This is a genomic window from Acinetobacter sp. NIPH1876, from assembly GCF_022808535.1.
Lineage (GTDB): Bacteria > Pseudomonadota > Gammaproteobacteria > Pseudomonadales > Moraxellaceae > Acinetobacter > Acinetobacter higginsii.
The window spans coordinates 57,672-115,342 of sequence record NZ_JALGBR010000005.1; the positions used below are offsets into that span (position 1 = coordinate 57,672).

Sequence of the window (57,671 nt, forward strand, 5' to 3'; positions counted from 1 at the left end):
CTTCCAACTAAATATGGCATGTTCTGGGGTTGGAGTATCATCATCAATTAATGCTGGGCCATAATCTTTTTTACCTTGCTGATGTGAACTTCCACTAGTAAAAAAGCTTGGATATTTTTTACTTGCCAAGTATCCAATGATTGCAGCGCTTAGAACAATTAAAGGAAACGGAAGGTTAAAGAAAAAGATAGCAACGAATGCAAGTGCAGCAATTGCCCATAAAAACTTATTCTTTAATGATCGGCTGCCAATCCGGTAAGTTGCATGAAAGACGATAGCAACAACAGCTGGTTTTATTCCATAAAAGAGACCAGCAATGATAGGAACATCACCAAACTTTACATAGACCCATGAGAGCGCGATCAGGATAAATAAAGAGGGTAAAACGAATAAGACACCCGCAACAATACCACCTATAGTCCTATGCATTAACCAACCTATGTAGGTTGCTAATTGTTGAGCTTCAGGTCCGGGTAATAACATGCAGTAGTTGAGAGCATGTAAGAAACGTTTTTCAGAAATCCAACGTTTTTGTTCAACAAGCTCTTGGTGCATGACAGCGATTTGCCCCGCTGGTCCACCAAAACTAATAAATCCCAATTTAAGCCAAAATAAGAAGGCTTGCCAAAAATGAATTGGCTGTGCTGGCTCATCGGGTGCAGCGGCTTGTTCTTGTTCCATGATTATTCTCTTGATAGGTTGGCATATAAGCCATCGAAAATGTGATTCGATAATGCAAATAATTGATCATCGTCACTTATCTGACTTCGAATTCCTTGAATAACTTTTTCAATACCGATTGCTTCGGGAGGTTCAATCCCACCTACATCAAGGTAATGAACAATTTCAGCGATTTTCTTTAATGGGGGTGTTTCTAGATCAAAACTATGTAAAAGAACTTCGAAGGTCACCCAATGATTGATATGACTGAAAGTTGCACCATCAAAATCGAATCCAAATGCTTCTTTTGGGCAGTCCCTTGGTGTTTCTAACCAAATGAATGTTGGTGAGGTATCAATAAATGTCTTTATTAGCCATGCAGAGGCTAGACGATCAATCCAAGGTCTTTTACGTGTTGCCCAAATTCTATTTTGATAACTAGCTTTATCTAGAAGTTGAATGTGAGCTTGTATTGCTTGAGGCTCATTCACTTCACCAAGACGTGCAATTGAAAGTTCTAATGAAGATAGCTCATTTAAAACCTGTGCTTGAGTCTCATCGGGGTAATAGTCAATTTCCACCAGTGCATCGATACTTTTTCTTAATTTCCGGATTTGCTTGAGCAGCTCTTTCTTTTCATCTTTGGTCTGCCGATCTCTTAATTCAGACAGTTGTTTATAGAGAGCATCGTATTCTTCTTTCCGACTAAAAAAAGGAGCAAGCTCAAGATTTAAGGGTTGCTCTGCATGAAAGATATAAGCAGTTCCTTGTTCTGAAATAACATCATTAGCAATAGGTTCAAACTTTGCACTATGAGTAATAGGGAGCAAATAGACGCCATCTCTTAGAATTGCTGCGCCGCTTGCTTTGAGAGATCGCCAGACTCTCATACGAGTTGTTGTGTTCTGCGTAGGCAATGAGGATATGAGTAAAGATATTTTCATGTAATATACTCAACTTATTTGTTTAATATATTACACATAAAAACTTAAAACATATATACGAAGAATAGATTTCTAATTTTGAAAAATGATTAAGCACAGTCATTTCTTTATTAGGTGTTGTGAAAACAACACTGATTTAAAAAAATGATGAAATATAAACAATAACTTGATTGTAATTTTTCATAAGATGTTGAAAATTATAAATAATTAATATTGGCATAAAAGCTGCTCAATACAAGTGATATGAAATTGGAATTATCCTAAGGAATACCTATGTCACTTGTTATCGATAAAAAAGAAAATTCTAAAGAATTTGTGAAAAGTACTTTATCTGAAATCTGGGTCACTCGATGTCCAGTCCCAACGGCAACAGGGATCTCACTTAAACGTGGGACACTGATTGAAAAGTTTGAACAGCATGGTATTGATGTTGCTGTTTTACAAGATGCGCGCAAAGGTCTATCTGTTCATCATTTTGATCATCAACTGCCAGCATTATTTCGTGAAGGTGGAAATGTTCCAGCATTAGCTGCTCGTTCTGAAGGTGCTCCAAGTCGACTCATTGGTTTGACATGGATTGATGAATGGCAGGTAATTATTGTTCGCCCTGATTCTGAAATCAGCAAGCCAGAGCATTTAAAAAATGTAAAAGTTGCTTTACCTGAATATGCAGACAAACGGGCAGGTAGCATTTTTAGAGCGATGTCTTTACAGGGTATTCGAGGTGCTTTGCAACTCGCAAATTTAACTTTCCGTGATGTGGATTTTATTGAAGTCCCTGAACGAGCGGAATCGAATACACAACAACGTGATGCCAGTACCTATTGGTCTGGATTAGATGCGTTAATCACCGGTGAAGTTGATGCTGTTTATGTAAAAGGAGCATCTGCTGTTGAAGCTGCGACAAAACGCGGTTTAAAAGTTGGGATTGATTTGGATCAATTTGAAGATGTGACCTCCCGTGTAAACAATGGTACGCCTCGTCCAATTACCGTACATGAAGATTTGTTAAAAGATCACTTTGATGTCGTCGTTGATTTTCTGGAAGAGCTGTTTGATACCGCAGATTGGGCTCAAGATCATTTAGATGAAGTGCTGGTTATTCTTGAAGATGAAACGATTGCAGGCGCAGAGAGTGTCGCAACAGCTTACCGTAATAATTTTCATAAGTCTTTACATCCATCATTAAGTGAAGAGCGTTTAGAGCTTTTAAGACAACAAAAAGATTTCCTTTGGTTACATGGTTTTCTTGAGCGTGATGTCGATATTAATACTTGGGTCGACCACCGTCCTTTGCTCGAAGTTTTAAAGCGCCGCCAAAATAAGCAATTTTAATAGGATATTGATCATGACAACACTTATTCAAACGCCACTTTCTCCTGAACTCAATGACTTTATCGAATTGAATCGTGAAAAAGCTGAATTTGCTTTTGAAGTATTCCGTGAAACAAGAACAATCACGGCAAATGGAACGGTTAATTTTGTTGAACGTGGACCTGATAATACCTTAGTCACTTTTAACTACGCAGGACCTTGGTCTAAAGATAAAAAAAGCAAAGTACTTGTGGAGACAATTGATGGTGAAGTTTTATTGGGAAGAAAAAATGCAGGTGGGCGTTATAACAAACTTTTTCGCGAGCATGCAGATGTCACCACAATATCTCATGTACACGCGCCGAATTTAGGGGCTTGGGCGCAAACCCATCGTACCTTACCGATTCGTTATGTGCCTGTTCAGCGCTTTCATTTATTTAAAGAACTCCCAATTTATATTGATCGCCGTCAGGCAGAAGTCGATTTCATTTTAGATCAACTCAAAGTTGATATCGAACATCGAGCAATTTTAGAAGCCAACGGTGGTGCAACCGTATGGGGACGTCAGGGATTACAAGAAACAGCTGAATTTATCTTGTTACTTGAGGAAGGTGCACAGATTCAGCTACTAGCTGAATTAGCTGGGGGAAGCCGTGAATACGGACAGGGTGTTTTACAGCAGCAGTGGCGAATGAGTGGTTTAACCGATAAAGCCAAGTCGCTTGGATTACTTCCACTTCATTAGAAATCTGATTCAAATATAAATATAGAGAATACTATGGCTGTAAAACTTTTATGGTATCTCACTTCTCCGGATGGACCATATCCTTGGTTGGAATCTGGGCGGTGGGATACTGATTATGAACACTTGCAACAGATTGCGATTACTGCGGATCGACTTGGTTTTTACGGTTCACTTATGGGTACCAGCGAGTATGAAACACTTGCTGTTGCTGCAAGTTTAATTCCATTTACTGAACGTTTAAAGTTTCTGGTTGCCCAACATCCTGGAGAAGTCCAGCCAGCAGTTTTGGCGAAATATGCGCAAACGTTTGATGCCTTCTCTAAAGGACGTTTGTTATTCAATGTTGTGAATGGAAATGATCAGGGTTTGGCAGCTTTAGGTATTCACTATACTCATGATGAGCGTTATGACTTTAGTAAGGAATACTGGACAGCATTTCAGCAAAACTATTTAGGTGATCGATCTGGATTTGAGGGGGAATTTATTCAAATTGCACCACGTCTAGAAAGTGGATCTCCAATGTCCAAATGGCGTGGTCCAACTCAAAAGCAGGGTGTTCCTTTATGGGGAGCTGGAACTTCTGCCAAAGGCGTTCAGCATTCTGTTGAATTACTCGATGTGTATTTAAGTTTTGCGAATACGCCACCGCTGCTTGGAGAAAAGTTTAGCAAAGTTGCCGCTGAGGCGGCAAAAGTTGGGCGTACTTTAGAGTTTGGTACTCGATTGCAAATTATTGTCCGAGAAACAGAAGAAGAGGCTTGGCAGTATGCTCAGTCATTACTCGACAAGATTGATTTAAATTATGCAATTGAAGCTGTTAAACGGCAGCTTCCTCCCGATGAAACTTTTGAGAGTTATCAAAGCCCAAATCCGATCGTTCAAAGAAATCTCACTTTGTTACGACATGGGGTATTACCTCGTGCTAAAGATTTTGAAATTTATCCTAATGTTTGGACTGGGCCATCTTTATTTGGTTTTGATATTTTAAACCCAGCAGCAGGTACTGCCTTGGTCGGCAGTGCTGAAAATATTGCTGAACGGATTAAAGAATACGAAAGCTATGGTGTATCTGCCTTTATCTTATCTGGTTTCCCTTTAATTGGAGAAGCCTATCGCGTAGCTGATTTATTGTTCCCGTTATTAGAGCTCGATCATGGTTTTGAGTTACCTAAGCTCAATAAAAATTCATCCATTGATTCTCTCTTGAATCAAGAAATCGTAGTTTAAGGGAGAAAACATGAACAAAATTACACGTCGAGAACTGATTAAGCAGACTGGATTGGGGGTTGGAGCTGTTGCTGCAATTAGCCTAATAGGATGTTCTAAAACTGACTCTTCATCTTCTGAGAGTGCTAGTCCTAGTAATACTCAAAATGATAATCCGAAAAAAGGCGGTGTGATCAAAATTGGAGTAATCAATGGCAATCAAGCCGGTAATTTAGACGCGCATAAGCCTATTGGTATGTCCAGTGCATTCAGAGGTTGGCCTTTATATGCAAAATTATGGGAATGGGGTAGAGATATCCAGCCCAAACTCGCACTTGCTGAATTTGCGGAGCCGAATAATGATGGGACGAAATGGACCATTCGCTTAAAAAAAGGACTCGAATTTCATCATGGTAAAACGATTACTGCTGATGATGTTATTTTCTCCTTACGCCGTTTGACGGACCCTAAACTCGCTTCTCCATTTGCAGCCTATCTTTATTCTTTGCAAAGGAATGAGATTAAAAAGCGAGATGAATACACAGTTGAGATTCCTTTTACTCAAGGAAAAGGGTTGGTTGCTTTACCTGAGGCATGGATGAGTTGGGGAGGCATCGTTCCTACAGATTATGACCCAGTTAAAAATGTCGTAGGAGCAGGTCCCTTTAAGCTTGACAGTTTTACACCAGGCCAGCGTTCACGCTTTGTCCGTTTTGAAAATTACTGGAAAGAAAATAGGCCTTATGCTGATGCAATAGAAATCATTGATTTTAAAGATCAGACAGGGCGTCTTGCTGCTTTGCAATCTGGTCAAATTGACATTGCTTCAGGTGTAAGTGCCGAGCATATTTCTTTAATTCAAGCCAATAAACGATTGAATCTCGTTTCTTCTGAAACAGATGCTTGGCAATCTTTTGATATGAATACCTCAAAAGCACCTTTCAATGATCCTCGAGTACGTCAAGCTTTTAGATTGATTGCCAATAGAGATGATTTGGTTAAAAGGGCTTTAGCTGGTCAAGGACGAGTTGCAAATGATCTCTATTCCTTTAGTGATCCCGTGTATGACCACAGTATTCTACAGCGTAAGCAAGATTTAAATAAAGCTAAGGGATTGTTGAAAGAAGCTGGTTTTAGCAATAGCTTGGCGGTTGATTTGTATACAGGTCCAGATAGCAATGCCGCATTGGTTTTTGCTCAGCATGCGGCTCAGGCTGGTGTTATTGTTAATGTTAAACAGGTTGAAGCTGCCACCTTTGCTGATGCTGTAAAACAAGATTGGGCATTTAGTACAGGTTCAAACGTTTCACGACCTTTTTTATTAACCGTTTTGCAAATTGATGGGCCTGGTGCGGCAAATAATAAAACTCGATTTAACAATGAACGTTTTACTGAATTGGTTCATACAGCATTACAACAGCCTGATTTGGAAAAACGCAAAGTTCTCATTCATGAAGCACAGCATATTCAACATGAGCAAGGTGGTTTGCTCATTTGGGGTTTTAATAATGTACTCGATGCACATTCTGGCCAAATTGGTGGCGTAACACCCGATCGCACAGGCTTTGCAGCGTGGCGTACAGATGAATTTTGGCGTAGGGGGTGACCGCTATGACAACGCAATCCAGCAATATAGAGACAGCCATTTCACATCAAACAATGACGAGATCATTTGAAATACCAGCATGGTTACCTTGGTTTTTCACACGGTTGTTGTCAGGTGTATTGGTTGTATTTGTGATTAGTCTCATTGTATTTATTGCCACACAAGCACTCCCATCTGATCCGGCTCGCGTCATTTTGGGCCCAGAAGCACCAGAAGCGACGGTTCAAATACTTCGTGAACAATTGGGCCTGAACGATCCAATATTGATTCAATACTGGCATTGGCTGAGTCAATTATTGCAAGGTAATTTTGGCCGTTCGATTGATTCAAATGTACCTGTTGTACAGATTGTTCAGAATTATTTTGGTAACACCGTTGCATTAACGATCTTGGTTATTGTTATTACTGTACCACTTTCAGTGGTACTGGGTGTGTGGCTGTCACTCCGTCGAGATAGCAAACTAGATCGTATTATTGTTTCTAGCTCTATTCTATTCAAGGCTGTTCCAGGATTTGTGATTGCAATCTGGTTAATGATGTTTTTCTCAACCTCAATCCTGCACATATTGCCAGCTGCATCCTTGTTGATTCCAGAGCAGTCAGCTTTTAGCCAAATAGAGTTTTTAGTTTTACCGATTTTAACTTTGGCCTTATCGCTTATTCCATATCTGATGCGTTTAGTTCGTGGTTCCATGATTGATGCACTTGAGTCGGATTATGTGACCTCTGCACGATTACGTGGTATTCCTGAGCGACGGATCATATGGAAACATGTTTTACCAAATGCATTGGTGCCAGTGGTGCAGGGAACAGCATTAACGATACGGGTTCTGCTGAGTGGAGCTCTCATTATTGAAGTGGTTTTCAGTTATCCCGGTATTGGTAATGCACTCAATGCCGCAATTGAATTAAGAGATATCCCGACCATTCAAGCAATTGTTTTATTACTGACCATTTGTGTGGTAGCCGTTAATTTAATTGCAGATTTAATCACAACCTTACTCACACCAAGAATACGAACAGCCAAAAGACATAAAGCACGTTCGCCAGGCCGTCGTCAGGCATTACGTTTATGGAAGTCAGGTCGACCAATTACAGTAAAACCTGTTGACCGCCGTAATGCTTTAAAGAACATTCAGCAAGGAGGTGGGAAATGAGCTCACTTCATTGGTACCAAAGAAATTTTTTTCAAACATTAATTCGTGAAAGACAAGTACGTTTTGGATTTGTAGTCACGACCTTAGTGTTGATTTTTGCACTGGTTGGACCGCTCTTGGTTCCCTTTGAGCCCACTGCTTTGATCGGCATGACATATGGTCCGCCTGAAGGAAAATCGTTTCTTGGATATGATTATATCGGTCATGATGTGTGGTCGCGTGTACTTTCAGGAGGGGCTTCTATTATCTGGATGACACTGGCTGCCAGTTTGGTTGCATTAATTATTGGCTCTAGTTTAGGCATATTCGCTGCTTTTGCTCGAAATAAGATTGATCAGTTCGTGACTTGGCTTACAGATGTTTTTATGGCCTTTCCTGATCTTATATTGGTCTTGCTTATCGTTTCAATGTTAGGTCGGGAACCTTGGCTCATTGTTTTAACGGTTTCAATTGCTTTTATTCCTGGCGTAGTGCGTCTTGCGCGAAGCGTTGCACTTAATCTGGTGGAACAAGAATATATCGAAGCAGCCAGAATTCTCGGGTACTCAAAAACCTATATTTTATTTCGTGAAATTTTACCCAACATGCTGACGCCTTTACTCATCCATCTTGGTGTGATGCTGACATGGGCTGTGGGTATGTTATCGGGTTTGGCTTTTCTTGGTTATGGTGTGGCACCTCCAGCAGCAGATTGGGGACTCATGATTAATGAAAATCGCGCTGGTTTATTGGTGCAGCCGTGGGCGGTATTTGCTCCTGTCATCTTAATTGCTTTGTTTGCGCTCGGAACGAATGTATTGGCTGAGGGCGTTGGACGTGCAGCAGCTCGGATTGAGGAAAAATAAGCATGGCAGATAAATTTAAAAATACAGTATTAACGGTAAAAGACTTAACCGTGGCATTGGTCAACACTGGCAATCATATCGTTTCTAATATTTCATTTAGCCTACGAGAAGGTGAGGTCCTAGGATTAGTTGGAGAGAGTGGTTCAGGTAAAACGACATTATCGAGTGCCTTATTGGGCTATGCACGATATGGAGCCAAGATTATTCAAGGCACAATTGAACTGGATGATGAAGATATTCTCAGTTTAGATGATCATGCTTTGCGTCAGGTTCGTGGTTATAAAATTAGTCATGTTGCCCAAGATCCTGGAACAGCACTCAACCCAGCATTAAGTATTGGACAACATTTATTTGAATTATTAGATGTCCATCAGGCAAAGTTATCGAGCGCTGAAAAATACCAAAAGGTTGCCAAAATTTTAAATGAAGTGGGATTGCAGCATGATGAGCTATTTCTAAAGCGTTATCCTCATCAGCTTTCGGGTGGGCAACAACAACGAATTTTATTGGCCTTGGCATTCTTGCTACAGCCACGTTTGATCGTTTTGGATGAGCCAACCACCGCATTAGATGTGACGACACAGACATTAGTGTTGAATATCATTCGTAAATTATGTCGGGAATATAACGTTGCTGCTATCTATGTATCGCATGACTTAACGGTGGTAAAAGATATTGCAGATCGGGTGATTGTTCTGTATTCAGGTCGAATTGCTGAAGATGCGGTATTAACCCAACTATTTGAAACGCCTAAGCATCCTTATACGCAAGGTTTACTGAACGCCATTCCCGATGTGGCCATTCGTAAATATTTATCTCCAATTGAAGGGCATGCTCCTTCGCCCAATGAGCGTCCAGTGGGATGTGCTTTTGCGGCACGTTGTACTTTCGCCACAGATATATGTCGTCAAAAACAACCTGAATTAACTCAATTAAAAGATGAGTTTGATCCGCATTTTGTTGCTTGTCACCATTCGAATCATGTCGGTGTGATTAATTTTAAAGAGATTGATCATCAAGTGATTGAAAGAGAAACAGACCGGGAAGCTCTATTAAAAGTTGAACATATTAATGCATGGTATGGGCAGCAACAGGCACTTTTTGATATTTCATTTCAACTAAAAAAAGGCGAATGTTTAGCATTGGTGGGTGAATCGGGTTCAGGAAAAACCACTTTATCGCGTGTCATTGCCGGCCTGAATGAAAATGCAGATGGACAAATTACATTAGCAGATGAAGTCTTGTCGTTGCGTGGGCAACAGCGTCATTTGCAGCAGCGGCATAAACTGCAATATATCTTTCAAAATCCTTATAAGGCTTTGAATCCAGCGCATACGATTGGTCAGACATTAATTAAAGTTGTACAGCATTTCTTTGGAGCATCTCGACAAGAAGCCATAGAAAAAGTCACGCAGGTACTTAAACAAGTCTCTCTGCCTATACAAGTTCAGGAACTCTATCCAAGAGATTTATCGGGTGGGGAGCGACAACGAGTGGCTATCGCGCGAGCTTTGCTGTGCCAACCTGATGTTTTGATTTGTGATGAGATTACATCTGCTTTGGATGTTTCAGTTCAGGCTTCCATCTTAAAACTGCTACAAGACCTCCAACAGCAAGGTGTGACCTTACTATTTGTGACCCATAATCTAGGGGTTGTTCGTGCAATCGCAGATCGAGTCGCCGTATTAAAAAATGGACATATTGTTGAATATGGCGAAACAGATCAAGTGCTGAGTCACCCTCAACATACATATACCAAAACTTTGCTTATCCATGCGCCAAGCTTGTTTAAAGACAAGGTACTTGAAGTTTACGCATAAAAAAGAACAGATTTTCCGGAGTTAACAATGAACGACATTAACCAACGTAATTTTTTAGAATTAGGTAGTATCAGGCATATTCAAAGTGAGCAAGAAGCACTTGATATTGCAAAAGAGGTGGCGGATCAACTGAATCAATTTGCTCGAGACCCCAGTTATAACAAGACCGTACCTTATGAACAAGCTCGCTTAATTTCAGAAGCTGGTTTAACTGCGATTATTGTACCCAAGCAATTTGGGGGCTTAGGCGCCAGTATTTCAACTTTGGTCAATGTGGTGAAAATTATTTCATCCGCAGATGGTGGTGTAGGGCAGTTATTACAGATTCACTTCACCATGTTCCGAGGCGTTTTAACGGGCTATGATGATGAAATTCGTGATCAGTTACTGGTTGATATCTTAAGCGGAAAGCGTTTGGGTAATGCACTTGCAGAAGTGGGTGGTAAAGATAAATTTCAGCATAAGACACGTGTAGAGCGAAATTCAGAAGGACAATTAATTTTAAATGGCAGTAAGTTTTATTCTACGGGTTCTTTACTTGCAGAATGGATTTCTTTATTTGCCGGTAGTGATGATGGACCTGTCTCGATTTTAATTCATCGTGATACGCATGGAGTGGAGTTGCTCGATGACTGGGATGCGATGGGACAAAATAATAGTGTCAGTGGCACTGTTAATTTTAAAGATGTGATTGTTGATGAACGTTATGTTGCTAAGCGAAATACGGGTGGTTTAGGCACTGTTTTACGTACTGGACTCACTTGGCCTCAGATTTTACATGCTGCAATGGACACAGGAATTGCTAAAGGAGCCCTACAAGGCGGGATTGATTATTTACAACATCATGCTCGACCTTGGGTAGAAAGTGGCGTCGACTCGCCTACGCATGAATCTCATATCATCAAACAGATTGGTGAGTTCGCTGTTTTAGTGCGTTCAGCTGAGGCATTATTGGATCGTTCAGCACAGATTTTTGAACAGCATTTGGCAAATGTAGAGGATGAAGATTTACAAACTGAACTGATTTTATCGGTTGCTGCTACCCGTAGTCAGTCTGATCATGCATCTTTAAAAATTTCGAGTGAAATTTTTGGATTACTTGGGGCAAGTTCAACTTTATCGAAATGGAACCTAGACCGCTTCTGGCGAAATGCACGAACTCACACCACGCATGATCCAATTCGCTGGAGGCTATATCATGTTGGAAATTATTATTTAAATAATATTCCACCAGGAGAATACAACTCCGTACTTCTAAAGAAGCAGGCGGAAAATGTGACTAAATTTTCTAAGTAAAATGAATTCAATAAAAAAAGGTTGTCATCATGACAACCTTTTTAATTTTAAAGTATTAAGCCACTTGAGTTTGAATAGAAATATCCTGTGCAAGCCATTCACGAACATTAATTTGTGCAGGAATAAAGTTCCAGCGATAGAGAAAATCACTCAAGTCTTGTAAAGCAATAATAGAGATTTCATCAAAGTTAGTGTTCAGTTTCAGATGTGCATCCGCACCGTATGCCGCATGAACCCATTGCTCACTACTATTACATTCTTTTGCTAGATAACGATGGGTTTCATCGGCGTTTTCATGTGCCCATTGTTCTGCTTGTAAAACAGCATCAACAATTGATTGGGCTTGCTCTGGATATTGCTTTAGAAAATCTTCATCAACAGTGAGTGTTCTTGGTGTTCCATTATTGGAGCGTAGAATAGGTTCTGGATGTGAGCCAATATCAATAATGGTATGCAGGGCGAAATCATGGGCAATCTGCGCAGCATGTGCACCTTTTAGAAAAATGGCATCCACATCACCTTTAATTAATGCCACGATCTCTGCACTTGCGTTGATTTTGTTGCGATTACCATAAAAGCTAGAATCATTTTCTTCTGGCTGTTGTTGCTGTGCTGTTAAAATATCTGCTCGTAAACAGTCAACTAATTCAAGATCGCTTACCTTTAAATCTACTGTCTTTAAGGCATTCTCTAAACCACGAATCGCCTGTGCACGCGAGAAATCAATAATTGCATCCTGATTTAATGGAATTCCAAAACGTTTGCCTTTTAGGTCTGCAACAGTTTTGATGTTTGAATCATAGCGTGTTAACAATAATTGAACTTCATCAGCCCAAGATAATCCAATCACTTTAGTTTTTTGACCAGATGCATATGCCCAGATTGCAGGAATACTGCCACCGTGTCGAACTGAATTGGCAAGTGTATGGTTAAAATGAGAGTTGCGAATATCTTTGGAATTTGATTCTCGAATTGATTTTATTTCAATCTGCTGCTCATTAAACTTTTCTTTGAGCCAACCTTTTTGAATTGAAATGCCTAGGCCTGTTGGTACAGGGCAGCGCGTGTACCAAAGTGTGTTTAATGATTGAGTTTGAAGTGTTGTCATCATGACATCCTTTTGTGATTTTTATGCTTTAAAGCAAAATTGATGCCATTTATTAAGTTGTTGATATTTATTGGTTATTTGTAATATCGTTTTTTATGATGTTGATATATCAAATTTTGTTGCGATTACAACAGAACCATTGCGCCAGTGTTTTAAAATCAACATCACTATAAATAGTCATCTATAAAAATAATATAAAACAATGGGTTAAAATATTTTTTCAGGTCATTAATTTGGCATGAATCTCGCACTAATACAAAATCTCAAATTTTTTTCTATCTTTTATGTTTAAAAATTATCCATTATTGCGAAGTTTGGCTTTGTATCGATTTATGCCATTTCGTTTCTTATTGACGGCGACCTTATTTGTTATTGCAAATATAGGGTTAGCAATGCGTCATTACAAGATTCGATTCCATTTGCTAAAAAGGTGATTGCAGGAGAGAAAATTCAGGCTATTTGTAAACCTGACTTACAATAAACGATGAAATAAAGATTTTCTCACTGAAGAAAATCTTTATTTTAAAAAGCCGCTCTTCAAAGATATTGCAGAGCGGCTTTATGCTTTAAATGTTTAAGCGATGCGCTTTAATCTTTTGGCAGCCTCTTCACGTACAGCAGGGATGATATAGCGGCCATAATCGACCGTGTCATAGATTGGATCGTAGCCACGATTTAAAAAGGTGGTAACGCCTAAATCTACATAATCGAGTAATGCCGCAATAATGGTATCTGGTGTACCAACCAAGGCAGTGGTATCACCATAAGCTCCTACAGCAGTTGCAGTGGGCATCCATAAGGCACGATCATGTCGATCACCTTGTTGGGCTGCTGCCAATAAGCGTTGTGAACCAATTCCTTTGATTTTGTGCCCTGACAATGTGCCGTTATTCTGAAAAGTTGGATTGTTCTGAATATCAGCAAGTATCTGTTCTGCACGCTGCCAAGCAAGTTCTTCGGTTGGGCCAATAATAAGGCGTACGGATAAGCTAACAGGTGGCTGCGGTTTATTGGCGTGTTCTGCTGCGAGCTTTAATTTAGTAATTTGATCTTTTACACCAGCCAGTGGTTCCCCCCAAAGTGAATACAGGTCTGCATGGCGGACTGCAATATCATAAGCAATATCGGATGAGCCACCGAATGAAATCGGGATTGTCCCGTTGACTGGCTTTAACGGGCAAAAAGCGTTTTCTAGCTTAAAGTACTTACCTTCATAACTAATAGGTTGATCGCTTTTCCAGAGTTTCTTGATGATATCTAGATATTCCCCGGTCCGTTCATAACGTTGAATTTTATCAACAATATAATCACCTTCTTGAGGCTCAGCCGTAATTCCTGTAATTGCATGTAAACGGATTCTTCCACCACCTGTCGTATGGTCAAGTGTCGCAAAAGAACGTGCAGCCAGATTTGGTGTTACAAGCGCGGGACGATGGGCAATCATAAACCCGAGTTGCTCAGTATGCTGTGCGAGATAAGCTGCAATTTGTGTACTATCTGGGCTGCTTGGTCCACTAGCAATTAAAACTTTATCGAAACCAGCATATTCATGTGCCCGTGCATGATAACGTAGATAGTCGAGGTCTATTTTATGACCAATACGTGTACCTTTGGTTTCTGACCATTGATTAGGAAAAACCATACCAACGAATTCGATGCTCATTATTAAACCTATTTTATGGATTTTTAACCAATGAGCAAAATAAATGCCAAGTTTAAACTGATATAAAATAAGCGATTAGGGAATGGTATTTTAATCAGGTGTCTAAATTTGATCAGAAGCATTCGTATTCTGCTTAAAAAACAACATTTCATAAATTGAGAATTATATTCTTAATAAAGTTATAAGGTTGATTTTTAGAGTGATGAATATTTAAATCATGGATTGAATATCTGTAATTATTATTTATCAGTTTTGTAATTGAATTGTACTATTCTATTTTAATATCATCCTAATCTATTTAAAGGATTAATTATGAAATCCTATTTGGATAATGATTATAAAGTAATTACTTTGCCAGATAACGGGGTACCTGTAAAACCAATTCGAGCAAAAGCAATTATTTTCTCAGATCAAAACTCTCGTAAATTGTTAAATCAAGTTGAAACTATTGCACCAAGCTCTGCTAGCGTTATCATTCAAGGTGAGTCAGGTACAGGTAAAGAGTTGATTGCACGTGAAATTCATTTGAAAAGTGATCGTAAAAACAAACCTTTTCTTGCTGTGAACTGTGGTGCTCTGGTTGAAACATTAGCTGAGTCTGAGTTATTCGGCTATGAGGCAGGTGCCTTTACCGGAGCAAATAAGACACGTGCTGGTATTTTCGAAACAGCAGATGGTGGTACTTTGTTTTTGGACGAAGTGGGTGAGTTGCCACTATCTCTACAAGTCAAGCTATTACGGGTATTGCAAGAAAAAGAAGTGATGCGCGTAGGTGGCCGTAAACCAATTCCAATCGACGTACGTATTCTGTCTGGTACGCATGTAGATTTGCGTAAGGCTGTGGCAGAAAACAAGTTTAGGCTCGATTTATACTACCGTTTGAATGTCGTGGTACTGAATATTTTGCCATTACGGGAACGTAAAGGCGATATTTTACCTTTAGTCGATTTTTTCTTAAATTCGTATTCTCAGAAGCTGATTACCACCAAGCCAAATATTAGTGATCGGGCAAGAAATGCGCTCCTCAATTATAGTTGGCCAGGGAACATTCGTGAGTTGGAAAACAATATTCATTATGCTTTACTGATGAGCAGTGGTAAAACGATTGATATTGAACATCTGCGTTTTTCAGAAGAAGGTGGATCAGCAGCATTACCTGATAGTGATTTAATTCAGGAGTTTGAAGATATCCTGAAGCGTTTATTTCAGGAATATGATGGGGAAGCTTGGCATATTATTGAAGATAAGATTGTGAATACAGCATTTTCAAGTTGCTGGAATAATCAGGTCAAGACTGCAAAAATGTTAGGCCTTTCGCGCAATGTTTTGCGTAACCTTTTGTCTCGTTATAATTTATTACCCAATAAGAATGAAAATGAAATTGCATAGAAAAAATATTCTATTCTAAGAACATCCATCTTTGACCTATGGATGTTCTTTTTTTATTGTTGTTAATTTAGTGATCCATAAACCTAATTCAAATAACAGCCACATAGGGACAGCAAGAGCAAGCATACTGAACACATCTGGAGGGGTAATGAACATTGCAATAAAAAAGAAGAACACAATGATGTGTTTGCGATGTTGTTCTAATTGTTGAATAGATAGAATTCCAATAAAAATAAGAATATAAGTTAATACTGGGATTTGAAATGCCAGACCAAAAGCAAGAAAAAGCTTTAAACAGAAATCCAGATAGCTATTGATATCCGTCATCGGTAATACATTTTCAGGAGAAGCCAATATAAAGAACTTTAAGGCCAAGGGTAAGATCAGGCCATAAGCAAACAAGAGGCCGAGATAAAATAAAAAAATACTGGAAAGTGCTAGAGCGACACCAAATCTTTTCTCGTTTTGGTAGAGTGCAGGTGCAACAAATTGCCAAAACTGATACAGGATAAAGGGAATACTCACTAGAATTGCCAGATAAATGTTGAGTTTGAACGGAGCTAAAAATGTACCCATGACATCCGTTGCAATCATGGTTGAGTTAACAGGTAACAATGAGATTAAAGGTCGAGCAAGAACATGGTAGTTTTGTTGGGCAAGCGGGAGAAGCACTAAAAAAATGGTAACAACCGCACCAATGCTATAGATCAAACGCTTTCTTAACTCTTTCAGGTGTTCGCTATATTTCATTTCAGTGAGGTTTTCACTGACGAGATGTTCAGTCATGCGGCTTGATCCTCATTGAATTTATTTACTGTTTTAAAATGAGTTAAAAATGGCGTCCTTAACTTGTCATGTGATTGGATATAGACATAATCCGTGGTGTATGTTGCTTTGGTTCTTTGTTCCAAAGAAACAGTGGATTGTACATTTTCAATTTCTTGTTGCATGAGCGTGAGTTGTTGTTTGAGCTGTTCTTCATTTTGTTTTATTTTTTGCAGCTCTTCTTGCATGATTCTTTTTAGTTCAATCAATTCCAGTTCATTTTCTAGATCATTCTGGATTTTATTGAGGTGGTTTTTAATTGCTCTATATTTGAATAGTACCATTCTTAATGTTTGAGGAAGCTTTTCAGGCCCTAAAATGATGAGGGCAATAATGCCAAAAGCAAATAGTTCCCCAAAACTGATATTAAACATGGCAATATATCACTTATAACTTGGTCTGCTTCTCGCTATTTGATTCTAACGAATTAATATCTTTGTATTGTTGATTCTGTATTAATTTTGGATCATCAGGATTAACAGAGTCTTTAAAGTCTTTAATTGCACCACCCAAATATTTTCCTAGGTTTTTTAGCTTTGAAGTGCCAAATAATAAAATAACGATAACGGCAAATAATAGAATATGCCAAATTGATAAACCCATGCTAAAACTCCTGAATAATATATAATAAAGACTATTAATATCACGACATCGTCTGTTTTCTAAATCATATTAATATCGATCAATATTCGATTTAATTATGCGGTATGGTCCAGTAGATGAAGTGCTTGATTACGAAAATTGAATAAGCTTTCACTATCTTTATGTCTTGGATGGGCTAAAGGAATAGGTATAATTTCCTTGATTTTCCCTGGTCGAGCTGACATCACAATCACACGATCTCCAAGATATACGGCTTCTTCAATATCGTGCGTCACAAGAATCATGGTGATTTTTTCATGTTGCCAGATACGTTGCAGTTCAGCCTGTAAATGACTCCGGGTCATGGCATCCAATGCACCAAACGGTTCATCTAAAAGTAAAATATCAGGTTTATTGACTAACCCACGTGCAATGGCAACCCGCTGTGCCATACCACCAGACAATTCGTGAGGGTATGCATTCTCGAATCCAGTAAGTCCAACAATTTCGATATGCTCTTTCACACGTGCATTTTTTTCTGAACGGCTTAACCCTGTTTCTTCCAGCGCCAAATGGATGTTTTCGGAAACGGTGAGCCAAGGCAGTAAGCGATGCTCCTGAAAAATTAAGCCTCGTTTTAAATCTGTCCCTTGGATAGGAATTTTATTGAGTAAAATTTCACCTTGATAGTCTGAGTCTAGTCCTGCAATTAGACGGAGTAGCGTCGATTTTCCACAACCACTGCTGCCGACAATGGAGATAAATTCGCCTTGCTCAATGTCGAGATGAATACCGTCTAAAACAGTTAAGTTGTTCTGATCACGTTGGAATGATTTATTGAGTTTTTTAATCGAGAGTAAAGGAAAAGACATTTTGAAATCCTGATTGTATTTTTAAATTAGGGGCTACTAAGCTCGCCATTGCAGCAGACGTTTTGAAATGAAGTGGATACATGTGGTCATAAAAATACCGCTCATGGTGACGGTCATTGCGCACACCAATAGGATGTCCATTTCAGCATTAATTTCAGCTTTCATCATGAGATTGCCCAAGCCTGCGCCTGCATTGAATAGCAATTCACTTGCTGTGGTGGTGATCCAGGTAAAAGGGACCGCTAAATTTAACCCCGTTAAAATATGTGGCAAGGCTTGTGGCAAGCGGATTCTTTTAAATTCACGCCAAAATGAAAACTGATACATTCGTGCGACTTCACTGTATTTTTCATCATAGTGGCTAAGTCCTTGAAAGGTATTAATGACCAAGGGGAAAAAAGAAGCCAGTGCGATAATAAAGATCTTGGCTTCTTCACCATTGCCAAACCATAAAGCAATTAATGGCGTTAAACCGAGGAGTGGAACTTGTCGGATACTGTTAAACAGTGGCGAAACGAGCGCATTAAAAACTTTTGAATAGGCGAGTAAGGCGCCTAAAATTAGTCCAGCTGTTGAACCAAATAAAAAGCCTAATCCCGCTTTCTTCAGACTACCCCATGTATTCACCCATAATTCACCTGTTTCTAGTAGTTGAAGAGAAGCAGAATAAATATTCTGTAAAGGGACAAAGGCATAGGCATGACTAGAGCCTAGTCCTGAGTTGTATTGCCATAACGCTAGTAATATTGCTGGAAGTACGAGACCTTGTAAAAGGACCACAGGCTGTTGTAATGCACCTTTTAAAGTAAGTGATAGTGACGACATTATTTCCCCCTTGAACTGAGAGCAGGTGATATAAAGCGTTGTTCGACCAAACGTAAAAGTTTATCGAGGCTAAAACCGATCATGCCTGTGATAAATACCCCGACCATCACCACATCTAGACGAAGCATTTGCCGTCCAAGCTCCATCATCTGACCAATACCAGTACCCGCTGCAAGTAATTCAACGGCAACTAAAATCAACCATGCTCGGCCTAATGCAATTCGCAGTCCACTGATCAAGGGGGGTAATGTAGAGGGGATGACGATGTACCTAAGCCACGCTCGCGTTTTAAGTTTGTAGATTTGACCGAGTTCAATATATTGTTTAGGAATATTTTTCACTGCATCTGCTGTTGCCAAAGCAATTGGGAAAAAACAGGCTTTGATAATGAGTAAAATTTTAAACAGTTCACCAATCCCAAAAACGAGAATAAAAATAGGAATAAGAACAAAGATCGGAATCTGGTAAAGCAGATTAAATAAGATATAAGTGTAATTACGGAATGTGGTGATTGAACCATAGGCAATTCCAAAAGCAATGGCACTGAGTGCTGCAATAGAAAATCCAAAAAATAATCGAGCAAGACTATCCTTTAAGTGCAGTTGTAGTTCACCACTTTGCAATAAACTAATAAATGTATTCCAGACCGTTGCGGGTGGCACCAGAATTTGAGTTGGAAAAATTTGTAAAGAGCAAATAAATTGCCAAGTAAGTAAAGCCAATATAGGGGAAATCAGCGAGAGCAGCCCATACAACTGCTCAGCAGAAATTCTCCTCCATAGCGGAGGTCTAACCACAACGATATTCTTTTCAAGGGGAGGATTCACGAGCGTTTTCATCGCTTAGTCTCCCTGTTTCTTCTGCTGATCGTTTGCATGTAAATTTTGAATTGCTTGCTCGGCAAATTTTGGATTTAACAGCTCATCTGCTTTTAAAGGCGTTTGAATCAACTGGTTTTTCACAGCATGATCAATGACTTTGGCATAGTGTTGTTTAAGGAAATCAACTTTGTATTCAGGTGACCAATCCTGTTGCCATGTACTTGCACTATTTTGGCTTTCACGTTGAATCACAGACAAAGGTTGTCCAAACTTGGTTTGACTCTGCTGAAATTCATTTTGGTGTTGGGATATCCAGTTCATTGCCCTAACTGTTGCATCAGCAAGTAATTGAGTGGTCTCTGGATATTGTTCAATATAGTTTTTACGTCCCCATAATTCCGCACGCATTTTCCAGTCAGCAGGCAAGGATTGAGATGACCATATAATTTTACCGAGATGGCGGTCTTGTAAAGTTAGCGCATCACTTAAAGTAAAAAATGCATCCACACTTTTGGCAGATAAAGCTGCTGCACCTGCTTGAGGGTTTAGGTTAATAATTTGAAAGTCTTTGAGGTTTAAACCTTTGCTTTGTATCAGTTGGCCAAAATTGATTTCCCAAGGACGGCCACGATGTAAAGCAATTTTTTTACCTTTTAAGTCCTCAATACTTTTTACCTGTGAATCAGGTGGCACAATCAGATAGACATTATTACCAATCCCCCCAGGCACAACAATTTGTGTTTTTACCCCAGTTGCATTTAGTACGACAGCTGGTAGGTTGCCATAAAAAGCAAAATCAATTTTATTGTTCAGGAAACTTTCATTGACTAAAGTCGCTACAGCAGCAGTTGTTACTGGCTCCCATTTCAACTCAATATGTTGTTGCTTTAAGGCCTTGAGAAAAATAGGGTCTTGAGAGATGAGTTGTGGTACGCCAATAAAGTCCAGACTACCTGATGTTCCATTTGCTACGACAGCAATACGCAACTGTTGCTGAGATGGTTTACTCTCAGATGCTTGTTCGTTTTGTTTTGCATCGCAAGCGACGAGTCCTAAAAGACTAAAACTTAAAAATAAGCTAGGAAGAATACGCATATCATCATAAGAATTAAAAAATATAGAGAAATAGAGCAAGAACTAAGCCAAAATAATTAATATATAAAAATCAATTATTTATTATTTTTTATACTGACTATTGTTTTTGAGTCAGTCATGTATGCTGTGAAACAGACATTTAAATGTATAGAAGTGTTGAAATTTCAACACTATGTTTTGGTATGTTTTTATAAAGTTTAAATAAAACAATAGTATATGTTAAAAAAATATCGAATGAAAAGCGGCATGATTTCTGCTCATGACATAGCTAACGAACACGATGTCGTGAAATTTTTAATTATTGAGAACTATTATGTCAGTTGAGTTTTTATGGAGAATTCCTGTTCATGGGGATGGTCGTCGAGCACATCAGTTACATACCCGTGGTGAATGGAATCAGTTAAATCCAGCAATTAATTCTCCACAACGCGTGGCACCGCAGCATGAAGATCAGTTGTTTGCCTACTATGATTATGTACAACAAGTGGCAAAAGCGGCTGATATTGTTGGTTTTCATGGCGCATTGATTCCCGCTTTTCCTCATACTGAAGAGCCTTGGGTGTTGGCTTCAGCATTAGCAAGGGAAACTAAACGACTTCGACTGTTGATTGCGATTCAGCCGTGGTTTATTCATCCAGCCTATGCCAGTCAAATGGCTGCCAGTTTACAGCGTTTAAGTCAGGGGCGAGTAGAGTGGAATGTCATTTCAGGTGGAGGCGGTGCGCAGCAACGTGCTTACGGTGATTTTATTGAACATGACCAGCGCTATGCACGGACCAACGAGTTTTTGGAGTTTGTAAAAGGTTATTCACATCATGCGCCATTTGACTATGATGGTAAGTTTTTTCATGTTGAGCAGGGTGGGTTGAGATACCCAATGAATCAATATGATGTACCTCGGTTATGGTTGGCTGGTGCGAGTGATGCCGCCTTACAAGTCGCAGGACGTCATGCCGATATTCACTTAACTTGGGGTGAACCTGTTGAGCAGCAGAAAAAAGTCATTGAACAGGCACGAGCATTTTTTGAACAAAACTCGCCTGATCGTAAAGTTAAATTTGGTATGCGTATTGATATATTGGCACGGCCTACACAAGAGCAAGCTTTTCAGGAGCTTAAACAGATGTATGAAACCATTGCTGTTGATGGTCATGCCTTTGAACGAAAAGATACTGAGTCGGTCGGTGCAAAACGTCAGCAGGCTTTGGCGCAGGGCAATCGTTTCGAAGACTTATTTGTAAGTCCGAACGTTTGGGCGGGTATGTCCAATGTACGTGGCGGACCTAACTGTATTTTAGTGGGTAGCTATGAACAGGTTGCAGAGCGTTTGCAAGAATATATTGATATTGGTGTTGGTCATTTCATTTTAGCCAGTAACCCTCATTTGGAAGAAGCCTATCGGGTAGCAGAAGAGGTCTTACCACTGGTTGGATATAAATTAAAATAATAAATTTAGATCCCTTTGATATATCAAAGGGATCTTGTTGTTTGAACAGCATAACACTGTCTGAAAACCAACATATTGAATATCGATTAATTAAAAAATAGTGATTAAAAATATAAAAATCAAATACTTGCTCTTTTGGCATGACTTGTGCAATTTTTTATTCAATATTTTATTTTTCGTTTAAAACCCTATGAGTGAACTAATATTTAACTCGCATAAACGGGCGTTGCTATTTGAACAATATGCACCTGAAGCTAGTTCAAACAACATAGCAGATCCGTTTACACGGCATTCCTTGGAGCTTACGCAACCTTCTCCACCACGCTTGAATAAAGTGTTGATTGCGATTATTGCAGTTGCTTCTGCGCATTTAGGAATTTGGTATATCGCAAAACACTTGCCTACACCTACTTTGGATATTCATAAGCCAGAACCCGTGGTGATTGAAATTGTAAAACCTGAAGAACCACCCAAAGTGATTGAACCTAAAATTCCTCCTGTAACAGAGAAACCTAAAATTCCACCGGTTGTGGAAAAGCCAAAACCAATAGTTAAACAGGTTGAACAACCCAAACCTGTACAGAAAGCGGTGGAGCAACCTAAAGCAGTCACTCAGCCTACGCCACAAAAAGTTGAAGAGGCTGTCGTGACCAAAGAGGTGGCTCCTGCACCTGTTCAGAAAGTGGTTGAACCTGTGAAGTCGGTCGATGACAACTTACCTGTGACGGAAGCGAAAGGATATGCCGGCTATCTGAGTAATCCTGCACCCGAATATCCAGAACAGGCACTCGAACGTGGTTGGGAGGGTTCTGTGATTTTAAGGGTCAAAGTATTAGCAAATGGTAGCCCTGATACGGTCAGTGTCAAGCAAAGTAGTGGCAAAAAACTTTTAGATAGCGCTGCTGTAAGAACAGTAAAGCAATGGAAATTTTCACCCGCTTTAAAAGGTAAAACCCCTGTAGAAGGTTGGGTCGATGTTCCAATTCATTATCAATTACCGAAATAAATTTAATTTTATAGATTAAGAGGATATTCACATGACTGACATTAATTCATTGATCCATGACGGCACTATCTGGTTATTGGTTGCTTTCTCTATTGTGACTTGGGCACTGGTTGTAATCAAAATCGTTCAGACTCAAAGAGCATCAAAACAAGATAAACGTTTCGTAGAGGCGTTTTGGAAAGCAAAAAATTTATCTGACGCCGTAACTAAATCTGAATCGGGGCAAGGACCAGCAGCACGTGTTGCAAATGCGGGGTTTAAAACACTGATAGAAGCAGATGAAAAAACACACCATGACTTGCAAAACAGTTGGAGCCGTCAGGACCTATTGGAACGTCACTTACGCAAACAAATTCTAACTGAACGTCGTCAATTGGAGAAAGGTTCAGCGCTATTGGCGTCTATTGGTAACAATGCACCCTTTATTGGTTTGTTTGGTACAGTATTCGGAATCATTCATGCATTACAGGCGATTGCCCATTCTGGTAATGCAAGTATGGATGTCGTTGCTGGACCGATTGGTGAAGCATTGATTGCAACAGGAATTGGTATCGCTGTTGCTGTACCTGCTGTGCTTGCTTATAACTACTTTGTACGTAAAGTTAAAGCGATTGGTGCAGACTTAGATGATTTTGCAACAGATTTTGTCAGTTTAAATCAAAAGGCTGGTTTTCAATTGCCGACTGCTAAAACCAAAAATACAGCAGAGAGTACGATTCTGAATGATGCTTCAACAAAAGAAGTGAAAGAGAAAGGAGTATTCGCATAATGGCAATTTCTACTTCTCAAGATGATGACGTGGTGAGTGAAATTAACATTACACCGTTGGTGGATGTGATGTTGGTTTTGCTGATTGTCTTTATCGTCACAGCACCTTTGCTGACCAATACGGTGAAAGTCAATTTACCTAAGGCCGCACCGACTCAATCCACTGATCAGAATAAAGCTGTCGTGATTAGTGTTAATCCACAGGGTGAGATTTTTTTGGATAAGGACAAAGTGTCACTTGCAAGTTTTGAACAAGAAATTCAGTCACGCAAGAATAGCAACCCGAAGCTGGCTTTGAACCTGAATGCGGATGAAACTGTTCCTTATGGGACAGTGGCAAAATTATTGGCAAGTATTGAACGAGTCGGCGTAGATAAATTATCGGTGATCACTGTTCCTCAATAATCCCAGCCACATCTTAAATAGCTGCTTCGGCAGCTTTTTTAATTTATTCTGCCAGCAGAATAAAAATCCCCTCATAAAGAGGGGAAGCAAAGTTAAACGGATGTACTCAACCCTTCCATAATTTCTCAAAACGCCACGTTGGAAAAATAGTATGTTCTGGGGCTAAGCCTCCAATATTTTTTGTGGCTGCATCTATGGTATGACTAAATCCCCAGATCAGCATTCCACCACGTTCATGTTGAATTTTCTGTGCTTGGGTCAAATACACTTTTCGCTTTGCTAAATCTGGTTCGGCAAGCGCCTTATAAAACAACTCACTATATTCAGGATCTTTAAAATTGATTTTATTGGTTGTTGAAATCGGTGCATCATTGACAACAGCAGTAGATAAATAGGGTGTACCGACATTGGTTGCGTTACTCGACAATTGCCATTTATTGCGGTCTGGTCCATTAAATGTTGCGGCATCGACTTGTTTGACTCGTATATTCACATTGGCATGTTTTGCTTGTTCTGCAAAGATCAGTGCAGGCTGGGCGCTGCCAGCAGGTGCAACAAGTTCAACATTTAAACCATCTTTAAAACCAGCTTGTGCCAATAATTTTTTTGCTTCCTCGATATTTTGCTGACGTTGGGGTAGGTTAAGAAAAGCAGGGTCCTGTGGTGAGTAGAGATCATTGGCAATACGTCCCTGACCATTTAACCCACGTTGTACAAGCTCCTCTCGATTGGCAATTAAACGAAATGCCTGACGGACTTTAGGATCATTAAAAGGGGCTTGTTGCGTATTAAAGTCAAAACCATTATGGGTATTCGTTTCAGAACGAATGGTTTGAATATGTTTCGCCTGCTCCAGAATTTTAATGTATTCAGGTGAAATGGCATTGGCGATATCAATTTGTCCTGCTAATAAGGCATTTAAACGCGAGACTTGATCTTTAAAATCAATCACCTCAAAACTGTCTGCATAAGGTTGATCCGCTTTAAAATAGTTTTCAAAACGGGTGAAGACAGAACGTTGACCAGGGATAAACTGTTTGACTTTATAAGGACCTGCACCGATTGGGTTATGGATTGGATCAAAGTCGGTAGGTACGATTCCACCAAAATTCACCCAAGTTTCAGGTAGCGCAACGAAACCAGCAATTGAATTGATAAAAGGAATACGAACGGTATATTCATCTAATTTTTGGATGCGATCCCGATCAATCCATTGCACCAGATTTCGAAACGGTGAAGCAAGCTTTGGGTCGGTTAAACGTTTTACTGAGAAAATCACATCATCAGCAGTAATTGTTTTACCGTGATGGAATTCTAGACCTTTACGTAGACGAATGGTCCATTCACTCGCATTATGATTTGGTTCCGCAAATTCAGCCAAGGCAAGACGTGGCAGCATATTTTCATCCCATTCCCATAGCTTGTTATATATGGCAAAACCTCGGGTAATTCCTGCGCTTGAAGTAGACAGATGTGGATCTAAACTGCCTGACTGTTGTCCACCAATTAGACCCAATCGAATCGTTCCACCATGTTTGGGAGTGAGTGAAGATGGGCTCTGTACTTCAGTACCCGTTTGTGGTGATTGATCGCAGCCAGACAAGCTCCCTATTAAAGATACACCACCTACTGCGGTAAGACTTTGTGCTAAAAACTTTCGACGTGACAATAGAATTGATCGAGTTGTCATTATAAATACTCATATTGGATAGTCATCTTTATGGACTTGCAGAATAAATGCCAATAATTTATTTATATTTATCAGTATCTTACTTGATTATGGTTTTTGTTTACTGTCTTTATTTCAACAAATCTGTTGAAAAAATAAACATTTATAAAGCTGATATCTAAATATATAAAAATTAAAAACTATTAAATCAATATCTTGGGTGTTGTTTTGAGGCTTTTTAATGATTGGCATAGGCCTTGCGTAACGTACTGTAAATTTACTTTACTGAGTATGATATGAAGCAGCCTTTTCAATTAAAACCTTTAGTGATTGCCTTAGCCTTTTCGGGGGCATCTTTACCCATACATGTGTTTGCCGAAGAAACCCAAAATACATCGGCAAATACTGAAAGTGATGTGATTACTTTGGCAGATGTCGTGGTGACTGGTGCAAATAAAAAACAAACTGTTGTTCCCAAACGTAAAGTGACTTCAATTTATGGAACGGATAGCTCTGTATTAGACACACCTCGTGTAGTGTCCCAAGTATCGGAACAACAATTTCGTGAGGATGTGATTCGTAGTGCAGATGATCTTGTTAAATATGCGCCAAGTATTACCCGAGGCGGGGGACAAAATGCCAATTTCGCACCGCAGATACGGGGGCAAAATTCAGAGGTCTTTCAAGATAGCCAACGAATTTATAGTACCCGTCATCCGACTAATTTAAATGCATATGAAGCGGCTGATATTGTTGCAGGGCCGACGGGAGTAATTTTTGCACCTACTTCGGGTTCAGGTGGATATATTAATTATCTCACTAAAAAACCTAACTTTAATAAAGCAGAAACAACGATTTCTGGCTCAGTTGGTTCAATCTATGCAGGAAAAGGTACAGAACCTAATTTTTCTGTCAGTATTGATCATACAGCCCCGATCTCTAAAGAACTTGCATTTCGTGTCAGTGCAACAGCCCAAAAAACTGATGATTATTATGACAATGTGAAAAATAATTTTAATGCATTCTATGGTGCATTAGCTTGGCGTCCAGATGATAGTCTACGTGTCGACTGGAATATAAGTTATGACGATTATTATGATTTTAACGTGACACATGGTTGGAATCGGGCAACACAACAATCTGTTGATAACCGTCAGTATTACAAAGGTAGGGCTACGCCAATTATTCAAAATGGTTCAGCTTTCTGGTCACCTGTATTTGAATCTGGAGATGCGAATTCAAAAGTGATTGGTTGGCAGAATCGACAAAAGAATGATAAAAACCAATATATTGCTGTAGGCCCAATTCAAACAACACCTTTACCTAATGCAACAGCAAATCAGGCTGGAACGATTCGAGGTTGGGTCTATGATCCATCTATACCTGGTAATGGATTGGTCAAACTAGACGATAATATTTCTGGTCGAAGTGAAGATAAAAATAGTGCCAAACGATTCAGCACCCAATTAAAATTAGTTAAAGATTTGAATACGCATTGGTCTGTTTCTAATAGTACGCTTTATCAAAACAGCAAAGATTTAGGTGATTCGGTTGGAAGTTTCTTTACTGATCTGGAACATGAGTTATTTGATAATCGCCTAGAATTCCTCGCAGATTATGATTTCGAGTTGTTTGGGCTTAAGGTGAATAATAAAGGCAGTACTGGAGGAGCATTTCGCCGTGAGGAATTTACTTCTTTAGCGGCAAATAATAGTTTTAATATTAACCCTTATGATCTGACCAATGATCCTTCTCAAAAAAATCCAGGGGATTTACTTGGGTTGTTCAATAATAACAGTTCAACAGGAGGTTGGATTGGACAGGCCGGTGTTCCTCAATATTCTCAGTACTTTGGTTATTTAAATCTACCAAGAATGTATCCAGTCGGTCATGGCTTATATGCTGAAAAAGGTGGTTTCCCTCCCAATGGTGGTGGTGCTGTTTATACAGGAACGGGGTCTTGGGATACGTGGAGTGTGTTTACTCAGCAGAACTTTACTTTTAATGATGTGTTTGGCATTAATCTTGGGATTAATCATAGTTCAATTAAAGCCAAACTGGAAAACCCGTTGGTCTTAGTGCCGACTGATGTCCGTTCAGATCGCAATAAGTATAGTTTGCTCAGTTATCAAGCCAGTACATTTATCAAGCCAACAGAAAAAACTACACTGTATTTTACCTATGATAAGAGCACTGCACTCAACACAGGTGTTTTTGGCCCATTTTTAATTTGGGGGGCAGGCAATCAACTGAATCCTTTAGCGTTTGACAGTCAAAGTGAATTAAAGGAATTAGGATTTAAATATGAACCGATCATTGATCAACTATTTCTCACATTAAGCGGATTTGAGCAGAAGCGAGATTTATCACCTGATACAAATGGGAATATGGCACGCTTTGAAGTCAAAGGGATTGAATCTTCACTACGCTGGCAGCTACAAAAAAATATTGCAATAGGTGGTAACTTAACCTATTTGAATGCTGAATATAGCTCAATTATTCCAGCAGGATTTTCTCCCTTTGGCTTCCATGCAGACAATGCGACTGTCTGGGGGGACAGTAATGGGTTAAACCAGCGTAAAGCAGGTCGTTATGATGCGGCGGGTATTCCAAAATACTCTGCCAGTGCATATGTGGATTATCAACATCAGTCAGGTTTTGGTGTAAATCTCTCAGGCTGGTGGACCAGTAACTGGTATACCAATTTAAGCCAGACGGTTAAAGTTCCAAATAACTATAATTTAGATTTGGGATTATATTATCGACAGCCACAATGGACTGTTGGCTTAAATATTCTGAATCTAAGCAATGAACGTAATTTTGTGAATGGTCTAGCTGGCGCAAATAGTGAATTCTTACAACCAATGCGTCCACTCACGGTGCAGGGACAATTTAGTTATAAATTTTAAATACATGAAATATTTTTAATTCTAAATAGCCATACAGTTGTATGGCTATTTTTTCTTTCATTTTTCAAAAAAAACAATGTTGGAATAACAACAACAACATAGGGGAAAATGTTTATCTATCAGCAAAATCTAATCATAAGTTTTACTTTTATTTTTTAAGATATTGAAATTTATAAAATAAATTAAGTGGCATAGAAGTTGCCAATATAAAAATAGATTTATTTAAATGGAGTCACCATGTTTAAGATCACAAAAATTAGGCAGAGTATTTTAACTGCTATGTGGGGAGTAACAGCGAGTGTTTCGACATTGGCTTTGGCAAATGAAGAGATCGATACAGGCATCACAGCTGAGCAACAGGCGCAGGTGGTCAATGCAAAAGATGTCAAAAAGTTAAGTGATGTGATTGTAACAGCACAATATCGAGCACAAAATATTCAAAAAGTTCCAACCGCGATTACGGCTGTTTCTGGTAAAGATTTGGCTGCCAAGGGCTCAACCTTTATTGGTGATGTCTTAACGTATACACCGAATGCAGCAGCGGAAAATCCAGATGGTGATAGTCGACCACGTTGGTATATCCGTGGTTTGGGTACAGGGGACGTTGCTGCATCGACTGTATTTCCTGTTGGAATCTATGCTGATGGTGTCTATTTGAATGCGCCCGTTGCAGGAGCTGGAGATCTATTCGATCTAGAGCGGATCGAGGTTTTACGTGGGCCACAGGGGACGCTCTACGGTAAAAATACTACAGCAGGTGCGGTTAATTATATTTCTAAAAGACCAACTTTCTCAGAAAAACCAAATGGCTATGCAACGATAGGTGTAGGTGATCATAACCTACGTACTTTCGAGGGGGCTGCCAATGGCAAAGTCTCAGACAATATTGCGGTACGGGGCGCTTTTTACTCTGAAGATCGTGATGGCTATGCAAAGAATTTAGCGAATGGCGAAGATTATGGCGATGTTGATAAGAAATCTTTCCGTTTCCAGATTTTAGGTAAAGTGAATGACCAATGGAATGCATTAGTTAACTTACATAGCCAGACCTACAATGGTTTAGGAAACAATGGTTCCTTAAGTATTGGGAAATATTGGGGCGTTTATGAAAGACCAGAAGGGCGTAATACCAATTTAGATTTAGATGAAAGTAATAAAATTCAGCATGATGGTGCTTCATTCACTTTAAATGGAGATTTAGGAGGAGGCCACAGCTTTACCTCAATCACGGCTTTTGACAAGACCACACAAAAGTCAATTTCAGATGGTGATTACACCCCTTATGACGTTGCACGAAGTTATAGCGATAATGAATGGCGTCAATATAGCCAAGAGTTTCGAATTTCATCCGATGCGAACAAACGTTTAAGTTGGATTGCAGGGTTACATTATTTTAACGAAGAATTAGATTCTACGGGTGTGAGTGCACGGGTCCAGAAAACTTTGCCAAATGGTGCTGCTGCACAGACGGCATCAACCCCTGCATTTAGAGACATTACTTATAATCAAGCTACACAAAGTTTTGCCGTATTTGGAAATAGTACCTATAAATTTACGGATAAATTTAAGGTGACTGGTGGATTACGCTGGACCAGTGAAGAAAAAGATATTGATCTCGACCTGACTCAGATTACAACAGGCGACTACACCAAAGGTAGTTGGTGGAAAAAAGATGGGTATAGCAATGCCGTCTATAATCCAACTCCAAATGCGAACGGTTCAACAAGCCGTAAGAAAACATGGAATGAGTTGACCTATGACATTACACCAGAATATGAAATTACACCTGATTTAAATACTTATTTTAGATTTGCACGTGGATTCCGTTCTGGTGGTTTTAATACAGGTTTATCCAGTAGCCTAACCCAACTTGCGGATGTTAACCCTGAATATTTAAACAGTTACGAGCTCGGTTTGAAATCTAGCTTACTGGATGGGGATTTAGTTGCAAATGCCAATATTTTCTATTACGACTATAAAGATATCCAGACCAATTTATTAGTTGCAACAGAGGGGCAAGGGGGCGGTGTTACTTCAGTTTTAGCCAATGGGCCAAAAGCAGAAGTGAAAGGTGCAGAATTAGAGCTGGATTATTTAGCCACTGAAAATTTACGTTTACGTTTTGCAGGGGCTTATTTAGATAGTGAATATACTGACTTCGTTGACAAGAACCCAGTAACCAATGTGGTCAATGCCGACAATACTGGGAACAGTTTAGTCCGCTCACCCAAATATACCATCGGTGTTGGTGGTGAATATACCTTCAATTTAAATGATGGTGCTCGTATCGTTGTAGGTACTGACGCAAGCTATCGTGACCGTGAATATTTCTTGGTGAATCGCCAAGACTATTCGGTTGATCCAATCCTAAGCCAAAAATCTTATACCTTGTGGAATGCCAATATTGGTTATCACAGCGCAAATAATAAATATCAGGTCAATACCTATGTTAAGAATTTGCTGAATGAAGAATATCAGGTACATGGTCGTCCAAATGGCCCAGCAGGACAATATGTTTTAACCTACGGAAACCCACGCCAAGTTGGTGTTTCTCTCACAGCCAAATTCTAACTGTTATACGGAGAACATCATGGGAATTGAATTTTTTACTCGCCTACCTTTGCATGGTGAAGCTGAATTTTTAGCAGGCGATCCTCGTAATCGTGGTGATTGGGCGCGCGTATCTGGCGTGGAAAATACTGGAGCAACATCCAACTATCAAGTGGGTGATGACTTTACTTATATTGACTATTTAGCACAGGTGGCACGCGCAGCAGAAATCAATGGTTTCGCAGGTGCTTTGATGGTCAATGCACCAACAGGAGAGGAACCTTGGACTGTTTGCTCGCTATTAGCCAGAGAAACCAAGCGACTGAATTTTGTGACGGCATTCCAACCTTATCACTTTAGTCCATACAATGCGGTACAGAGTGCTGCAACCTACCAACGTGCAACAGGCAATCGCTTGGTGTGGAATATTATTAATGGGGGATCCGAGGTGATTCAACGTCAGGTTGGAGATGCCACGCCTCATGATGACCGTTATATCCGCGCAACTGAGTTTCTCGATGTTGTAAAAGGTTATTGGTATAACGAATCATTCCATTACCAAGGCAAATATTATTCTGCTGAGGGCGGCGGATTAAAGTATCCACTCAATAAAGCTGAATTACCCATCATTTGTACAGCTGGTTCTTCTGAAGCTGCACGTGAGTTTGGCGCAAAGCACGCAGATTATTATTTAATGCGTGCTGAAAAACCAAGTGAGATTGCCGCATTGATTGCGGATGTACGTAAACGTGCTGCAAAGTATGGTCGTGACAATATTAAATTTGGTTTATCCATTGATACAATTGCTCGACGTAGCGAACAGGAAGCTTTGGCAGAGGCGCAACGCTATTTAGATGAAGCAGCAGAGAAGCAACGTTTGCATGCTTCAGCTGCTCATGCAGGACTCAGATCAGCGCGAGTACTCAGTTTTGAAAAAGAATATGCGGATAAAGATGGCAGCAAAAATGTGAATGATTTCTTCATTCATCCCAATGTTTGGTCTGGCTTTGGCTACATTGGTATCCCTCCAGGTGTTGCTTTGGTGGGTAGCTACCAACAAATTGTTGAACGCATTAAGGAATATAACAGTATTGGAATCGACTTGTTCTTCCTTGCCGGTTATCCGCATTTAGAAGAAGCTTATCGCTTAGGTGAACATGTTCTGCCACATTTTAAAAACCAACGTCAGGCATTACAGCGTATACCAGAAGAATCAAAGTATCGTATTGCCTAGAATCGTTCTCAATCCTATTCAACCAAGACTTTAACTAGAAGTCTTGGTTTGTTCCATATAAGTCAAAGTATTAATTTTTCTAAAGGCCAAGTCATGTCGTATTCAAATGATAAACCACTCAATATTGTCGCAGTTTCAGGTGGTCTTAACAGCCCATCAAAAACTGAAAGTTTGATTCAAACGATTTTGGATGAATTAGCGCAAGCAATAGAAATAAATGTGAGATTTGTAAAACTCAGTGAGATTGGTCCTTTATTGGGTGGTGCAATTTATCGGAGTCAGTTACCCAAACAAGTACAAGATGATTTGGCTGCTATTGAAGCGGCTGATGCCTTGATTGTTGGTACGCCAGTTTATCGTGCTTCTTTTACGGGGCTGTTTAAACACTTATTTGATTTTGTCGAGCAGACCGCTTTAGTGGATGTTCCAGTATTGCTTGCTGCGTCTGGTGGGAGTAATCGCCACGCTTTGGTACTTGAGCATCAACTTCGTCCTTTGTTCAGCTTTTTCCAAGCACAGACTTTACCTATAGGTGTGTATGCAACAGATCGTGACTTTACGTCTGAGTATACAGTCAAAAGTGAAGCATTGAACGACCGTATCTTACTTGCTGTTGCTCGAGCTTTACCAATTTTGCAATGGGCACCAGCGAAAGGATTGCGTGAGCAAAAGGTTAAGGCTAAATCAGAAAAGGCCAATCAGGACTTAAGTATCAATAAACAAGTTGAACAGGATTCTATACTGCCATCTGTTGAAGTACCGGATTTAGATGTTGCTGAGGCAAGACTACATCATAAAAAGACCATCGCTGTGTAGAGTGTTAAACTCAGTTCCATATATCCTAGGTAATAAAATTCAAGAGGGTCCATGTGTTCCCTCTAATTTATTGGGTTCAGAATTTTTAACCCATCAAAAAATGTACAAAAAGCTAATGGGGCAAGATTGGGTAAATTTGAGTTGTATAAAAATAAAATTTAAACAAAACAGAATGTTATTGATTTAGTTCAATTGACGCCATCTCCACCAAAATTCGTTATATAAAAAAGCCACTTTTTAAGTGGCTTTTTTATTGGACAGGCTTTTGACAGGTTCAGTCTGTTTATAATTTTTCTATTTTATTTTTATCGACATACATCCATTTTGCATAGCGTTTCATCATCATCTGCAAACTATGGCCCATCTGATTTGATACAAACACCGGATTCAGGCCATCCATCAACATCATCGTCGCATAAGTATGTCGACATTGTAAGCTGGGCGATGACGAATGCCACAAGCTTTCATTGCTGCAATTATTCTGTTACGTGGCGGTTTCACATTAAAAAATAGTTCGCCAGTCTCAGGGCAGATCATTACTAAACTCTAATTTTTACAAAGCTTAATGAGATCTGTCTTTCATTTAACTTAGACAATAGTGTGATTTTGAAGTGTATTTTTCCATGACTACATACACGATTTTATTCATCTGAAACATGTCGCTAAAAAATTAAAATTAGTTTCTTTAAATGCTATTAGTGCATCACAAGCTAGCTATGTTAAGTAGGATTCCCTAGTTAGACTTGGTCTAAAATAAGAAATATCGTTTTTGTTATTAGGAGAGATAAGTTGAATTTACGAAAATTCAAAAACTAAATTGAAATTTTGGATTAAATAAAAATCTATATAGATTTTGAAAAGTAATTAAGCGAATACATTTAAAAAAGTTAATCTTATTAAAGAATATATCTGTAAAGTTAAGCTTATCTAAATAAAACAAATATCTTTTAATTCAATAAATTAATAATCGAAATTATGAATAATAAATAGAAAAAATAAATTGCTACCACACTCAACAAGCACTAATATCGAAGAAATTTTATCTATTTAACAAAAACACACAAATTAACAACAATTCGGGGTAATGTCATGAGTAATAAAGAGTTCAATGCAAATACACAAGAGCAAATGTGGACAGTTGAGCAACTTGAACCAAAGCTTTTACTGTCAGCAGATTTGATGCCTGGTGTGCATGAAATATCTGGACATATTGAAAAACCTGGTGAACAAAAACAATATGAATTTGTTGTCACAGAGAAAACTAAATTTTTCTTTGATGGGGTCAATGGAGAAAAATTTAATTGGTCGTTAAAAGCTAAAGAGAAAGGGTTAAATTTATCACCAATTTCTTTAGAAGCTGATGCACATAAATTTCTTGAACTTTTACCAGATACCTATCAATTAACTGTCGATGGTGAAGATGATAAGACTGGTAATTATTCTTTTAGGATTTTTGGTGAGAGTGCTGCGCTTAACCTGAACTTGAATGAAGCTACTGACCTAAAACTTACACCATCGACTCAAGCCGTACTATATAAAGTACAACTTGATCAGGGGGATCGTCTTTATTTTGATAGTCAAACATCAGCCGTGACTTGGAGTATGTTTGATTCAAATGCCAAGCTAATTATTGATAAATCAAATCTATCCAAAGGTTTTGAAGCAACTCAATCGGGTACATACTGGTTATCAGTAGAAGGAAATAATTCGAAAAATAATGTAAATAGCTCTTTTACGCTGTATTCAACCAAAGACTCAATAGATGTTTTAAAACTAAATGAAAAGCAAAAGGTTATATTTAATAAACCGTATGAGTCTAAAAAATATACATTTGATTTAAATCAAGATCAATGGATTGCCTATGATCAGCTTAGCCAAGGAATTTCAGATATAGAATGGTTGATTGAAGATAATACTGGACAGATAGTTTTTTCGAATAAACAAACTGAAAATGCTGAAGCAGCCCTTAAATTTTTGAAAGCAGGAAGCTATAATTTAGTATTTAATAGTCTAGCGAATATTCAGGGTGAGATTACTTTTGAGTTGAAAGGTAGCTCAGTTTTAGAAGGGAATATAGATGAAAATAATCCTAATCTAACCGTAGGCATAGACAGTTCGAAATTTATCAAGATAAAAAATAAGGACAATGATAGCTTAGCCTTGATATTTAATAATTTAGTTGAAAACGTTGAATTAAAAAGAGAAGGAGTAATCTCAAAGGAGGTATTTTTTTCAAACACTGGGGTGCAGTATTATAAAGTATATCTAACGAAAGATGATGTTGTTAATGTTGAGAAAAAAAACAATTTATCCTTGTTAAGAATATTTGATGAAAATGGTGTTGAAGTAGCTAAATCAAATGGAAATAATTTTCAATATGTTTCAGAAAAATCTGGATATTACTATTTAGGTGTAAGTTATTCTGGAAATGATAATTATTTATATTTTGAAGAGGCTGAAAATTTAAAAGATAAAAAAGACAATATTATTTTTTCATATGTACCATATTTAAATAATATTAAAGAAGTTGGTGATGCGGGCGGATCGATAGCAACTGCAAAAGAAATAAAACTTCAAGCCTATAATAGTTTAAGAGTTGAAGTTGGAAATAACAATACAAGTTATGCAGATGTTGATTTCTTTAAAATAAACGTAAATTCAGGTGATCAAATCAGTATTTCGACACCGAATGGACCTGCTATAGATGGTTATCTAAAGATATTCGATAAAAATGGAAATTTATTAAAATTAACAGATGATTCTCCATTGACATATGCTTTTAACACGAAAGGAGATTATTACTTAGCTTTTGGTTCATATAGTAATCGTAATTATAATCCATTGGTGGAAAATAGTGCTGGGACAGGAGGGAGTAAAGGAGTAATAGACGTATATATTGATCTTAAAAAAACGATGCCTTTACCAAAAGTATATTTGGTTGATAATCAAGGTAATTTAATATTAGAAGAAAATGTCACTCAGTTAGGACTTATAAAACAGAGAATAAATAAGGAACAAGAATATCTTCTCTGGGTAAGCACGCCAGAAACTAAAAAAAATACGAATTCATATAGTGTTGGACTTACTAAAACAGTGAAGCAAGAAATTGATGTTTTAGGAACAGTTGAGCAAGAATATAATTTTAACAGTATCTTAAAAAAATATGATATTAATTTGAATGTCAAAAAAGCGGGTACATATTTTATAAAAGCAGGTATGAATTCTGGAGATTTTTCTTGGACGCTTAAGGGTATCGGAATTGAAACGATAGAATCTAATATTAATGGAGCTGAAAATGTAGGAGCTTTAAAACCAATCTATTTGGCAGAAGGCATATATCAACTCACGGTTGAAAATTATGATGCTATTGGTAAATTTAATTTAGATTTTATTTCAACAGATACAGTCTTAAATCTGGACTCGGGCTCAGAAATACTAATAAATGAATTGGAACCAAATGAAACGGTTCTCTATAAGATCGAATCAAAGTATTTAGATGAGTATCTATTTAATGTAGATAAAAATAATCCGAGTCTAAAAATTTCTATTTGGGATCAATATGGGAAACTTATTGTTAGTGATGTAAGTAATGATCTAAATTTATATCAAGATTACAAGCAAAGTAGTCTTTATATATCAATAGTAAATAATAGTGTAAGCGATACACTTCATGATATAAAATTTAAATATGTAAGAACAGAGCATACTCAGCCCATTGTTGTTGTCAAACCAATTTATTTAAATCAAGGAATCTTAGAGACAGCTGAGCAACTTCCACGAGACATCAGATATAGCTTTAATGCTGAACATGATGGTCTAGTTACTTTTGAATTTATTAACAACATTTATGAAACAGTAAGAGTAGTTGGGCCAGAAGGTGAAATTTTCTCTGGCTTTTCTGGTGATACTGACAAAATACAAGCTAAATGGCTTGTTTCAGGTCAATACTTTATAGAGTTTAATAATAAGCTTGAAAATACACCATTTAATTTTAAAATTAATGATATAAATCAATATCCACTTTTGGATCAAAATGTATTAAAAAATCTAAGCCTAAATGTAGATAATTCTTTTCAAGTTTATCATTTTAATATGAGTGATGTTTATGATTATTCATTGAAGTTTGATGGTGGTTCTCGGAATTTTAATTTTAAAATATTAAGTTTAGATGGGATTGAAATTGTTCGTGGTGGTGGGGAGACAAATAAAGTTGATCTTTTTAGAAAAGAATTGATTGATGATTATATTTTAATAATTGAAGCTAATAACGAAGTGGATTTGAATTTAAATTTTATTCTAAATTCAAGTAAGAAAACATTGAATCTAAGTGAGGATAATAGTTTTAATTATAGGTTTGATCATTCTTATCAATACAAAGAAGTTGAAGTGGTTGTTGATGAGGCTGGTTTATATTTCTTTAATGCCTCGATTTTTAATGGTGGACATTGGACGCTTATTGATAGTAATGGTGGAAATGAGTTTGTGCCTAATCCTACTATGCCAAGCCGTTTGTCTGAAATGGAAGGGAACGCATTTAATGAAGCTAGATCATTTTATTTAGGTAAAGGGGTTTATAGATTAATTCTTAACGGATTATCTAATAGTGATGCAAGAATTGAAATTGAAATAAAACAGAAAAAAGATATTTTAGAGCTTGGTTTATTTAATGGCGAGCTAGTTATACCTAGTGTTAAGGCTAATAGTGGTGGGTGGTTTAAAATCTCGGATAATTTTTATAAAGACTTTCTTTTTAAGTTAAAACAAGAAACACCTGATTTGAATTTGACTATTTTTGGTGAAGATGGAGCTTTGATAAATAGTGGGTTAAATCCGAATGAAATATTTAGCTTGGATTCGGATTTTAATTATGTTTATGCGGTTGTTAATAATAACTCTTCTGAGGAAAAAACAAATATAATTTTTGAGACAAAAAATAAAAATAGAACTATAAGTTTAAATGAGAATTTGCAGTTTGAATATGATGATATTTTAGATAAATCTAATTTTGGATTTCAAGTAATTGAATCTGGCTGGGTTACTTTTAGATTTAGTTCGAGTGACTTTGAGGGTTTTAGTCTAAGTGAAGGATCTAGGTCTATATTTGATGGCTATGCTGAATACTTTAATTATAATGATGGATTTGGTTTAAAAACATTGTGGTTGGAGCGTGGAGCTTATGCTCTTAAATTTAATAAACCTGAACCTAGATTGTTAAATAAAATTGAATTTGAAGGTGAAGTAAATTGGTTTAAATTTTCTATTATTACCAATGAAAATATTGAAAAAATAGAATTAAATAGTAATGTTGTGCTTGATTTTTCAAATACAGATGCATATAAAATTTATACATTTAGTGTTGATGATTTTAAGAATTATAACTTAAGCCTAATAGAGGGGGGGAATATTCAATATACATTGTATACAAGCAGTGGAATTCAAGTGTTTGATGGTCAGCTCGGTCTTGGTGAAAAAATAGAGAATATTGCTGAATTCAATCGATATTACGATTATAAAAATTATATTTTGGTTTTATGGAGTGAGCAGCAAAAAATTTCTATTCTTCTTGAGGAGGTTGATAGTACTTTACCAGAAATCCCAGTGGTTTCTTCGACTTCAGTTGGAGAATCAGAACTGGTTATTTCAGGTGTGAGTAGTACTACTGAGAATTTTGAAAAAATATCCTTAAATGTTGAACAGGATGGAATGTATTTTATTACCAATCTTAAGGATGACGGAAGATTATATTGGGGGATAGTCGGTGCATCTCTTATTACAAATAATGATTTAGTGAACCAAGTTTACCTTAAGAAAGGTATATATAATCTTATTATTGTAAATCCGGAATTGGTTGAAATTGGCTATGAATTTAAGATATTACCAGTTTTAAAAATTGAAAGTGAAATTAATAAACAAGAAGAAACAGTTGTTGATTCATTGGCTGCGGGTGGAACAATATTCTATAAACTTACACTAGATCAAACAGATGAATTGTTTTTTAGAAATTTGAGTCAATATAATGACTTAAAAGTAAGTTTGTGGATGGAAGATGGTTCATTTATTGATTACTTTGGTGATTCTGTAAATATTTTTGAAATTTATGGAGATGCTAAAAAACAAAAAACGATTATATATTTAACAATTACAAATATTTCAACTGAAAGTATCACAAATTTTAACTTTATTGTTGAAGATAAAACCAAGAAAATCAGTCTAAATGTTGATAATGTTTTTAATATACATGATAGTCAACAATTTTTTACTTTTAAGTTTAATGTCGAAAATTCTGGTTGGTATGGCCTGAATTACAATGGTTTAAATAATTATGCTGCTAATATTTATCAAGTTGTAAATGGAAGTTGGTTGCCTGTAAGCCGCTCTTTATATACTGATATGGATTTTTATAAATTAGAAAGTGGTAATTATGTTATTCAGTTTTATTACAATTATGTGCCAAATTTTGCTATGGAAAGTAGTCCGACTGATTTAGGAGGTGGCCGTAATTTAACAGTTAATATTTCGGATGTTGAAGCGCCGAAAAAAATATCTATAGAAAACCAAAATATAGCAGTAAGCGAACATACACAAGTTTATGAGTTTCTTGTTGATCCAGATTTTAATTATTTTATTGATATTCCAGAGCTAAATGGTAGCGAAGTTAGTAATTTTACTTTTAAATTATTCGATGAATATGGTAGAGAGCTTGTCTATGAAAATTACTATGCTATGTGGAGGCTTCCATTAAATGAATTTGGTAAAAATTATTGGCTAGTTATTGAAAATAATAATCAGACAGAAATTTTATTCAATATTGTGAAGCAACCAAAGCAGATTCATTTGTCAGTCAATGCAAATGAAAATACTGCTTATGAACTTGATTTGTTAAATGATTATCAAGGGCAAAATATTATTTTAAATATAGAAAAGTCAGGAACGTATTTCTTTGAATTGCCAATCGATGAAAATTTGCAATGGGATTTAATCGGTCTTGGCCAACAAAATGGTTTCCCTAATAGAGAGTCTGTACTTTCACGTAGTGAGGAGTTTAACAGTAATAATGCTGTGCTAGCTTTCCATTTATCAGCGGGAACCTATAAACTCGTATTACGACCATCACAAGCGATGCATGTTGCATTTAATATTATTCCGGCAGCACAAGCTGTGAATGTATTAACCAATACGCATACTGTCATTGACCAATTAGCTGCTGGTGAGGTTAGGTTATTCCGTGTATATCAGGACTACTTTGCAGTTTATACTGAAAGCTATAATCAATTCTGGTTAAGCTTAATTTCTGAGAATCTTGGTCTTGAGTTTAATTTCTGGACGCAAAATGGTGAACGACTTTTCCTAGATTATGTTAATGAAAACGAAATTATTAAATTATTAAATACGCAACCTTACTTTTATATTTCAGTAAAAAATATTGGTTCTGAAGTTCAAGAGAATATTGAATTTGTAGTTACCAAAGAAGAGCATATAGAACAAGTTGCTGATGTTGAAATGATTCAATTAGACCAATTTGTTTCAATTGCTGGGAATGCGATAAGTGACCAGCTAACATATGAGTTTTCAACTACAGAAGATGGTTTTATCCGCTTTGATTTCAAACAGTTGGCTTATCAGTACATAAAAATAACAGGTTCAGATGGTTTTATTTTTGAGGGTAGTCCGAGAACGCTAAATAGTTTAACAGGGCAGTCTTTAGAAGCATTCTGGTTGAGAGCAGGTCAGTATAAGCTTGAATTCAAAAATAAAATATTTGGAAAAAATTTAGAGTTTGTCGTTCAAAATCAGTCAAAACTTGCCACTATCGTAACTGATGAAAGTGCACTTGTAACTTTAGCGGCTAAAGGGGGTTATCAATTTTTTAACTTAGCGTTAAACAATCAGAATGATACTGAATATTGGTTACATCATGTCATTACGAATGGACAAAATTTATCAGCTTTACGCTACACGCTTTATAGTCAGGATGGAAAGAAGCTGTCGAATGGAACCCTTTCAACGCTATATCAAGCTTTAATTACACAAGGTTCTAATAATCGATATATTTTATTGATTGAAAATTCTAGTAATGCTCAAATTGAATATCAGCTTAGTTTGCTTAAGAAGAAAAGCTCACAACCACAGGTAATTGAGCTTAATAAAACTGTAAATGACCAGTTTTTGGGACTTGAGCAGCAGAAAAGCTATACTTTTACAATCAATGAGATGACTACACTGAAGTTGGAACAGCTCTCATTAAATAGTTCAAGTAATAATTATAAGCTAGTAAATAGTAAAGGCTTAGAAGTTATTCTTAATAATAATAATTACCTTCTCATTGCAGATACATACTATTTAACTGTAGTGAATGATAGTCAACCAAATGATCGTGCCAACCCATTTAGCTTTAAGACGGTTGCCGTGAACAAATCGATTGACTTGAATTTAAATATATTGACACAGATTTCATATAATCAAGGAATACCAGACAAGTTTTTGAAAATTTATTTGAGTGAAGATCGGCTTTATGATTTGAGTAGAAATAATTATCAGCATGGGGGATTTGTTATATATGATTTACAAGGTAATTATATAAAAACAATTGAGCCAAGTTATTATAATTATGATGTTGGTTTTGAAGTTAACCAAACAGGTAATTATTTGATTCGACCTACTTCTTATTCAGATTATAGTGGAAGTATAAGTTTTACTTTGACAGATAAAGCTAAATATTTAAATCTTGCTGAAAGTGATTTTGTTAGTGGGATTTTAAATACTTATAATAGTCAGCAAAAGTATAAGATAAAAGTTGAAAATCAATCTTTGTACAAAGTTAATGGGAATAATTCGAATATTGTTTTTTCAATTAAGAAAAAAGATGGGGCTGGGAATGTTTATGAAACTCCATTAAATGGAGGAGGCTATTTTTCTTTAGAGTCTGGTGAATATGAAATTACACTCTCTAATACTTCATCAAGTGCTAGTGGGTACTATCTACAGTTTTTAGATTTACTAAAGCCAAATAACAATGAACTTCAACTGAATCAAAAAATTACAGTGAATTCAGCGAATGGTCAAAAAGCAAATATACAAAATTTGGATGGACAAGCAGGTGAAACTTGGCTCATTGATTTAAGAAATACTGGCTCAAATTACCATGATGTTCTTTGGGAGTTATATGACCCATCTGGAAAAAGAGTTATTTCCTCTTCTCAATCTGGTAGTCAAGATAATTCGATTAAATATAATTTAATACAATCAGGTCAATATACTTTGTTGATTTGGGGGTATTCATACAATTCGGCTAGAGCAACGTCCATCTTAGTCACTAAACCTATTGAAGTTAAACAAACGCTTAAGATTGGTGATCAGGTTTCTAGTCAAATTGCCAAAGCAGGTGATGTGCATACATACACACTGAAATTGGATAAAGCGACTGCTTTTATTGTAGATGCTGTATTAGGAAATACTAATTTTAGTATTATTCGTGAAGATGGGACAGTAATTGATACAAATAACTATTCTATACAATATTTAACGGCAGGGAATTATCGTTTTGTATTTAGTGGTAATAGATCTGATACACCTACTTATTCATTTAAGTTAGTTGACTATATTGCAAAGTCATCAGTAGTGAATCATGTTGAAAATATTAGATCTGAATTAAAAGTTGGTGAGAATTTGGCCTTCATTGAATTGAATACAGAGCCAAACCAAAAATATAGTTTAGATTTTACAACCAGTACAGGGCTTTGGTATCAGATTGTAGATGCGTATGGGCGGATTTTAATTTCAGGCAATGATTATAATAACAGTAATACATTTATAGCACCTAACGATCAAGCTTATTTGATCATTAGAAGAGCAAGTGGAAGTGGAAGTGCGGTTAATGCTTTCAACGTACAAGTTGTATCTGTGTTAAATACTGTATCTGTATTACCATTGGGTCAAACGGCAAATGTATCTATGTCAAAACTTGCTGATCGGGCTGAATATACTTTCAGTATGGCAAGCGAGGGGTGGTTGGTTCTAGAGAACATTGCTTCTAGCGACATGGGTATTACACTGGCTTTACGGAATCAAAATAATAGTCAGATTTTTAGTCATAACAACTTAACATTTGCGAATGGGCTTGCAAGAATTTATCTTGCAGCTGGACATTACACACTCAGTGTAAACTCCAACAGTGATCAGGCAGCGACATTACAATTTGATGCTCGTATTGATCACATAGGTGCATATAGCAATGTAGGCCAAACCCTCAATACTGCTCAAGAATTGTTCCTGAAAAATGGTCAAACTGAAATAAACCAGCTCCAACCAGTGACCAATCAGCGTTATCTCTACAGATTTATACTAAATCAGGGAGATAGCTTTAATGCCATACTTTCTGAGGGTCAAGCAGGACAAATCCGTCTGCTAGATTCATCTGGAAACGAAGTCGTTAAAGGAGCAGCAGGTCCCATACAGTATAATGCAACTTTAACAGGTATTTATTATCTTGAACTTAAAAATAGCACCGCTGGTACACAGCATATTACACTGAACCGCAGCAAAGGAAATCTGACTGAAAGCACGGATGTTGGCAATACGTTTGCTACAGCTAAAGAGTTGAGTTTTAAAACGGATACGCAGTTTAAAATTACGACTACTATTGGCGATGGTACTAATGCCACTAAAGACGTTGACTTATATCAAATTATGTTGGTTGCTGGAGAATATTTGAATATCTCCTCATACACCAATAGTAACTTCCTAACACGAATTTTTGATTCTGCTGGTAATGCAGTTTATTCTACTTCGTATGGTGGAGATGGATATTATTATACAGCGATTACAACAGGTGTTTATTATATTGGATTAAGTGGTAATCTAAATAATAGCTATAACCCGTTAACGGGTGAGAATGTTAAGGATGCCTATACAGGAAATAATACTGTTATTTTAAGCCGTCAGTCAGGATTGATTCGTCCAATCACACAATTCTCTGAAGAAATTAATATACCAGAAAGTATGACCTCTACAGAAAATTGGTCTGGTATTATCAATACAGGTTCATCTCAGGAATTTTATTTTGAAGTAAAGTCTGATGGTTTATATTATTTAGATCGTATCCAGTCGACTTATAATTCTTCTTATAGTTACAGTGTTTCTGTTTTGGATGCGCAATCTAGAGTTGTTGGGACTGGTTTTAACGTTGCTTATTATTTAAAAGCTGGTGTATATAAATACATCGTTAATAATGCATCGTATGCAGAAAATTTCCAATTTAAATGGATGAACTTGTCTGCTCAGGCGACAGTGATTCAGCAAGGTCAATCTGTAACTTTAAACTATTCAAAAAATGCAATTGCCAATCGTGTATACAAGTTTTATGCAGAAACTGGTCAAACCATACAGTTCAACAGTCTAGGACAAGTATCAGGTACTGTTCCTCCTTATAGGATTGTGAATGAATTTGGTCAAGCTGTTACTGAAAATAATTTGAGTTCATCACAAGATGGTTCATTGATTAATCTGAAACATAGTGGATATTATTATATTGTTTTTGATGATACATCGAATGGATATAGTTCAGAATATAATCAATACTCTGGTTCAGCTTCTTTCCAAGTGGATAGTATAGATTTAATAAATATTCCTCAGCTACATTTAAATGATAAAAAATCTGGAATTTTAAATGCAGCCAGCCAAGAAGTTATCTATGATCTAAAAATAGATAAAAAATCAACAATACTCTTTGATCTCTTAACTGCGACAGATTCAAACCTTTTATTTACGATTATTGATCGTTCGGGGAATACAGTTTTTTCTGATTATTCAAATAATCTGATCAATAGCAGATTATTATCATTAAATGCAGGTACTTATAGGGTTAAAGTTCAAACTGCTTCATTTAGTCAACAGGTCTATGGTTTTAAACTTTTAGATTTAACTCAGGCACAACAACTTAGCAGTGGACAAATTGTTGAAGACCGTCTTAAACCTGAAGGTGAGCTATCTGCATATCAGATTACAGCAAATGCTGGAGATCGTATATTTATCGATTTTGATGAGTTAATTGCACAAAGTTATAACTATTACAATGGACAATGGAAACAAAACTATACCACCCAGTTGATCGTGATAGATCCATATGGTCGCCAGCAAGTCATTTCAAGAAATGATATCAATAATCTGGGCTCAGAGTTTGTTGTCACCGTTTCAGGTGTGTATACGATTCTATTTGATGAACTCAATCGTGATGATATTGAACTACCATTCCGTATGGCGGTATATGTTCATGCAGCCTCTAATCCAGTCGTCATTGATTTAGAAAACAATGCTTCACGAGTTGATCTATCGATAAACGAGCTAAAAGTACGTAGTACGGATGGTGATATGATCAAATCAGGCAGTCAGCTGGAGATAAGCTGGACTGCAACAAATATCGGAAACAATAATTCTTTTGGAGATTTTACGGATCGAGTTTTGATAAAAAATAAAAGTACAGGGGAAATTATCGCTGAGAGCTTAGTTTTATATTCTGAACAGAGTTCTGGTGCCCTTTTAATTAATCAATCTATTCATCGTACTGTACTTATTAAGTTACCAGAGGGCCGCCTTGGTGTTGGTGATTTTGAAGTTATTGTTGAAGCTGACTTCTATAATCAGCAAAAGGAAACATCTGAATCGCGGAAAAACAACCAAGCTGTCATATCGTTTAGTAGTGAGTTTAGAAATTATCCTAATTTATCGGTAGATCACATTAAATTGACACCTGCACATAATTGGCAGTCTGGTGACTCCGTTACCTTAAATTGGGATGTTAAAAACTCTGGCCTGGCTCCTGCATTTGGTTCATGGATAGAAAGAATTGAAATTATTAATATTACGACTGGCTCAGTTGTTGTAGCCCAAGATATTTTAATGTCAGCGCAAAGTTTAGCTCAGAATAGTGATATCAAGCGTCAATTCAATTTTGTTTGGCCATCGGATATTTATGCGATTGGACAGTTCTTAATAAAAGTTAAAGTCGATGCTTTAAATACGATTCCTGAATTTAGCCAACAAGATGGTTCATTAGAGAATGATAACGAAGCTCGGATTGAAGTGATTGCTGGACCAGATTTAGTGGTTAAAAATTTACGATTTTTGCAATCAAGAATTCAGGCTGGAGATCTTGTCACCGTTGTATGGCAAGATGTTAACCAAGGAAGTGTGGCAACGCCTACAAATTATCAAGATCGACTGACTGTCCGTGCAAAAAATCCAGATGGTAGTGCTGGTAAAGTGATATTAAATTTTGCCGTTGCATTTAATGGGCAGGATGCTTTGCCGATCATGGCTGGTGAGATACGTAATCGTAGTTTCAGCTTCACGATGCCTGAAGGTGTAGATGGTATTGGCCAATTTATTATTGAAGTTACTGCAGATAGTAATATTGCTGGGCAGGGTATTGTCTACGAAGTCAATTCTTTAGGTAATGCTGAAGCAAATAATAGTTTGGCTGCAACATTTAGTTCTACAGCGCAAACCTATGCAGATATTAGGGTCTCTCAAGTTATTGTTCCAACAAATGTGGGTGCAGGAAATACAGCTAAAATTCAATGGACTGTGACAAACAGTGGTGATGAAGCCGCTGAAGGTCAATGGGTTGATCGTATTATTTTAAGCCGGGATGCGATTATTGGGAATGCCGATGATATTATTTTAGCAAACTATAATCGCGTCAAAAATCTGGCTGTTGGCGAAAGCTATCAACAGGACATCTCGCTTACAATTCCACCTCGTCTGCAAGGCAGTTACTATATTGCTGTAGTGACTGATGTTAATCAAAACATCAAAGAACCAGATACCAGAGCAAATAATCAGGTCATTTCTGCCCAGTTTAATATTATAAAAACATATGCTGATCTGAGTCCTGAAATTGTTCAACTCCCGACAGTATTAGGTCGTAATGAATTAGGGCGTGTGAGTTGGAAAGTCTCTAATAATGGTAATTTGACAACAGATATTAATCGTTGGGTCGATACAGTTTATATTTCAACCAAGCCAACATTGGACTCAAGTGCAACGGTATTAGGTTCTGTGACGCGTACGGGTGCTTTGACGGTTGGAGAGTCTTATCAGGCCTATCTTGATTTTTCATTAAATCGAAGCCTTGGACAGTATTATTTGTTTGTTAAAACAGATAGTTATGGTGCTGCTTATGAGCCGGAGCATACGCAAAATAATATTGTTGTTTCTCAGCCGATTGTTTTAGAGGGGGAAAAATTACCCGATCTTCAAATTTCTGATCTTCTGGTTCAATCGCAATGGCAATCAGGTAACCAAGTAAAGCTCACATATACCTTAAATAATACGGGAACAGCAGATTTTACCGGTTTAGTCTATGACCGTGTTCGATTGATTAATAGCAATAACCCTAGCCAGATATATAATTTATCAATCTCTCCTACCTCTTTTAATCGTGATATTGCAAAAGGGGAAAAATTTGTTCAGGAAGTGTGGGTTAACGTACCAAATATTGCCTTAGGACAATGGAAGCTAGAGGTGACTTCTGATGTTCATAATTACGTGCGTGAGTTAGATGCCGTTAGCCATACAGCAAATACTGTAATTGAAATGGTGAGCCCTGATCTTGTCGTTGGTAATTTGAAAACGACAGGAGTTCTGCTAGGTGGCCAGAATATTGATATCTCATGGACAACCTACAATCAAGGGAGTGCAAAAGCTGCTCAGGTGAAGGATATTGTTTACCTATCACTTGATGATGCAATTGATGGTAGTGACATTAAAATTGGTGAAGTACTCCATACCGAAATCGGCAGCTCATCATCTATTTCATCTGTACTGAATTATAAAATCCCACAGAATTTATCTGGGCATTGGCGTCTTATTATTGTTACTGATGCAAGTAATAAAAATGCTGAATATAATGCGGAAGATAATAATCAATATTCACAAAGCCTTGAAATTGCGAAGGCAGAATATGCTGATTTAGTTGTTACAAACATCAGTGTACCAACTCAAACAATTGCTGATCCTGCAACCTTGAAAGTGGAATGGACTGTATCGAATATTGGCACTGGTGCTGGGCTCAATACAACGTGGACAGACACGGTGATTTATTCTAGTGATGATATCCTAGGTAATTCAGATGATATTGTTTTAGCTAAAGTTATCCATGATGGGGCGCTAGAAAAAGACGCAAGTTATACTTCATCTGTTCAATATCGATTTGGTCCAAACTTTACTAAACATGGTTATATCTTTGTTCAAACAGATAGCTTAAAACAGGTTTGGGAAAATGATTTAGAGGCGAACAATACCGCAAAATCTGATCATATCGTTGACGTAATGCCAAAGGCTTACGCTGATTTACAGGTTGATAGTTTGTCAATTGACAATACTCAGCAATTAATCAGTGGTTCAACAACCACGGTAAAATGGTCTGTTTCCAATCAAGGGATTGGCATTACAGATAAAGATACTTGGGTTGACCGTATTTGGTTAAGCAGCCAGGCTGATGGCAAAGGGCAACTCTGGGAGCTGGGTTCAATTCAACATTTGGGCTACTTAGCTGCGAACCAAAGTTATGAACATTCTTTGGCAATTACCCTGCCAAATGGACTGTCTGGTACTTACTATATAAATATGAGTACAAATACAGGGAATAGTGTATTTGAGTTTATATATGGTGAGAATAATCAGAAGTTAGGCTTAACGACCCAAGTCCAACTGGCAGAATATCCTGATCTGATTGTAGAAAATATTACACTTCCAGAAACTGCATATGAGGGGACGGAAGTTGAGTTTAGTTGGAGTGTCCGTAACCAATCGGGTAAAAATGCGACAGGCAACTGGATCGATAGTGTTCGGTTAATTTCTTTAGATGGTAGTAAATCTCCAATCTATTTAGGAAATTATAGTTATACGCAAGGCTTGGAAATCGGCAAAACCTATACTCGAACAGAAAAAGTAGGACTCCCTTCGCGTTTAGAGGGAGCATGGCGTTTAGAGGTTGTGACCAATGCTGATTTAGGTAAAAACACGAACAGTCAAATTTATGAACATGCAGCTGCACGTTTAAATAATCGTTTAATTTCTGATGATATCTTACGGGTGGATTTAAATCCTCGTCCAGATCTACGAGTTACGAAGATAGAGGCACCAGAAAAAATCATTGCTGGTGGCAAAGGCAGTGTCAAATTTACGGTCAGCAATATGGGACCATTGGTCACCAGTAGTCAATGGAAGGACTCTGTTTACTTATCTCTTGATGGTAAGTTGAGTTCTGATGATATGTTGATTGGGCGCTATGATAGCGGATCAGCATTAGCCCCAACTCAAAGCTACACCACCATTACAGATGAATTTACCGTACCATTACGTTATCGCGGTGATGTTTATATTATCGTCGTATCTGATTCTGGCAACAGCATCGATGAATATCCGAATGAAAATAATAATATTCGGGTAGAAAAGCTCTATGTCGAGCCGACACCTTTTGCCGATATTGTGACCAGCGATGTGATTGCACCAGACCAAGCGAGTCATGGTAGTAAAATTACGGTTGATTATAAGGTAAGCAATAAAGGTTCTGCCAAGACGCAGGGTGATCAAAGTAGTATCAATAGCTGGATCGATAGCGTTTGGTTGACGGTTGATAAGCGCCAACCAGATCCTTCTAAAGGGGATAAAAAATTAGGTGATATCCGTCATACCGGGTTACTTGAGGTTGGAGAAGACTATTTAGGGCAAATAACGGTCACAATACCTGAAGGGACATATTCCGGTAAGTATTATATTACGGTCTGGAGTGATACCTATGATGCTATTTTAGAAGATACGCTTGCAACCAATATTAATTTGGATGATCCAACACAGGTTGATAATAACAACTATAAAGCAAGAGCAATTGATATTTTAGGTTTCTCACCACCAGACTTTACTGTGGTTGATATTCAAGCGCCAGTTCAGGCTGTTGCTGGGGGAAGTTATCAATTTAGCTATACGGTGAAGAACCGTGCCGATGAGTTTGAAGGGACTTGGACCGATGAAGTTTGGTTAGCTGATAATGCAGATCTCTCTAAAGCCACTATTCGTTGGAAACTCGGTGAATTTATTCAAACTAGAAAGTTGGGTTACAACGAAACTTACACTGTAGAGCAGGTTATTCCTTTATTGGCTCCATCAGTGACAGGTTTACAGTTAGTTGTTCAGACCAATAGTAAGCAACTGAAAGACACAAACGATAAGGTCAAGCAAGAGAAAGTTAAAGAAAACAATATTGCTGCAGTCGCTTCACGTGTGACAGCAGCAATATCAGATTTAGCTGTAACCAACGTGCTGGTCGATCAGCAAGTATTTTCTGGTGAGTTAGTGAATGTTTCTTGGACTGTCGAAAATAAAGGGGCAGATGTTTGGTCAGGTACACAGTTATGGACTGATTATATCCTCATCAGTGCTTATCCTGAATATCGACCAGAATATGCAACAGTGATAGGTTCTGTTGTTCACTCCAACGCACAGGGTTTAAAAGCTGGGGCAAGCTATACTACAACCGGGAAATTCAATGTGCCTGTTGGTTATGATGGTCAATATTATATCTATGTATTTAGTGACGCTAAGCTGGACTCCAATGGTCGATTATATTTTTTACCCGATAATACTAGTGGCCAATATAATGAAGCTACTTTAGAGTCTTATCAAAAAGCGGTATTTGAAAATAATCTCATACAAAATAATGTAGCTTTGACTTCTCTAGATATTATTTACCGCGAGCCAGATTTAGTCATTCAGGATATCCAAATTTCAAACTCCAATCCGAATTCAGGTGAAACGGTTACGGTTACTTGGGTAGTGAAAAATGAAGGAACTCGGGATACTCGTGTAACAGGTTGGTATGATGGTATTTATCTATCAATTGATCAGACGATTGATATGTCTGACTATCCTGTTGTAGATCGGGGGAGTGAATATGAGTACAGATTTAAGATTAAGCAGACGCTTATTCGTAATGTCGAGGGGAAAATCGATGTCCTAAAAGTTGGACAAAGCTATACGCAATCAGCGACCTTTACCTTGCCAACAGCAATTGGTGGTCATTTTAATATTATTATAAAAGCGGATACTAATTATGTTAAAGATTATGATCAACCTGTATCTTCAAGTATTCGTAAAAGTTTAGATGTTATTGATAAAATACCCTTCTATGATCAAGGGGCTGTCTTAGAATTTAAGGATGAAGGTAATAACGAAAAATCGATTGCTCTAACGATTAACTATGTTAGTCCACCAGATTTACAAGTAAGTACTGTAACTAGCCCAACTAGTGTGATTTCAGGTCAAAAAGTCGATATCTCATATATCGTAAAAAATCTTGGTGGAAAAACGCCATCAGATCAAGGTTCGTGGACAGACTTGATTTATTTATCTTCTGACCGAGTACTTGATTTAAATAAAGATAAACTTTTAGGCTTTGTGAATCATAGTGGCGGCTTAGCGGCAAATGCTGAGTACTCGGCCTCAATTCAAGCCCAGATTTCAACTGAGATGAGTGGGACATATTATGTCTTTGTAGTGACAGATCCTGCTTATTATCGCGATGGAGCAACAGGCAGTGTTTTAGAGTTTGAAAATGATCTCAATAACACTCTTGCTGCTGAACAGCCATTACTCATTATTCAACCTGACCCTGTTGATTTACAAGTCAGCGATATTGTATTGCCAGCGCAAACGAAAACGGGTGAGAAGATTCGCGTTGAGTATATCGTTAAAAATGTCGCAGACTATCAAGCACATGGTCAGTGGTCTGATGCCGTTTATCTATCTCGAAATAATACTTGGGATAATCAGGATATTTTATTGGGCCGTTTCACTCATCAAGGTGGATTGGCAGCGCAGCAACAATATACAGGTTTCATTGAGGCGCTATTACCGACGGTTCAAGATGGTCAATGGTATATTGTTGTCCGTCCCGATATTTATAATGAAGTGTATGAGGGGAGCATTGTTTATACTGAAACAGGTTTAAATATTGCACCGGCAGAAGCAAATAATGAAGCTGCTTCAGCCTCAACATTTACGGTGACGGTACCTAAACTATTACTCAATACCAATACAGATTTGACACTCAGCAGTGGTGATCAGTATCTCTATAAACTTGAGGTTGGTTTAGGTGAAACTTTACGTGTACGTTTAGATTCGAGTGCACTTAGTGGCTCGAATGAAATATACATTCGTTATGAAGGCGTACCGAGTACGGGGCAATATGATTATGCCTATACTTTAGCAAATTCACCTGACCAAGAATTATTGGTACCAACGACGAAAGCGGGTACTTATTATATTCTAGTGAAATCAAGCAATTCTGCCAAAAATACACCAGCAAAAATTATTGCAGAAACCCTACCTTTATCGATTACGAAAGTCACACCAGATCAAGGTGGAACCGGGACGAATGATTATCGCTGGGTCACGATGGACATTTATGGGGCGCAGTTCTCGGCTGGTGCTTTAGTTAAGCTGAGCCGTCCAGGTGTATTTGAAATAGAACCAGAGCGTTGGCAAGTACTTGATGCTACACATATCCGAGCTGTATTTGATCTTCGTCAAGTCCCGCATGGCTTGTATGATATTGTGGTGACGAATCCGAATGGTGATCGAATTGTAGAGCCATATCGTTACTTGGTAGAGCGTGCCATTGAGCCTGATGTGACCATCGGCTTAGGTGGCGCGAGTCAAATTGCCCCAGGTGAAACGGGTAATTATAGTGTTTCTCTGCAAAGTCTCACCAACGTCGATACACCATATGTTCGTTTGGATATTGGTGCGGTGGAGATGGGCTATAATGAATCATTAATTGAAGGTTTAAATCTGCCTTTCATTATTTTTGGTTCAAATGTTGGTGGTCAACCTTCTGGTGCGATCCTTGGTGATCAGGCGAATACCCAACAATATGGCACCACACCAACCGATAAAAATAAACTGAATCAAATTGCTTGGGCGAATTTAGACGGCACATTAAATACCTCAGGTATTAACCTAGCACCAGGCTATGCTTTTGACGTCAATGCTTCAGGGTTCACTGGCTTTACTTTCAATATCAAAACCTATCCGGGTCTGAAAGAATGGATCAATATGGATTTTGAAGGGTTACGTGAACAACTCTACATGATCCATCCTGATTGGAAAGCACAAGGTTTGCTGAACAATGGGGTCTATGATCTCAATAAAATTGCAGCTGGTTTAGCGACTCGCTTCTTGGATCCAGAAGAGCGTTTAACCAAAAATGAGCTTTTAGCCCTAGATTTCCGCTTTAATATTGCCGCTGCTGCCACACCAATTACACGTGCTGAATTTATTCAGGATCAAATCAAACATGCATTAAAAATGCGTGATGCGATTTTAAAAGACACGTCTGCCAATGTGAGTCTGAAAGCATTGGCTGCGGATGAAACACAATGGGTGCAAGGTTGGCTTGCCGCCTTAGAAGAAGGGGGATTATTACGTCCTGAAAATCAGGCACCCGCGATTCGAGAGAGCGTTCAGGTTCTTAGTCTCACCGCAAACTTAGCAACAGGTATTCTGTTGGCCAAAGCGGGCGAAAATTATCAAACCAAAGCAAGTGTCTTGTCATTCTTTGAGCAAATGCAAAAATGGTATGGTGATACCTCGAAATGGGCGGGTGATCCTGCGGCGCTTAAAGCTCAAATTGAGTATTATGAAACACGTACAAGTGAAGATGGTGGTTTTGTATTAAGTCCAGTACCTAAGAATATTAAGCCTGAAGATCTGATTTTAAATAGTGAAAATAATAAACACTTCATCAATTTTAATATTTTTGCAGGTGGTAAATCACAACTGGAATATTTACGCCATTTAGGATTGTTGGATGAAGACTTTAACCCTATTGGGGCGCAGGCACTTGCCTTAACGCAATATCTTCAGCAAATGGCGGCTGTAAATACGGATGCTGTACATGTACAAGGCCCAACCGTGATGCCGCATACCGATGGTAAAAGCTATGTTCCGAGTGAAACTGCATTACCATTCAAGATCAGCTTCCAGAATACAGCTGAACAATCATTGCATCAAATTCGTTTAGTGACAGCAATTGATGAGCAACTGGACCCATATACACTTCGTTTAACGGATATGAAGATTGGGGATATCAATATTCATGTTCCAGAAAATCGGAGCAGTTTTAGCAGTGATTTTGATTTCACTGGCACTCTTGGTTTTATCTTGCGTGTGAGTGCAGGTATTGATGCAGAAAATCGCGTTGTTACTTGGTTGATCCAAGCCATTGATCCAAATACAGGCGAGCTTTCAACCCAGAATCTACACCGTTTATTAAAATTAGATGGAAATAGTAAAGGTTTTGTTGGGTATACCATTCAATCGATTGAAACCGCAAAGTCGAATGAAGAGATTGAGACAAAGGCGCGCATTTACCTCAATAATACCCCACCAGTGGATAGCCAAACCACATTATATGTTTTAGATAATCAACGCCCTGTAACAACGCTACAAGTTGTTTCACAGCAAAGTACAGATGCGAACCAAGTTCATTACCAAGTACAGTGGTCTGCGCAAGACGATAGCAGTGGTATCAAACATGTCACTCTTTATGTTGCTGAAAATGGTGGTGATTTCAAAATCTGGCAAAAGCAACTGGTGCAAGCAAAAGGTGAGTTGCTGTTTATTGGAAAGGCGGGTGTTCAATATGAATTCTTGGCAGTGGCAACGGATATTGCAGGAAATCAAGAGGTTGCTAAAGTAACCAACTCAGTTTTACCAGATGATGGTTCTAGACAGCAATTATTGACAGAATTGGGCAGCAATGAATCTCTGCAACAAACAACACAAATACCTCAAGCAACGCCAGATCGAAGTTATTTAAATAACGCTATTTTTGTCGAAGCGCAAAAAGGTTTAACAGGTCAAATTGATAAAAATCAAAGTACCGATTTAAACTCAATTTTATCGCCGTTTAGTCTCAATGCTTTTGCGAGTGGTTTTAATGCGAGTCAGGGCGAAGTCGGTGCAATGGCAATGGTTGAACTGCCAGACCACCGCATTCTCGTGAGTGCAGGTCAATATCGTAATCAACTCTTTATTTATGCAACAGACGGCGGCACACAACAAAAACCACTTTATACCTTTGATCAGCCGATTATGGATATGGCGATCGATTCAAAAGGGCAATTATGGGTGTTGACGGGCCAAGAGCTTTGGTTACTGGATTACTCGACTGGTCAGATTATTGAGCGTATTAAAGGTCCTGCGAATGAGCCATTAACCCATGCTTTAGCTGTTGAGCCAGAAACAGATCGACTCTATGTTTCATCTGGAAATGGGATTGAGATTTTTGATCTTCATGCGCCAGTAGGACAGCAATGGACGCACTTCTCTAATGCCTTGGTCTCTGATTTAAGTTTTGCACCAGATGGCCGCTTATGGGCTGTACGTTGGACAAGTTCGAATATTCTTTCTCATATTGGTAAGACCGATATCATTAGTCTACCGCTGACAGGTAAAACTAAAGGGCGGGCTGAGATTGAATACACTCTCAATGGTTTAATTGATAGTTTGGTGTTTGGACAAAAGGACACCGCATTTGAAGGCTTATTATTTGCTTCTGCCAATAACAGTCAACAATTCACCAGTAGTAGCAAATCACTGCTCAAGCAAGACAATGCTGCTGTTTGGATGATCAGCTTAGCCAAACGTCAGGCTATTCAACTGGCGCAAGGTGGTTCACGCGGCGAGTCCATTATTATCACTCATGATCAGCGAATTTTGGTGGCACAAACCAATCGTATTGACGAGATTGCACTGATTAAAGCACCAACGGTGATTGCTAGCTCAATTCAGGATGGAGCATATTTACCTCTTCCGTTGAGTCATGCAACTTTAAGCTTTGATCAGGCGATGTGGTTGGGCAACAATGGAAATGATAGTACAGATGTTGCGAGTGTATTGAATCCAGCGAACTATCGTATTGTCGGAATTGGTAAAAATATCAATCAAGTTCTGCTGCCTGAATCAGTGCAATGGGATAAAGCAACCAACAGCGTGACATTGACTTTACCAAATATTGCAGCAGGTCAATGGCGACTTGAGGTCTCATCGAACCTACAAAGTGCGAAACAGACTCGTCTTGAGGGGGTCTATACCGCAGCATTTACGACAGTCACCGATTACAGCGCATTTGTTCACATTGAATTTGAAAAAACGCGTGCCGATCGTCTCAATGGTACGGTCAGTTATGATGTGAAACTGACCAATATTGGTCAGGATAGTATCCAAGGCCCATTATTATTGTTGCTTGATCCGGGTCACTACTTTAATGGTGGCATTGTTTCGGCAACACAAGGTCAAGGATTACAGAGTGAATTGTGGTTATTGGATATTAGTGGTTATTTACAAGCCCATGGCGGCAGTTTAAAAGCTGGTGAAAGTTTAACGGGTATTACGGTCTCTGTGGTGAAAGCAGAAGACTTAACCGTGTCTAAAGATGCTGCACGTTTATTAAAATTTGATTTAGCACATCAGATTTATGCACTTCCTTATGATAATCAACCGCCAGTGATTCACTTTGATGAGACGAAGCTTAAGGCTAAAGTGAATGAAAGCTGGGCTTTAGATTTAACCGCGATTGATCAAGATGGTAATCAGTTCTATTGGAGCATTGTTGAGGCACCTCAAGGTGTCAGTATTGATGCAACCACAACGGGACAACCTTCTGATCAAGGTTATCAAGCACATGCGCAACTTCGTTGGACAGCAACAACTCAAGATCGAGTGGATAGTGAGATCTTGTTGAAAGTTGTCGACAGTCGAGGGGGCGTTGCGCTTAAACGTCTCAAGCTTCAGGTGGATGGGGCAAATCATGTCCCTGTTATTGCTGCAATCAGAGATATTGTTTTAACAGAAGGTCAAAGCCTGAGCCAACAATTGTTAGCTACGGATGAAGACAGCGATCGTTTGAGCATGGCGGTACGTAATTTACCAGCGGGTGCTGAATTCGACGTTGCAACTGGGAGGTTGACATGGACACCTGCGTTTGACCAAGCGGGTTATTATGAAAATGTTGAGTTGGTCGTTTCAGATGCCA

30 protein-coding genes and 3 pseudogenes (2 of these 33 cut by a window edge) are annotated in these 57,671 nt (G+C 38.0%); 20 read left to right on the forward strand and 13 right to left on the reverse strand.

Annotated elements, in window-relative coordinates:
* Together chrA and MN869_RS06660 are read right to left on the reverse strand one after the other, a co-directional pair.
* A protein-coding gene (chrA, locus tag MN869_RS06655) for a chromate efflux transporter (RefSeq protein ID WP_241345412.1) crosses the window boundary here: on the reverse strand, nucleotides 1-681 show its 5' portion. 672 nt of this gene lie to the left of the window's left edge; 681 of the gene's 1,353 nt are visible here — the first part of the coding sequence; it begins with the start codon at nucleotides 679-681; its stop codon lies beyond the left edge, outside the window.
* A 2-nt stretch (nucleotides 682-683) separates the two neighbouring features.
* The gene (locus MN869_RS06660; RefSeq protein WP_241345413.1) at nucleotides 684-1,604 is read right to left on the reverse strand and encodes a chromate resistance protein ChrB domain-containing protein; all 921 of its coding nucleotides are present in this window, start codon (nucleotides 1,602-1,604) and stop codon (nucleotides 684-686) included.
* A gap of 273 nt (nucleotides 1,605-1,877) precedes the next feature.
* On the opposite strand from MN869_RS06660, the gene MN869_RS06665 reads away from it, so the two are divergent.
* The 8 genes from MN869_RS06665 to MN869_RS06700 are packed head-to-tail and all read left to right on the forward strand — an operon-like array spanning nucleotide 1,878 to nucleotide 11,593.
* On the forward strand, nucleotides 1,878-2,939 hold the full coding sequence (locus tag MN869_RS06665; protein WP_004655068.1) for an ABC transporter substrate-binding protein: 1,062 nt from the start codon (nucleotides 1,878-1,880) through the stop codon (nucleotides 2,937-2,939).
* Nucleotides 2,940-2,952: 13 nt separating this feature from the next.
* Nucleotides 2,953-3,663 carry a class II aldolase/adducin family protein gene (locus tag MN869_RS06670; RefSeq protein ID WP_004655066.1) on the forward strand — a complete coding sequence of 237 codons (711 nt, stop codon included), beginning with the start codon at nucleotides 2,953-2,955 and terminating at the stop codon, nucleotides 3,661-3,663.
* A 33-nt stretch (nucleotides 3,664-3,696) separates the two neighbouring features.
* Entirely contained in the window at nucleotides 3,697-4,890 is a 1,194-nt protein-coding gene (locus MN869_RS06675; protein ID WP_033133511.1) for an LLM class flavin-dependent oxidoreductase, read from the forward strand.
* Between the two features lie 10 nt (nucleotides 4,891-4,900).
* Nucleotides 4,901-6,475, forward strand: coding sequence for an ABC transporter substrate-binding protein (locus MN869_RS06680; protein ID WP_033133512.1), 1,575 nt, complete (start codon nucleotides 4,901-4,903; stop codon nucleotides 6,473-6,475).
* Nucleotides 6,476-6,480: 5 nt separating this feature from the next.
* A complete protein-coding gene (locus MN869_RS06685) occupies nucleotides 6,481-7,632 on the forward strand; it encodes an ABC transporter permease (protein ID WP_033133513.1) in 1,152 nt (383 codons plus the stop codon).
* Nucleotides 7,629-8,477 carry an ABC transporter permease gene (locus tag MN869_RS06690; protein ID WP_004805249.1) on the forward strand — a complete coding sequence of 283 codons (849 nt, stop codon included), beginning with the start codon at nucleotides 7,629-7,631 and terminating at the stop codon, nucleotides 8,475-8,477. Before MN869_RS06685 ends, MN869_RS06690 begins: the two co-directional genes overlap by 4 nt.
* Before the next feature lie 2 nt (nucleotides 8,478-8,479).
* Entirely contained in the window at nucleotides 8,480-10,297 is a 1,818-nt protein-coding gene (locus MN869_RS06695) for an ABC transporter ATP-binding protein (RefSeq protein WP_033133514.1), read from the forward strand.
* Nucleotides 10,298-10,324: 27 nt separating this feature from the next.
* On the forward strand, nucleotides 10,325-11,593 hold the full coding sequence (locus MN869_RS06700; RefSeq protein WP_033133515.1) for an acyl-CoA dehydrogenase family protein: 1,269 nt from the start codon (nucleotides 10,325-10,327) through the stop codon (nucleotides 11,591-11,593).
* 55 nt (nucleotides 11,594-11,648) lie between these two features.
* On the opposite strand, the gene MN869_RS06705 is transcribed toward MN869_RS06700, so the two are convergent.
* On the reverse strand, nucleotides 11,649-12,701 hold the full coding sequence (locus MN869_RS06705; protein WP_033133516.1) for an ABC transporter substrate-binding protein: 1,053 nt from the start codon (nucleotides 12,699-12,701) through the stop codon (nucleotides 11,649-11,651).
* Nucleotides 12,702-12,985: 284 nt separating this feature from the next.
* Here MN869_RS06705 and MN869_RS06710 point away from each other — a divergent pair.
* Together MN869_RS06710 and MN869_RS06715 are read left to right on the forward strand one after the other, a co-directional pair.
* A pseudogene (locus MN869_RS06710) lies at nucleotides 12,986-13,111 on the forward strand (hypothetical protein); the annotation flags it as partial.
* Nucleotides 13,093-13,182 (forward strand): annotated as a pseudogene (locus MN869_RS06715) (hypothetical protein); the annotation flags it as partial. The pseudogenes MN869_RS06710 and MN869_RS06715, both read left to right, overlap by 19 nt.
* Before the next feature lie 93 nt (nucleotides 13,183-13,275).
* Here MN869_RS06715 and MN869_RS06720 read toward each other — a convergent pair.
* Nucleotides 13,276-14,364 carry an LLM class flavin-dependent oxidoreductase gene (locus MN869_RS06720; protein ID WP_033133517.1) on the reverse strand — a complete coding sequence of 363 codons (1,089 nt, stop codon included), beginning with the start codon at nucleotides 14,362-14,364 and terminating at the stop codon, nucleotides 13,276-13,278.
* A gap of 312 nt (nucleotides 14,365-14,676) precedes the next feature.
* Between MN869_RS06720 and MN869_RS06725 the strand changes: the two genes are divergently transcribed.
* Complete coding sequence (locus MN869_RS06725) at nucleotides 14,677-15,753, forward strand: sigma-54 dependent transcriptional regulator (RefSeq protein ID WP_004655042.1); 1,077 nt, start codon at nucleotides 14,677-14,679, stop codon at nucleotides 15,751-15,753.
* 36 nt (nucleotides 15,754-15,789) lie between these two features.
* Here MN869_RS06725 and tatC read toward each other — a convergent pair whose 3' ends face one another.
* The 7 genes from tatC to MN869_RS06760 all read right to left on the reverse strand — a co-directional run bounded on the left by tatC (nucleotide 15,790) and on the right by MN869_RS06760 (nucleotide 20,773).
* Entirely contained in the window at nucleotides 15,790-16,539 is a 750-nt protein-coding gene (gene tatC, locus MN869_RS06730; protein ID WP_033133518.1) for a twin-arginine translocase subunit TatC, read from the reverse strand.
* Nucleotides 16,536-16,952: a Sec-independent protein translocase protein TatB gene (tatB, locus tag MN869_RS06735; RefSeq protein WP_033133519.1), complete on the reverse strand. Its 417-nt coding sequence runs from the start codon at nucleotides 16,950-16,952 to the stop codon at nucleotides 16,536-16,538. The genes tatC and tatB overlap by 4 nt, the downstream gene beginning before the upstream one ends.
* Before the next feature lie 13 nt (nucleotides 16,953-16,965).
* Complete coding sequence (locus MN869_RS06740) at nucleotides 16,966-17,181, reverse strand: Sec-independent protein translocase subunit TatA (RefSeq protein WP_033133520.1); 216 nt, start codon at nucleotides 17,179-17,181, stop codon at nucleotides 16,966-16,968.
* A 95-nt stretch (nucleotides 17,182-17,276) separates the two neighbouring features.
* On the reverse strand, nucleotides 17,277-18,032 hold the full coding sequence (locus MN869_RS06745; RefSeq protein ID WP_033133521.1) for an ABC transporter ATP-binding protein: 756 nt from the start codon (nucleotides 18,030-18,032) through the stop codon (nucleotides 17,277-17,279).
* A 36-nt stretch (nucleotides 18,033-18,068) separates the two neighbouring features.
* Nucleotides 18,069-18,857 (reverse strand): ABC transporter permease, encoded by a 789-nt coding sequence (locus MN869_RS06750; RefSeq protein WP_033133522.1) that lies wholly within the window; start codon nucleotides 18,855-18,857, stop codon nucleotides 18,069-18,071.
* On the reverse strand, nucleotides 18,857-19,696 hold the full coding sequence (locus MN869_RS06755) for an ABC transporter permease (protein ID WP_033133523.1): 840 nt from the start codon (nucleotides 19,694-19,696) through the stop codon (nucleotides 18,857-18,859). Before MN869_RS06755 ends, MN869_RS06750 begins: the two co-directional genes overlap by 1 nt.
* 3 nt (nucleotides 19,697-19,699) lie before the next feature.
* Nucleotides 19,700-20,773 (reverse strand): ABC transporter substrate-binding protein, encoded by a 1,074-nt coding sequence (locus MN869_RS06760; protein ID WP_033133524.1) that lies wholly within the window; start codon nucleotides 20,771-20,773, stop codon nucleotides 19,700-19,702.
* A 313-nt stretch (nucleotides 20,774-21,086) separates the two neighbouring features.
* Between MN869_RS06760 and MN869_RS06765 the strand changes: the two genes are divergently transcribed.
* The 4 genes from MN869_RS06765 to MN869_RS06780 all read left to right on the forward strand — a co-directional run bounded on the left by MN869_RS06765 (nucleotide 21,087) and on the right by MN869_RS06780 (nucleotide 24,399).
* On the forward strand, nucleotides 21,087-22,220 hold the full coding sequence (locus MN869_RS06765) for an LLM class flavin-dependent oxidoreductase (protein ID WP_033133525.1): 1,134 nt from the start codon (nucleotides 21,087-21,089) through the stop codon (nucleotides 22,218-22,220).
* 190 nt (nucleotides 22,221-22,410) lie between these two features.
* Nucleotides 22,411-23,226, forward strand: a complete 816-nt coding sequence (locus tag MN869_RS06770; RefSeq protein WP_005205334.1) for an energy transducer TonB — start codon at nucleotides 22,411-22,413, stop codon at nucleotides 23,224-23,226.
* Nucleotides 23,227-23,257: 31 nt separating this feature from the next.
* On the forward strand, nucleotides 23,258-23,995 hold the full coding sequence (locus tag MN869_RS06775) for a MotA/TolQ/ExbB proton channel family protein (RefSeq protein WP_004660922.1): 738 nt from the start codon (nucleotides 23,258-23,260) through the stop codon (nucleotides 23,993-23,995).
* Complete coding sequence (locus MN869_RS06780) at nucleotides 23,995-24,399, forward strand: biopolymer transporter ExbD (RefSeq protein ID WP_004655022.1); 405 nt, start codon at nucleotides 23,995-23,997, stop codon at nucleotides 24,397-24,399. Before MN869_RS06775 ends, MN869_RS06780 begins: the two co-directional genes overlap by 1 nt.
* A gap of 106 nt (nucleotides 24,400-24,505) precedes the next feature.
* Here the strand turns inward: MN869_RS06780 and MN869_RS06785 are convergent, their stop codons facing one another.
* On the reverse strand, nucleotides 24,506-26,089 hold the full coding sequence (locus tag MN869_RS06785) for an ABC transporter substrate-binding protein (protein ID WP_033133526.1): 1,584 nt from the start codon (nucleotides 26,087-26,089) through the stop codon (nucleotides 24,506-24,508).
* Between the two features lie 275 nt (nucleotides 26,090-26,364).
* On the opposite strand from MN869_RS06785, the gene MN869_RS06790 reads away from it, so the two are divergent.
* From MN869_RS06790 to msuE, 4 genes are all read left to right on the forward strand, one after another.
* Nucleotides 26,365-28,977, forward strand: coding sequence for a TonB-dependent receptor plug domain-containing protein (locus tag MN869_RS06790; RefSeq protein ID WP_033133527.1), 2,613 nt, complete (start codon nucleotides 26,365-26,367; stop codon nucleotides 28,975-28,977).
* 237 nt (nucleotides 28,978-29,214) lie between these two features.
* Nucleotides 29,215-31,548, forward strand: a complete 2,334-nt coding sequence (locus tag MN869_RS06795; protein WP_033133528.1) for a TonB-dependent receptor — start codon at nucleotides 29,215-29,217, stop codon at nucleotides 31,546-31,548.
* Nucleotides 31,549-31,567: 19 nt separating this feature from the next.
* A complete protein-coding gene (locus tag MN869_RS06800) occupies nucleotides 31,568-32,761 on the forward strand; it encodes an LLM class flavin-dependent oxidoreductase (protein WP_033133529.1) in 1,194 nt (397 codons plus the stop codon).
* A gap of 93 nt (nucleotides 32,762-32,854) precedes the next feature.
* Nucleotides 32,855-33,577: an FMN reductase gene (gene msuE / locus MN869_RS06805; RefSeq protein WP_243307005.1), complete on the forward strand. Its 723-nt coding sequence runs from the start codon at nucleotides 32,855-32,857 to the stop codon at nucleotides 33,575-33,577.
* A 283-nt stretch (nucleotides 33,578-33,860) separates the two neighbouring features.
* Here msuE and MN869_RS06810 read toward each other — a convergent pair.
* Nucleotides 33,861-34,117 (reverse strand): annotated as a pseudogene (locus tag MN869_RS06810) (site-specific integrase); the annotation flags it as partial.
* 549 nt (nucleotides 34,118-34,666) lie between these two features.
* On the opposite strand from MN869_RS06810, the gene MN869_RS06815 reads away from it, so the two are divergent.
* Nucleotides 34,667-57,671, forward strand: the 5' portion of a protein-coding gene (locus tag MN869_RS06815; protein ID WP_243307007.1) for an Ig-like domain-containing protein. The gene runs 15,143 nt beyond the window's last position; only the first 23,005 of its 38,148 coding nucleotides appear in the window; it begins with the start codon at nucleotides 34,667-34,669; its stop codon lies beyond the right edge, outside the window.

What these genes read in the sequence shown, in the direction of transcription:
- tatB (WP_033133519.1), bottom strand. Translation starts at nt 16,952, where the DNA reads ATGTTTAATATCAGTTTTGGGGAACTATTTGCTTTTGGCATTATTGCC.
- MN869_RS06800 (WP_033133529.1), top strand. Translation starts at nt 31,568, where the DNA reads ATGGGAATTGAATTTTTTACTCGCCTACCTTTGCATGGTGAAGCTGAA.
- MN869_RS06740 (WP_033133520.1), bottom strand. Translation starts at nt 17,181, where the DNA reads ATGGGTTTATCAATTTGGCATATTCTATTATTTGCCGTTATCGTTATT.
- MN869_RS06750 (WP_033133522.1), bottom strand. Translation starts at nt 18,857, where the DNA reads ATGTCGTCACTATCACTTACTTTAAAAGGTGCATTACAACAGCCTGTG.
- MN869_RS06770 (WP_005205334.1), top strand. Translation starts at nt 22,411, where the DNA reads ATGAGTGAACTAATATTTAACTCGCATAAACGGGCGTTGCTATTTGAA.
- MN869_RS06695 (WP_033133514.1), top strand. Translation starts at nt 8,480, where the DNA reads ATGGCAGATAAATTTAAAAATACAGTATTAACGGTAAAAGACTTAACC.
- MN869_RS06780 (WP_004655022.1), top strand. Translation starts at nt 23,995, where the DNA reads ATGGCAATTTCTACTTCTCAAGATGATGACGTGGTGAGTGAAATTAAC.
- MN869_RS06745 (WP_033133521.1), bottom strand. Translation starts at nt 18,032, where the DNA reads ATGTCTTTTCCTTTACTCTCGATTAAAAAACTCAATAAATCATTCCAA.
- MN869_RS06690 (WP_004805249.1), top strand. Translation starts at nt 7,629, where the DNA reads ATGAGCTCACTTCATTGGTACCAAAGAAATTTTTTTCAAACATTAATT.
- MN869_RS06720 (WP_033133517.1), bottom strand. Translation starts at nt 14,364, where the DNA reads ATGAGCATCGAATTCGTTGGTATGGTTTTTCCTAATCAATGGTCAGAA.
- MN869_RS06675 (WP_033133511.1), top strand. Translation starts at nt 3,697, where the DNA reads ATGGCTGTAAAACTTTTATGGTATCTCACTTCTCCGGATGGACCATAT.
- MN869_RS06725 (WP_004655042.1), top strand. Translation starts at nt 14,677, where the DNA reads ATGAAATCCTATTTGGATAATGATTATAAAGTAATTACTTTGCCAGAT.
- MN869_RS06660 (WP_241345413.1), bottom strand. Translation starts at nt 1,604, where the DNA reads ATGAAAATATCTTTACTCATATCCTCATTGCCTACGCAGAACACAACA.
- msuE (WP_243307005.1), top strand. Translation starts at nt 32,855, where the DNA reads ATGTCGTATTCAAATGATAAACCACTCAATATTGTCGCAGTTTCAGGT.
- MN869_RS06760 (WP_033133524.1), bottom strand. Translation starts at nt 20,773, where the DNA reads ATGCGTATTCTTCCTAGCTTATTTTTAAGTTTTAGTCTTTTAGGACTC.
- MN869_RS06670 (WP_004655066.1), top strand. Translation starts at nt 2,953, where the DNA reads ATGACAACACTTATTCAAACGCCACTTTCTCCTGAACTCAATGACTTT.
- MN869_RS06790 (WP_033133527.1), top strand. Translation starts at nt 26,365, where the DNA reads ATGAAGCAGCCTTTTCAATTAAAACCTTTAGTGATTGCCTTAGCCTTT.
- MN869_RS06685 (WP_033133513.1), top strand. Translation starts at nt 6,481, where the DNA reads ATGACAACGCAATCCAGCAATATAGAGACAGCCATTTCACATCAAACA.
- MN869_RS06765 (WP_033133525.1), top strand. Translation starts at nt 21,087, where the DNA reads ATGTCAGTTGAGTTTTTATGGAGAATTCCTGTTCATGGGGATGGTCGT.
- MN869_RS06680 (WP_033133512.1), top strand. Translation starts at nt 4,901, where the DNA reads ATGAACAAAATTACACGTCGAGAACTGATTAAGCAGACTGGATTGGGG.
- MN869_RS06795 (WP_033133528.1), top strand. Translation starts at nt 29,215, where the DNA reads ATGTTTAAGATCACAAAAATTAGGCAGAGTATTTTAACTGCTATGTGG.
- MN869_RS06775 (WP_004660922.1), top strand. Translation starts at nt 23,258, where the DNA reads ATGACTGACATTAATTCATTGATCCATGACGGCACTATCTGGTTATTG.
- tatC (WP_033133518.1), bottom strand. Translation starts at nt 16,539, where the DNA reads ATGACTGAACATCTCGTCAGTGAAAACCTCACTGAAATGAAATATAGC.
- MN869_RS06700 (WP_033133515.1), top strand. Translation starts at nt 10,325, where the DNA reads ATGAACGACATTAACCAACGTAATTTTTTAGAATTAGGTAGTATCAGG.
- MN869_RS06755 (WP_033133523.1), bottom strand. Translation starts at nt 19,696, where the DNA reads ATGAAAACGCTCGTGAATCCTCCCCTTGAAAAGAATATCGTTGTGGTT.
- MN869_RS06705 (WP_033133516.1), bottom strand. Translation starts at nt 12,701, where the DNA reads ATGACAACACTTCAAACTCAATCATTAAACACACTTTGGTACACGCGC.
- MN869_RS06665 (WP_004655068.1), top strand. Translation starts at nt 1,878, where the DNA reads ATGTCACTTGTTATCGATAAAAAAGAAAATTCTAAAGAATTTGTGAAA.
- MN869_RS06785 (WP_033133526.1), bottom strand. Translation starts at nt 26,089, where the DNA reads ATGACAACTCGATCAATTCTATTGTCACGTCGAAAGTTTTTAGCACAA.